The organism is Verrucomicrobiia bacterium, from assembly GCA_035495615.1.
GTDB lineage: Bacteria > Omnitrophota > Omnitrophia > Omnitrophales > Aquincolibacteriaceae > DATJFP01.
In genome coordinates this window covers 1-53,327 of sequence record DATJFP010000039.1, presented here as the reverse complement: position 1 = coordinate 53,327, position 53,327 = coordinate 1, and the positions used below count along the sequence as shown (strand labels likewise).

Here is a 53,327-nt window from a genome sequence, read left to right as displayed (position 1 = left end):
TCGGCCTCCAGGCCTACGCGGACTTCGTCATGCGGCTTGCAGAATTTTTGAAAATAGCCCTCGAGGTCCGCTTCCGATCTCAGCGGGACCTGGGGATGCTGCTCCAAAAGTGTGCTCAAAAGGACTGACTCCCCGTTTTTTTTGGATTAGAATACCTTTTTTAAATAACGAACACAATCAGGCAAAATCCGTCATGAAAACCCTATTCGTTCTTGATCCCCTGAGCAAGCTGATGCCCGAATATGACAGCTCCCTGCACCTGCTCGCGGAATTGGGGCGCCGGGGCCATAAGACTTGGGCCGCGGACGTTCCGGACCTGTGGGAAAATACCGGAGATGTCTTTGCCCGCTGCCGGCCGGTAAGGCAGGTTTCCCCGCTCCATTACCGCCAGGGGCCTGCCGCGGCGCGCCGCCTCCGCGATTTCGATCTGGTGCTCGTGCGCAAAGAACCGCCCTTCGACAGCCGCTACCTCGCCATGACCTACCTGCTCGAGCGCGCGGCCCGCCATGTTTTCATTTCCAATGACCCGCGGGGCATCCGCAACAACAACGAAAAGCTGTGCTGCTTCCAATTCCCCCGGTGGATGCCGCGCACCCTTGTGGCGAGCGATGCCGGAACAATCCTCGCCTTCCGCCGGCAGCTGCGCAAAGACGTGGTCATCAAGCCGCTCGATTTAAAAGGCGGCGAAGGCATTTTCATTCTGCCCGGCGCGGCCCGGCAGGCCTCACGCGCGCTGGAAAAGGCCACGAAAAAAGGATCGCGGGTTATCCTGGCCCAGGAGTTTCTCGAAACCAAAACGCCGGGCGACAAAAGGATTTTTATTCTGGAAGGAAAATTTCTCGCGGCTTATGAGCGGCGTCCCAAGCCGGGCGAATTCCGCTCCAACCTGGGACAAGGCGGCTCCTTTCATGCCGTGGAATTAACGGCCCGCGAAAAACAAATGGTTCGCGAGATGGGACCTTTTCTGCGCAAAGAGGGATTGCATTTCGTCGGCATCGACGTGATGCAGGAAAAATTGCTGGAGATCAACGTGACGTGCCCCGGCGGCTATCCGGAAGCTATTCGGCTCTACCCGAAGAAGTTACTGCTTGAGGCTTGGGCGGATTGGCTGGAGCGGCGGGCGCGGAACCATCGGCGTTGAGTTTTTCCGCATTGCTGGGAACATACCCCATATAAAGAAGCCCCGCTTCGATCACTTCCTTGAAAACAGGCGCCGCGACGCTGCCGCCGTAATAGCTGGGTTTAGGATCGTCGAGCACGACGGCCATGACCAGCTGAGGGTCCTCAGCCGGAGCGAATCCGATAAACGACGCGATGAAGCTGTTGTGCGAATAGCCCCGCCCGCCGGGCAGGACTTTTTGCGCGGTTCCCGTCTTGCCGCCCACCGAGATCCCGTCGATGATGGCTTTTTTGCCCGTTCCTTCCTGAACCACGCGCACCAAGATGTCGTTCATCTTTTTCGCCACTTCGGGCTTGATGATCTGATGAACAACTTCCGGCTTTTTCTCCCTTAAAACGACGCCGTACTGGTCTTCCACGCGGGCGATGATGTAAGGCTTCACAAGATAGCCGCCGTTGGCGATAACCGAGTAAGCGTTGGCCATCTGCAGGGCCGTGACCATGACTTCATGGCCCATCGGGATATTGTATGGCGAAGTATTGGACCAGTCCTTGGGCTTGCGCGTAAAACCCGGCGCTTCGCCCGGCATGTCGATGCCTGTCGCTTTGCCGAAGCCGAAACCATCGATGTATTTTTGAAATGTCTCGTGTTGCAGCGTCGCGGCGATTTTGACCGCGCCGATGTTGCTGGATTTGATGAGCACTTCCTCGAAGGTCAGCGTCCCGTAAGGATGCACGTCGCGCAGCACGCGCGTGCCGTAGCGGTACTGCCCGTTTTCGCAGAAGAAGACGTCCTCCGGCGAGGCCGTGCCTTCGTTCAACGCGGCCGAAGTGGCCACGATCTTGAAAACCGAGCCGGGCTCGTACATGTCGGTCAGCACGCGGTTGCGGTGGCTTTCTTTGGAAGATTTTTCGAATTCATTGGGATCAAAACCCGGGCGGTTGGCCATCGCGAGAATCTCGCCGGTCTTGGGATTCATGATGATGGCGCTGGCGCCTTTGGCTTTCCACTGGACGTAGGCATTTTCGAGGGAACGCTCGGTCAGATATTGAAGGTACTGGTCGATGGTGAGCACCACACGGCTGCCGTTCACGGCAGGAACGGTCTTCAGTTCGAAGGCGCGGATCTCACGGCCGAGCGCATCGCGGCGCGTGTAGCGCACGCCCTCCTGACCACGGAGCTCCTTATTAAAAAAAAGCTCCACGCCTTCCAGTCCCTCATTGTCGATGTTCGTGAAACCCAGTACCTGGGACAGAAGGTCGCCCTGCGGATAAAAACGGCGGTATTCTTCGATCGTACCGAGCGCGGGATGGCGCAGCGCCTGAATCTTGGCCGCTTCTTCTTCGGAGATCTTGCGCTTGATCCAGACAAAGGCCTTGTTGCGGGAAAGACGCTCGTCGAGATAGTCGCGCGGCAGCTTGAGGATGACGCCCAGATCGCGGACAAGATCTTCTTTCTCCCCGTCGCCGAGCATGCGCGGGACGGCATAGACCGAAGGGAGCTTCAGATTGCTGGCGAGTTCCCGTCCGCGCCGGTCCACGATGGGGCCGCGCAGGGGCGGGATCTTGATCGTCAGCTGATGCTGCTTTTCCGCAGCTTCCATCAAGGAGGGCTGACGGATCACGGTGAGCTGGACGAGCTGATACGTCAAGAGAAGGAAAATCAGAACTACGCCGGCATTAACGGACCAAAACCGTTTTGCCGAAACCGATTGGGACATCAGGATTCCATTTTAGCCTGGGCCACCGCGACCTTGACCCAGCGCCCGAGGAAATCAAGCGGAGACTGGGTGAAACTCTGCGGGTTTACGTTCCTCATGGCAGCGTCCGCGACGGAGGGAAGCTCGGGGATGCGGACGACTTTGACCTGCCTGGGAAGCGTCAACTCCAAATTCATCTGGTTCATCTTCTCTTCCAGAAGGCGCGGCGCTTTGAGCTGCTCGACTTCGAATTTGATGCGACGGTATTCTTCGCTTCTTTCTTTCAGAAGACGGGCGTGCGCGTCCAGAGAATATGAAACCTGGAAAATCGCGACTTCCCCGTGCACGTATAGTACGACACAGGACGTCACGATTGCAACCGTAAGAATGACTTTAAGAGCGAATTTCATTTTTTTCCACCACGCGCAGTTTCGCGCTTCTTGCCCGGGAATTGTCCCGGATCTCTGCTTCCGAAGGAACTACCGGCTTTTTAACGATCAGCGTCCCTTCCTTCCGGAGCGCCCAATCCTTAAACTGATGTTTGACGATCCGGTCTTCGAGTGAATGAAACGAAATCACAGCCATTCTTCCGCCCGGCCTCACCCTTGCCCACAACACCGGCAACGCTCCGGCCAGGGAACCCAGCTCGTCATTGACCGAGATCCGCAGGGCCTGAAAAACTTTCGTAGCCGGATTGTGCCTCGCCCAGGGAGGCCTGTGCCCTTTTTTGAATCTCATCGAGACAGGCATTGCGCTTTCGATCACGCCTGCCAGGTCGAGCGTCGTCTCGATAGGCTTTTCCCGGCGCGCCTCGCAAATGCGTTCGGCAAATCTTCGGGCCCACCGTTCTTCGCCGTATCTCCGGAACAGGTCTTCCAAATCCGATTTTGAAAGATCGTAGATCAGGTCTTTCGCGGTCTTTTCGATTCCGGGATCCATCCTCATATCCAGAGGGCCTTCCCGTTCGAAACTGAATCCCCTCGCCGCGTCTTCCAGCTGGTCCGAGGAGAATCCTGCGTCAAGTATTACGGCATCCACAAAATCGATATTTAATGAATCCAGGACTTCGCTGGCCTTGCTGTAGTTCGCGTGATGCAGCGAAACGTCCCCACCTTCCAAAATCTTCCGGCATCGGTCGAGCGCGGCCGGATCGCGGTCGATCCCGATGAGCCGCCCCCCGGGCCGGATGCGCTTTAATATCTCCGCGGCGTGGCCTCCGCCGCCAAGGGTCGCATCCAAGACGCTCAAACCCGGTTTCAACCGGAGGCTTTCAACCGCCTCCGCCAGCAAAACGGGCTTATGCGACAAAGCTGCGGATGGCCTCTTCCTCGTTCGAGAACGATTCCATCAACTCGCCCACGCCGATCATGTTCAGCGCGGTCTTCACTTCGGGCCGCAGGTTGCAGAGCTTGATGTCGCCCTTGGCCGCGCGGACCTTCATGAGCCGGTCGACAAGGATGCCGAGCCCCGCGAGTTCGATGCGTTTCGTGCGCCCCAAATCCAGAAGCAACTTTTTGTGGTTTTTTTTGAGAAGACGGCTCAGGCGGTTTTTCATCCTGACCATTTCCAAAACGTCGAGATCGCCCTGGAAACGAAGCACGTCGACTCCCATCTTGCTCCTCGAACGATAGGCCATAATTCCCCCTTTATTTATTTTCATTGGACGAATCCATTAACTTTTCTGCCAAGTCTTCGAAGCTATCTTTGTTCTGACCAAAAAAATCATTCCACTTGTCCTGCGCCCAGATTTCGATCCTGTCCGAAACACCGATGATCATGACCTGTTCCTTGATGCTCGCGTATGACTTCAAGTATTCGGGAATCAAGATCCTGCCCTGCTTGTCGCAAACGACCTCACTGGCTCCTGAAAAATAAAGACGATTGAATTTCCTGGATTCCGAATTGGTAAAAGGCAACTCGCGGAATTTTTTTTCCTGGCTCTTCCATACTTCTTCGGTAAACACGAAAAGGCACTGGTCCAAGCCGCGCGTGATGTAGAACTTTTCAACATAACGCTCCTTGAAAATTTCCCGGAACTTCGCGGGAATGATCACGCGTCCTTTGTTGTCGAGGCTATGTTCGTATTCCCCGTAAAACATGCGCTTTAAACTCCTCGCTTACTCGCCACTTTCTACCACTTTTCACCACTCAATTATCGGCCGCAGTCTACTCTTGGCTTAACAATGAGTCAATATTTAATTTCTTATAGCAACTCTATACAATATATGGGGGTCATAGAGGAATGGATCAACAATATGTAGGTTTTTCTCTTAGGGGAGTAAAGTGGAGGAAAAAAACGCTGAAGCGGGGTTTATGAGGCTCTTTAGGAGGAGGCGAAACAAAGAAGGCTGCCTAGGAAGCCGGGGCAACCTCTTCAATATAGAGAAAGCGCAGGCAGTTTTCGCAGGCTACGAGGCTTTGGCCGCCCATGACTTCATTCAAAATTTGAGCGCGCAATTTAATTTTGCAGACGCCGCAGGTTTCGCCGACCACTTTGGCGAGCGCAATCCCCTGGCGTTTCTGGACCACAGCGTCGTACATCGTGCGGATCTCGGGATCGACCTGCGTGAGGATTTCCTGGCGCTGCTTCCGCAGCGTCTCGACGCTTTCTTTGAATTTTTTTTCTTTTTCTTTCAGCTCGCTTTCGAGCGTGCCGTAATCTTTTTCGCGCTGCTTCAGATGATCTCTTTCCTTGCGGACTTCTTCGTTCGCGGCCTCCACTTCATCCATGGCCTTGAGAATGCCTTCTTCGAGAAGGGAATTGTCGGCTTTGAGCGAAGCGATTTCCTGTTGGAGAGCGCTGTATTCTTTGTTGGTCTTCACCTGGGAAAGCTGGCCGTCCAGCTTCTTGACCTGGCCTTCTTTCTGGCCCAGCTCGCCTTCTTTTTCTTTTTGCTTGAGCTGGCAGCTTTTCAGCGCGGCTTCGAGTTCCTTGAGGCGGTTCTTCTCCCCTTCCAGCTTTTGCTTGAGGGCGGAAACTTCTTCGGGGATTTCGTTCAACCGCTCGGTGGCGAGATAAAGGTCGCGGTCCAGTTCCTGGACCTTTTTGAGAATTTCGATTTCGCTTTTAACTTTGCTCATAGAGAGGGACATTATAGCACAAGTTGGCGGCTTGGAAAGAGCCGGGATGAGAAGCGCTTGGGCGCGGGCATACCCGGTCCTCAGGCGCCCGGGGCAAGCTTGATCCCCCTGATTTCGAGCCCAAGCTCGAAGAATTCCCGCAGTTCTTCCTGGGAGAGCCTCGATTTGCGGTAAAAAGAGTAGGGTTCGTCTTCGCTCCTCAAAGGCCTTTCAACCGCGACAAGGGGCATTTCGGGAAGCATGCTTTCAAAATCCGTGTCTTGCGAAAAGATCTCCCGGAAGCTGACGGCTTTCTCGTCCCCCATGGCAAGGAAGTGATACTGAACCGCGCGAACGGAACGGCAGGCCTTCCATAGAAACTCATGGGCCGAGAGATCGCTTCCGGCTTGCGGCTGGTTTTCCATCCACGGGAAAAACAGAAAAATGTTTCTCGGGCCGGCCGCGTCCGTCACCCTTCGGATTTCCTCCAGGGCATTTTTTAAATCACCGGTTTCCGGGAATGCCGTGAAAATTTTGATGAGAAAGGCGGTGGCGCCTCTGCCGCCCGCCGTCCTCTCGGCCTCGGACTCGCCAAGCGCGCTCAAAGCCTCGGGAGTCAGCCACTGCGGGTAAAATTCCGCGGCCGCCTTGAGCACCGCCTTGCGTATTTCGGACGGCTCCATTTCGGTCCAGGAAATCGGCTTGCACACCCGGATCGGATTCATGATGCGGTCTCTGACGCAAGCTGCATCCACTGCAAAGTCATGAGCTCGAGCAGCGCGATTTTTTCCGGAATTTCGCCGGAAGAAATATCTTTCAGAAAAAGATGCTCCAATTCGAGTTCGTCGCCCCGTCGTCCGGCGTCGCGGTATGGATCGAGATAGCCCAGCCACACGAGCCCGACCCCCAGGCGCCTTGCCAGAAGCGAAGAAAATTTTTCGAAGAGAAAACAGCCGCTCTCTCCCTGCGAAGCGCCCTCGAAAATAAGAAAGTACTGCAAGCGGGGGTTCAGGCTCTGGACGCCCTTCACGAACTTATACGCTTCCATGAGGCTTTCGAGGTCGGGGCGGACAAGAAGCAGGCATTTGTCCAGCAGCGGCACGACCCGCGGAAGCCGCGCGGTCTGAGAAAAATCAGCATTGATAAACATAACGTGACGGGGCGACGATCCCGAATAATGGCGGTGGATGGGGCTTTCGCGGATCTTGTCGAATTCATCCCACGGCAGTCCCAGATGCGGCGTAGCGGACGGCAAAGGCCGGGCCGCCGTCTTCGGTTCGGCCTCGGCGCGTTCCCCCACGGTCAGGATGGAGCTGGGATAATGCGTTGAAACGAGCGCGGCAAGAATCCCGTTGAGAAAGAGAGCGTCTCCCGGATCTCCCGGATTGTAAATGCCGACCATTTTGATAAACATCTCGTTTTCCCGCGTTTCCAGGACGCCCGGGGACGGCCCGTTAAAAAGCTGCGAAACATCTTTCAGGCCTCGTTTGAGCTTTTTTTCGTCCGCAGGAACCATGTCACACAACCTTTAAGTAGGAATCCAATGTGCCGTAGGTGTTTTCTTTGACCTGCGGGTGTCCGGGGTCGACTTGCCATTCCCCGTCTACGATAAATTTATAACGGAATTCTCCATGCGGGATGGGAATGATCTTCTGCCATATCCCGCTGCTTCCGACCGGCTTGGCCATGGCTTCCGGCACCCAGTTGTTAAAATCGCCGGCGATCTCGACGGTCTTCGCGTCCGGGTTGAGGCATTGAAAAAGCACGCCGCCAATCGCCCGTCTCGGACCGAATTTGTTCCGCATGAAATTCCCCCAGCCCAGTTCTTCCATGGGAAACAGGAGATCCCATTCGCGTCCGAGATATTCGAGCGCGAGATTGAAATAATCGCGGAAGGCCTGCGATTCCGGGGCGTAATCCACGACGCTGCGTCCGGCGCTGGCCGCTTCTTTGAGCACCACGCTTTCGTGAATAATCGAGCGGAAAAGTTTTTCCTGAAAATGGCTTTTCACTTCTTCGTAGACTTCCTTGGCGAATTTCGTGCGCGAATCGAAAATCGTAAGCAGCGCATGAAGATGAAGGGGCGCCCTTCTCTTCTTGTTGAAGCGCTGGACCGTCTCCGTGATTTTGGCGAGTCCGTGAAGTGAAAAAAACGAGGGTTCGATCGGAATCAAAATTTCATCCGCGGTCTCGAGCGCGTTATAGGTCAGCACACCCAGGTTCGGCGGGCAATCGAGAATGATGTAATCGTAAGCCTGTTCGATTTTCAGCTTCGAAACGATCTGCTGGGTCAGCCTTCTCTCGCGGTCGGAGCAATGCGCAAGGTCTTCTTCCAGGCAGGAAAGGGACGTCGTAGCGGGAAGCACGTCGAAGTACGGATTCAACTGCTGGATGACTTCGGTGAGAGGCGGAGCCTGCTCAACGCCGACGCGGAGTAAATCGTAAACCGTAAAAGGCAGCATTTCCGAACGGATTCCGAGGCCGCAGGAGGAATGTCCCTGCGGGTCTAGATCAATCAAGAGAACTCTTTTTTTCAGGTGGGCAAGGCAGGCGGCAAGATTGATGCATGTTGTCGTTTTTCCACATCCCCCTTTTTGATTAGCGACCGCTAAAACTCTCACGCATCCCTCTTCGCGGAAATGAAAGCAAACAATAAGAAGAATTCCGTGCTCTAATTAACGGCCTCCCTTAGTAAAGCTTTATAGTAAGTTGTGTGTAATATTTTCGCCTACGTTCATTTCGGGCATCATCGGACAAGAAGGATCAGGCGTGCTGGGCGGCGCGGGCGGCTTCGATGCTGGTCAGGATGCGGTGGAAATATTCCCGCGCCAATTCGTAGTCATCGCGGGCACTCGACAACTTCCGCCACGGAGCAAAAGCGGCCGAGTCAATGGGACGGTAGCGGGGATCGATTTCGATTTTGATGACGGCATAGCGGGGCCACGGCGTCAGGGTGACTTTGACGCGGTAGCGCCGCGCGAATTTTTTTTGGGTCCGGATAATATAACGCTTTTGTTTTCTTTCGACGCTGTCCTCGATCCAGTTGCTTTCCACGACAAACTTCTCGGGATCCTGCTTGTCGATACCGTAGGGCGTGAGGACACTCAGGGCGGCCTGATAGACTTCCGGAGGCGGAGCCCCCACCTCTTCCTGGACGCTGACCGCGCTCGCAGACGGAACCGCGGCGGCAAATATGAGAATAGCAGCGGCAATGCCTTTCATTTTTCTCAGCATAAATCTCCTTTAGAAGGCCAGAAGCCTTTCGATGCCGACAACGCCCACGACATCATGACGGGAATCCATTACGGCGCAATAGGACTGGCGCTTTTGCTGCAGCGTGAAAAAAGCCTTTTCATTCGAAGTGCTCTCCGGAATAAAGATCGGCGAGCGCAGAAACGGACGCAGCCCCTTCTCGTCGTCGTCTTCGAAAAGCAGGTCGAAGACGTAGACCATGCCGACCACGATGGAAGGATCTTCTTCGTAAATCAGGATCATGCGCGCGCCGATTTCCCGCGCCAGCTTCTTCGCGTCCTTGACCTTGCCCTGGATCTCCAGCTTCGGGGCTTCCGAGATCGGCAGCATCACGTCTTTGACTTTGACTTTCTCGAAATCCAGGATCGTATCGATGATTTTCTTTTCGTGGGCGCTCACCACTCCCGACTTTGTGATTTCCTCGATGAGCGAACGGAATTCCTTTTCATTGACGAAGATGCTTTTGGTCTCCGTCGGCCCCAGCGGAGCGAGCAGCGAATCCACCCATTTCAAGATGAGCTTGGTGAAAATCTTGAAAATCCTGCGGATGAACTTCAAAAGGCCGGCATAAAACAGCAGGAAGCGCTGGCCGTGCAGGCGGCCGTAATCCTTGGGCAGGACTTCCCCGCCCAGCAGGAAGACCGGCGTCATGATCAGGGTGACGACCCATTCATTCTTAATGCCGAGCCCCGTGCTCAAGAAATAAGTCAGGATGGAGGTGGCCGCAATGTTCACAATGCTGTTGCCGATGAGAAGCGTCGTCAGAAAGTGCTGCGGCTTATCATAGAGGTCCATGACTTTTTTTGCGGCCGCGTTCTTCTCGTCCGCCATCTGACGGATTTTCATTTTGTCGGCAGACAGAAAGGCCAGCTCGGACGCCGAAAAGAAGGCGTAAAGCAGAAGGCAGAGCAAAAACCAGAAAAACAGCCCGGTCATTTCATCCTCCTGACGATGACGGTCAGGATCCGCTGCCGGACCATCTTCTGGATGCGCATTTCGAATTCCGGAAGCTTCAGAGCGCTGCCCGGCTTCGGGACTTCTCCCAGCCTCTCCAGGATAAACCCGCCCAGCGTTGTCGCGTCTTCGGATTCGAGGCTGCTTTTAAAAAATTCGTTGAAGTCCGTCAGGGAAATCTTGGCGTTGACGACGAACTCGAAAGGATTCAGCTGCTGGATGGGATTTTCGACCTTGGAATATTCGTCGTGGTATTCCCCAAAAATCTCCTCCAGCACGTCTTCGAGCGTCACGAGGCCGGCCGTCCCGCCGTGTTCGTCCACGCAGATGGCAAAGTGCTGTTTCTTCTGTTTGAACTCCTCCAGAAGCTCGTCGATCCATTTGGTTTCCGGGATGAAGAGCGGCTGCTTGAGGATCTGCATGAGGTCGCGCATGTCGTTCAGGAGATATTCCTGCACCGCGGCATACCCCAGGATGTGGTCCACCGATCCCTTGTAGACGGGGAAATACGTGTAATGATACTTTCGCATCATCTCTTCATGCTTTTCCTGCGGGTCCTCGATGTCCAAGCCGACCATGTCCACGCGCGGCGTCATGATCTCGCGCACCGGACGCTCCCCCAGCTCGAACAGCTTCTGAATCATCATGCGTTCCTGCCTGTCCAGGACGCCTTCCTCTTCGCCGATTTTGACCAGCGCCTGGAACTCCTGTTCGGACACTTCGTCATTTTTTTCCGCGGGAGGGGCGTCGATGAAACTGTGGAAACGCTTGATCACCCTTTGCGTCAGGAGATAAACGGGATAAAAAAACACGCTGAAAAAACGGAGCGGAATCACGGAATAGGCCGCCACCGCTTCGTTCTTCCGGACCGCCAGGACTTTGGGGATGATCTCGCAGAAGACGATCATCACGATCGTATAAACGCCCATGACCCAGCCCAGCGCGCGGGGCATTCTTTCCATCACGAGGAGCGTCACGATGGCGGCCGCCGCGGTATTGGCCAGGAGCGTTCCCACGACCATAGTCGTCAAGGTGCGGCCCGCATGATTCAGATGGTCGTTGACCATCGGATAGAGATGCGGGTATTTTTTCTGGACGCGCCGCTTTTCGATCTTGGAAAGGGAAAAAATCGCGGTCTCGGAAGCCGAAAAAAAGCCTGACAGCGTGAAGAGCACCAGGAGGATGAAAAAATGCAGCAAGAAGTTCATGCGCGGCCCGCGTAGAGTTTCTTTTCCTGGATGTAATCCAGGACGGCCGCCGGAAGCATTCCCGGCGCAAGATGGCTGCGCCGCAATTCTTCGCGCACGCGCGAGGAAGACGCGGGATTTTCCTGCATGGAGATCCAGCACACCCCTTCGTCGCCGCAGCCCCGCACGTCGCTCCCAGGCCTTTTGGCCACGAGCAGCCCCGCAATTTTCCTGATCTTGTCCGCGTCCCGCCAGGTATCGAGCGTTTCCAGCGTGTCCGCGCCCAGGATCAAATAGAGGCCGGCGCCGGGATAGCGTTTTTCCAGATCCTGAAGGGTATCGATCGTATAAGAAACGCCGGGACGGTCGAGCTCGAGGCGGGACATTTCAAAATCAGGATTGCCTCGGATCGCGAGTTCCACCATCCGCGCCCGGTGGGATTCCGGCGCGAGATCGGTACGTTCAGCTTTATGGGGAGGCAGACGGGTCGGAATGAACAGGATTTTATCCAGGGCAAACTGCTGCCGGGCAGCGCGGGCCAGGGCCAAGTGACCTTCGTGAATGGGATCGAATGTCCCGCCTAAAACTCCTAATTTCATTTTTTTTCGCAATATCAGGACCGGATTTGCCCGTTGCCCTCGACGACATACTTATAAGAGGTGAGCCCCTCCAGTCCCATAGGGCCCCGGGCATGAATTTTGTCCGTGGAGATTCCAATTTCCGCGCCGAATCCGTATTCGAAACCGTCCGCGAACCGCGTGGAGGCGTTCACCATGACCGACGAGGAATCGACGTGATCGACGAAATAGCGCGCGGCCTTCTTGCTGCGCGTCACGATGGCGTCCGTGTGCGCGGAGCCATGCTCCTGGATGTGCCTGACGGCCGAGGCCGCATCCGGCACGACTTTCACAGCCAGGATCTTGTCCAGAAATTCGTAGCCGTAATCTTCGGCCTTGGCCTGCTTCGCCCAAGGCACGTATTTGAGCGTCTCACGGTCGCCGCGTATTTCGCAGCCTTCCGCGCCGAAAGCCTCGCTGAGCATGGAAAGAAAACGCGGCGCCACCTTTTTGTGGACGAGCAGCGTCTCCATGGCGTTGCACACGCCCGGACGCTGCAATTTCGCGTTGCGCGCGATGGTCAAAGCTTTTTTGAGATCCGCCTGCGCGTCGACATACACGTGGCAAATGCCCTGATAGTGTTTGATGACCGGAATCCGCGAGTTTTCGACCACCTTGCGGATGAGGGACTGGCCGCCGCGCGGAATGACAAGTTGGATGTCCTGCTGGCGCCGCAGCAGAAAGTCCACGGCCTCGCGGTCTGTCGTTCCGATCATATTCACGATGTTCGGCGATGCCTTGAAGCGCGCAAGCGACTTCGAAAAAATCGACGCCAGGGCCTGATTGGAATGAAAAGCCTCTTTGCCCCCCCGCAGCAGGGCGGCATTGCCGCTTTTCAGGCACAGCGCGGCGCACTCGACCGTGACGTTCGGGCGCGACTCGAAAATAATCAGAATGACGCCGATGGGAACCGTGACTTTGGTGATCTTCAGCCCGTTCGGCCTTTTCCAGCGGGCCTGCACGCGGCCTACCGGGTCCTCGAGCCGGGCTACGGCGCGCACGCCTTCCGCCATCTGCTTGATCCTGTCCGGCGTGAGACGCAGGCGGTCGATCATGGCCGAGCTCAGACCGTCTTTTTCCGCGTTCTGAAGGTCTTTCAGATTCTCGCGCAAAAGCGTCTGTGTCTCTTTGACCATGCGGCCGGCGGCATCTTCCAGGATCTTATTCTTGAGCGTGTTCTTCAAGCCCGCAGCTTCGCGCGCGGCGATTTTGGCCGCGGCAAGGACGCCCGTCAGTTCTTTCTCCCAGGAATGCGTTTTCATTTTTTCACCCGTTTTCATCTCCGCCGTCGCCATGATCAATCCCACAGCACCATGTCGTTGCGGTGCACGATCTCGTCTTGATACTTATAGCCCAAAACCGCTTCGATTTCACCGCTCTTTTTTCCGATCAAGCGGCCCAGTTCGTCGCTGGAGTAACGCACGACTCCCCGGCCGAAGACTTTGGCGTCCGGAGTCTCGAGTTCCACGACCGCGCCGCGGCCGAAGTCGCCGCGAACTTTCACCAGCCCCCGGGGCAGCAGGCTGACCTTGCGCTGGCGCAGCGCTTCGTGCGCGCCCGCGTCAACCACGAGTGTTCCCTGTCGCGGCGCGGAAAAAGAAAGCCACATCTCACGAGCATTGCGCCGGTCTTTGGCCGGCATGAAAAGCGTGCCGACATCATCGCCGTCAAGCGCGCGGGAGAGGACGGCTTTTTCGTGGCCGTTCACGATGAGCAGCGGAATGCCGAGCTCCATGGCCGTTGACGCGGCCTTGAGTTTCGCGGCCATGCCGCCCACGGTCTTTTCTTTTTTTGTATCTTTCAGGTGCTTGACCAGCTCATTCTGGATTTCTCCGCGCGAATTCACGCGCCGGACGCGCGAACCGTCTTTCAGGTAAAAGCCGTCCACGTCCGAGAGGATGATCAAAAGGTCGGCCCGCACCAGGTGCGCGACGTGCACCGACAGCTTGTCGTTATCGCCGAAGGCGATCTCATCGGTCGCGATCGTATCGTTCTCGTTGACGATGGGAAGCACTTTCATCTTCAGCAGCTCCTCCACCGTATCGCTTGCCCTGAGGAAGCGTTCCCGGATCTCGAGGCCGTCGCGCGTCAAAAGGATCTGGGCGGTATGGATGCCGCGCTTCGAGAAAAAAAGCTCGTAGGCATGCATCAATTTGCCCTGGCCGATGGCGGCGCAGGCCTGGAGCTTGGCCATTTCCTTGGGCCGCTTCTTGAAGGACGCGATCTCCATGCCGAGGCCGATGGCGCCGGAACTGACGAGCACCACTTCCTTGCCCTCTTCGATGAGCGAAACGATCTCGTTTCCCAGCCGGGCCATGTTCTCCGGCGCGAAAGAACCGTCCTTGCCGGTGAGAATGCTGGTTCCCGCCTTGATGACAATGCGCCTGCTTTTTTTGATGCGTTCTGACATATCGCTCACGCGGAGCAAAACGTTTCTTTGAGAAATTCGGAAAGAGGCCCGAGGTTTTTACCTTCGGCCGCGGAAATCTGAAAAACCTGGACGCGGGGTTTGAAACGCTCGCCCTTCACTTTCGCCTGCGCTTCCTTCAAATCCATCTTGTTGATGACGATCGCGTGCGGAATATCGAGGAGCTTCTCGTTGAAAGCGCCGACGATTTCACGGAGCAGCTCGTAACCTTCTTTCACCGAAGAAGCGAACTCCGAAAGCGGATCCAGCACGTACAAAATGAATTTGGCCGCTTCCAGCTGCGCCAGAAAATCGGTTCCACAGCCGCGGCCTTCCTGTGATCCGCGGTAAATGGACGGCAGCTCGCAAAGCGTGACCTTTTCATAATCGGAGACTTCATAAACGCCGATTTCCGGGGACTGCGTGCAAAAAGGATAAGGCTCGCTTTTCAGGTGCGTGTTGGTCAGCCGGTTCATGAGCGCGGACTTGCCGGAATTCGGAAGCCCCACGAGAAAAACATCCGCGGGAATGCGGAACGTGAGCTCGACTTCGAGAATGCCGCCGGGTTCTCCGGAAGTGGCTTCTTTTCCGCCAAAATTGCCGGAGCCGCCTTTGCCGCCTTCCACGGCGATGACTTCATCGCCGTTGTTCTTGAGCTCGCGGATGAGGAAACTGCGGCTGCGGTCGTAGACGCTTGTGCCGACGGGAACGAGGATGCGCGTGTCTTTGCCATTGGCGCCGCTTTTTTTGCTGGCCCCGCCGTGGCCGCCTGTCTCCGCAAGGATGTGCTGGCGGAAGCGGAAATTCATGAGTGAAGGCGCGTTGTTGTCGGCGCGGAAAATGATGCGCCCGCCGCGGCCGCCGTCCCCGCCGTCAGGCACACGCTTTCTGTCGGTGCGGCCCATGTAGCTCTCGCATCCGTGGCCGCCGCCGCCTGACTGCACCGTAAGATGGACATTATTGAGAAACATAAATTGCCGCCGGAAAAGAAGAAAGGCTAAAAAACGATTGGGTCGTTTTTTAGCCTTTCAGAGTGAAGGTGAAATTATTGTGCAAGCGGGAGAACGTTGACGGTCTTATTCTTCTTGAACTCCACGATCCCATCGCGCTTTGCAAAAAGCGTAAAGTCGTTGCCGCGGCCGACGAAAAGCCCGGGATGGAAACGGTTGCCGCGCTGGCGGACGATGATGCTTCCCGCGCGGATCTTCTGACCGCCATAGACTTTGACGCCGAGGCGTTTGGAGTTTGAATCTCTTCCGTTATTCGTACTGCCTTGTGCTTTTGTATGTGCCATGACGACCTCTTCTGAAAAAAATTAGCTGACGATTTCTTTGACCAGCAGATTGGAAAACTTCTGGCGGTGTCCCTTTTTGTTGCGGGACGCCTTTCTGCGCCGGTATTCGAGAGAAACGACTTTCGGGCCCTTGACCACGCCCAGGTCTTCGCAAATGACTTTGGCGCCCTTCAACAGCGGCTGCCCCACGCGGATGCCGGATCCGTCTTTCACCAGAAGGACATGATCCAATTCGACGCGCGCGTCTTTGCCTTGGGGCGCAATTTTTTCAACCTGGATGACCAGATTGGGCTCGACGAGGTATTGCTTGGCGCCGGTCTGGACGATTGCATAATTTGACATTGTTCGTTCCTGCTTTCGGATTGCGTAAGAAATAGGTAATCAAAGGGTTACGTGTAAAAGGAATGAAGATTATAGGGGATGGGCTCCCCGCGTGTCAATGTCTTTATGGGTTCTTAAGCTGCAACAGGTCCTGGACTTAGGAGAAACTTTTCAGCCGGCGATGGCTCAATACCGGAAACCCCGCGCGCAGGCGGTCCTGCTCCGCAAAGTCGAATTCGGCGGCGATGACGGCTTCGCCGGATACAGGCGCCCGCACCTCCACATCTCCCCAGGGCGAAACCATCATGGTGGAGCCGAAGCTCCGGATGCCCGTCGCGGGATTCGTCCCCGACTGTGCTGGAGCCGCGATAAAAATCTGGTTTTCGACGGCGCGCGCGCGGAGAAGAACCTCCCAGTGGGCCCGGCCCGTCGCATGCGTGAAATTGGAAGGCACGAACACGAGACGGCAGCCCCGCGCGGACAGAATCCGGTAAAGTTCCGGAAATCTCAAGTCATAACAAATACTGAGCCCCATCTTGATTCCACGATAACGGAACATCGCAGGCTTGTTCCCGCGGGCCGTATGGCGGGACTCCTTCACGCTGACCTTTTTTTTCAAGGCGATATCGAACAAATGGATCTTCCGGTATGCCGCCAGGATCTTGCCCTGCTCCGAAACAAACAAGGAAGTATTGTAATATTTCCCGCGGACCGGGCTTTTTTCCACGACGCTGCCGAGAAGGAAGGCCGTCTTCGTGCTGCGGGCCAATTCTTTGAAAATCTCAACGGCTTCAGGCGTCGCGCGCGCTGCTTCCTCGAGTCCCGAGGAATCGCCGCGCCACAAAAAGTTTTCCGGATAAGCGATAATCTGGGGCGATTGCTCGAGCGCGCGTCCGGCGAGCCGCAGAGAGCGGGCCAGATTCTGATCGAAGCGGGGTCCCGCGCTGTTCTGTATGCATGCAACCCGCAGCTTCATTCCTCTGTCCGCCAGTCGTTGAGCGACCAGTCAAACGGCAGGTATTTGATTTTGTAGTTCCGCCCTTCGAGGTACTGGACTTTCTCAGGGCTGTCCGAGTAGTAGGCCAGAAATGCCAGCACGGCATTTTCCTCGATGCTGAACTTTTCCTGGATCTCGGGGTTGCCGAAATCCAGACGGAAGTTGCCGGCGTACCATTTAAAAATGCGCGAGAGCTTGATCTCTTTTTTCCCGGGCACCACGATGTTCAGCGAGGAGTCGTTTACGAAATTGCGCGCCGCGAGGTAGAGCTGGCCTTCCACGCGCGGGCCCGTAAAGGCCTCTCGCTGGAGGCGCGGGCAGCTCTTGGCGCCGCAAGAAAGCGCGGCCTCGATTTTTTCGTCGCGGAAAGTCTGGATCAAATAAGTATCGCGAAGCTGGTTGATGCTCAGCCGGAATTTTCCAAGGTGGACAACGGGAATGTCCCAGACACCCGGGATGTCCTGCAGGGACTTGATGGGATAATGTTCGATCACGTGCTTCATGATGGCCGCGTGATAAAGGTTGAGGATGAGTGCGAGCTTTTCTTCTCTCGGCCAAAACTCGGTAAATTCCTTCGAATTGAGGGCTGCGACGCTGTTGAGGTACGTGTTCAGCAGCGTGGGATCGGCCTTGATGCCTTCATAATTGACGCTGCCCTCGGGAGAGACGAATTTTTTGAGCAGCTCGTCCCAGGCAGAATGGTCAAAAGGCTTGGTCAGGCGGTCGGCGGAAGCCGCGGGTGAAATCAAAATCAAAAGGCCGATGAGGAAGGGAAAAGCCCTCAAAAAACAGGAGGCTCTCCCGGTGCTAAAACCGGATGCCATGACGGCGCAGAAAATCCAGATCGCTTTTCGTCAGGTCCGGCGTCAGGTCTTCGGCGTTCCTGTCGTCGTCCATGAGAAAATTCTCGTAAATTTCCTCCAGCTCGTCCATTTCTTCCGGCGACATGGAGATCAGCGGGAAGATGTAAAAATTAACATTGAATTCGGTGGTGTCGGCCGCCTCTTTGAAATCTTTGCTTTTTTCCAGGAACGGGGAATTGTTCAGGATCTTCTTGAGCATCTGGATGAACTTCTTCATGTCTTGGTTAAAATCCGACTCGTGACTCATTTACTGCCTCCTAAAAAATGAGTTACCTGTGCCTGAACAAAGACGGCCCCGTCAATGGGAGGGGGGTAGATACTCCTCTATTCGAGGAAGGGTGAAACCATAATAAATAATTTCCCCTCCTTTGGCAAGGAGGACGGCGACGGGAAGGCCCGCAACGCCATAGCGTCCCGCGACTTCCCCGGCTTCGTCCATCAAAATATCGTAATTCATATCATGTTCGCGCGCGAACTCCAAAAGGGCTTCGTGCGACTGCCCCACGTTAACCGCGGCAATCTTCAAAGTGCCCGGTTCATAACGCTTTTGAATTTCGTTGAGCTGCGGGATTTCTTCCACGCAAGGCGGGCACCACGTCGCCCAGAAGACGAGCAGGACGGGTGTTTGGCCGGCGGTTGCGGAAAGGGAAAACTTCCTGCCGGGCTCCTGAAAAAACGGCAGCGCGAAATCCGGCGCCGCCTGCCCCTTGAAACGGCCGCCCGGCTTTTGCGGAGAAGGCCCGCATCCCGGAAGCGCGAACGCGATCAGGACGAGAAGCAGCCAGCCTTTTTTCATGCGTGGTGATGGTCGATGTATTCCTGCGCGGCCAAGGCGGCTTCGCACCCTTCCCCGCACGCGGCCACGAGCTGCTTCACGGCGCCCGCGCGGATTTCGCCCGCCGCGAACACGCCGTCCACCGACGTCTTGACCGAACCGTTCGGCGTTTTGATGTAATTCTTGTCGTCCAGCTCGACGAAGCCTTTCAGGAACCCCGTGTTGGGATCGTGGCCGATGAAAATGAAGACGCCGTCGGTCTTGAATTCATAGCTCGAATTTTTCTTCAGGTCTTTCAGCGTAACGGAACCGACCTTGCCCTGGCCGGAAATTTTTTCCACGACCGTGTCCCAGATAAATTTGATCTTAGGATCGTTTTGCGCGCGCTGCTGGAGAATGGGGCTGGCCCGCAGCTTGTCACGGCGGTGGATGATAGTAACGGTCGTCGCGAAACGCGTGAGGAAAAGCCCTTCCTGAAGCGCGGAATCGCCGCCGCCGACCACGATGATCTCTTTGTTTTTGAAAAAAGCGCCGTCGCAGGTGGCGCAGTAAGAAACGCCTTTGCCGGTCAGCTCTTTCTCCCCCGGGACGCCCAGCATGCGGAAAGATGCTCCGGCCGCGAGAATGAGCGCCTGGGCGGTATAGGTTTCCTCCGCCGTCTTCACCAGAAACTTGCCATTGCTCTTTTCGAGCGATGTGACTTCCCGGTACTCGACTTCGGTGCCGTAACGCTTGGCCTGTTCTTCCATGCGCTGAGAAATTTCCGGGCCGAGAATGCCTTCGGGAAAGCCGGGATAATTTTCCACCAGGTCGGTCAGCGCGATCTGCCCCCCCGGCGTCAGCTTTTCGACAAGAAGCGTGGACAATTTGGCGCGGGACGTATAAAGCGCGGCCGTGAGGCCGGAGCCGCCGCCGCCGATGATGATGACTTGGAATTCTTTCATGCTCTATCTCCTCATGAAGTCGAAAAGTGCAGGGCCTGAATCCGAAGAAAGGGAGGTATTATATTTCGGTAACGCCCGCCTGTCCAATGACATCGTCATTGACGAAAATCGGGGCGCCGGTGCGGATGGCGATGGCCACGCTGTCGGACGGCCGCGCGTCGATGATGACGGGGCCGTCGCCGTTGCGGTTCAGATGCAGCTTGGCGTAAAACGTGTTGTTCTCGAGGCGGTCAATGACGACCTTTTCGAGCTTCGTGCCGAGTTTTTCGAAGATCTGGACGAAAAGGTCATGCGTGAGCGGCCGGGGCGGCTTGACGCCGCTCAGCTTCAGCTTGATGGCGTTGACTTCGGCCATGCCGATCACGACCGGAAGATAGCGCTCCCCCTCTTTCTCGCGGAAGATGATAACCTGCTCGTTCCGGTTCTCGTCGATCTTGATTTTGCTGAGGGCGAGCTCAATCATGAGACGGCGTTTCCTTGCCGGGCGCGGCCTTGCTTTTCTTGGCGTGTTCGAGCATGTGGCGCTGGGCCTGCTTGGACTCGACGATTTCTTTTTCGAGCGATTCCTGCTGCGTCAGGATCTGCCGCATGGTTTCTTCTCTCTGCCGGATCTCGGTCTCGATGCGGCCCTGCTGCTCGACAAGCCTTTTGAGTTGCTCTTCTTTCTGGCCGAGCTGCGCGACAAGCTGCGTCCGCTTCTGCAGAAGCTCGCGCTGCTCGTTCTGATCATGGACGTTTTGGAGCTGTCGTTTCAGAAAATCGATTTCGCGGTCTTTGGCTTCGGCGAGCTTGGCCTTCTCCAAAGCATCCTTGTGAAAATCTTGAAGCGCCTGCTGCTTGGCCTGGTTCAGCTCCTCGAGCTCACGCACCCGCAGCTGCAGCGACTTGGCCTCCTGGAGAAAGCGCACCTGCTCTTCCTGCGCGGCCTTGATCCGTTTGAGCTCTTCTTCGAAACCGCGGGCAACGGCCTGGAGCGAGAGGAAGGACCTGTCCCGCTCGTCGATGCGCGCGAGGAACATCTCTTTTTCGCGGCTCGAGGCGTCCAGGGCCTGTTCTTTTTCTTTTAAAGCGTGGGCGTTCTGCTGAAACAGGCGTTCCAGGCCCGTCTTCGTTTCCCGGAGAGCCGCGATTTCTTTGTCCTGGCCGGAAAGGCGGACTTCCAGCTCCGCGATTTTCTGCGTCTTCAGCTCGATTTGCGCCGCCGCTTCCTTCAGCGAGACTTCGAGATTTTTCAGGGCGTCTTCATACTTGAGCGCTTTCAGCTGGTCCTTGTCGCGCTGCGCCAGCATCTCCTGATACTTGACCTGGATTTCTTCGTATTGGCCGCGGTTCTCATCCTCCGCAAGCCTGTAATTTTCGACCGTATGCGCCAGTGTATTTTTGTTTTCTTCGAGCTGCTGCAGCCGCTTTTCCATTTCGAGCGCGCGGTCTTTCCAGAGTCCGAGATCTTTCTGCGCGTCTTCAAGCTTCAGCTCGAGAAGGTCCGCCTGCTCGCGCGCGGCCTGCCGCATCTTTTCTTTTTCCCCAAGCGCCGACTCGAGCTGCTTGCGCAGGGAGTCGAGGTTCTTGACCCCGCCTTCCAGCTCTTCCAGGGCCGAGCCCTGGCGGTTGGTCTGCGCTTTCAGGTTCTCGAGCTGCTTGGCTTTGTCCTGCACTTCGTGATCCAGGCGCTTGTTGGCCTCGACAAGCTGGCTGTTATCGCGGCGGAGGGATTCGTTGGCCGCGCGCTCCTGCGTGAGGGCTTCCGAAGCGCCGCCCTGGGTCTGGGCCGACTTGGCCGCTTCCAGATTTCTTTCCAGCGCTCGGTTCTTTTCGATTTGCACCCGGAGATGCTGTTCCAGGTCCTTCACCTTGCCGTCGTCGCCGCGCTGGCGAATGACGGAAGCGATCTTTTCTTCGAAGAAAAGCCGGGCCTGGCGGTATTCTTCTTTCAAGGCGTCGTATTTCTCATCCGCGCCAGCAAGCGAAGCCATGAGCTCACGGACGCGTTTGTCTTTTTCATGGGCGGGCGAGTCTTTGGAGTGTCCGTCTGTCCCGGGATTTTTTTGGATTTTTTCCAGCGCCGTCTGCAGCTTTTCGACTTCCGCGCGGCGGCTCATGCATTCCTGGCGCCAGCGATCCAGCTCTTCGATGAGCTGCTTGTGCGCTTTTTCGTGAAGTCCCATGCGCGGGGCCTCGGGCTCGTGGCGCGGAACCGGCGGCGGCTCGGTCTGCAGGGAACGGATTTCCTGAAGGGCCTCCTCCGCTGGCAGGGCCTCCTCTTTCTCGCCGGCTTTTTCCTCCTGCTGGAGCTTGTGGAGAAAGGAAAGATTGGGTGGATCGGGCCACACGGTCCGGTAGCATTTGCGTTTGTAAAAAATATCGTTGGTGAGGATGATCTCGGCGCCGGCGCCGCGGAAATATTCTTTGACCTTGGCGGCCAGGCTGCGGGTCAGATTGTCGAGCAGGATGATCGGGGTGTTGGAAACAAGGTCGCTGGCTTCTTCGGGAGAAAGGGAAAAGACTTCGGAGATGGTGCGGGCCACTCTTTTTTTATCGATCTCATTTCGGAGGGGGCTGAGAACAATGCACCAGTTTTGCTCTTCCCCTTGTTTCTTTTTATTTCCAAGCAGCATGGAACGTCCAAAGATAACGCCTGAGGCGGAGTCAAAAACTTATCGCAATAATCAGATCAGAAGCTGATGCGGCTGGAAATTTCGTAAACGACCGGCATTTCCCATTTCTCGCCCATCAGAACTTTCGTAATGCCGATCAGCGATAAAATTCCAAAAACCACGAAAGCAACCGTCGAAACAAGATCACCCAACACGGGAACCACTCTCAAAATGCTGGCCGCGATTTCCAGGATGAAGAGAACCAGGGCCTGCTTTCCGTGAAATTGGGCAAATTCGTTGTTCTTTTTGAGGACAAGCGGTACAAAGCAAAGGATGCTCAGATAACCGACGGCCGCGAAAAATTTAGCGTCCTGAATTTCCTGGTCTTTCGGCGTACTCTTACTGTCAAGATCGGCCATGAGGTCTCCTCAAAATCTGCTTAAAGGGGCTATTATATGTTTCGCCCCTGCCCCGTCAAGCGGCATCGTCCCCTTGCTGGTCTCAAGCAGACGGAAGCCTCTGTCCCTGGTGGAAAACGGCTTCTGCGACCGGCTTGCCGCCGATCAAATGCTCCTGAATGATGCGTTCCATCAATTCGGGCGTTAAATGTGCGTACCAAACGTCGTCGGGATAAACCACCGCAAGCGGGCCGGCCTCGCAGATGCCGAAGCAGTGGCACTGGCTTCGCTGGATTCTCTCCCCGCCCTCATGCAGTCCCAGCTCTTTGAGCCGTTCCTTGAGCTTTTTGTACAGCTCGGGACTCTTTTCGGGAGCGCAGCGCGGTCCTGTGCAAACCAAAATGTGTTTTTTATAAGGACGAAACGGCGGCTTCTCGTGTTTCGTTTCAGACATGGAGAAATTTTATCACGCTTTGAGAAAAAACCAACGATTGTTTGCCCGCGGCGGAGATTTTTTCAGCGCGGTGGAAGGTAATGAAAATCCAGATCCAGGCGATCCGCTTTGAGCTGCTGCAGGGCCGCCGGCAGGACGTCTTTTAAAAATTTCTGGGGAAGCCCGCGGGAAGCGGCGACAAACAATTCGCCGCATCCTGTTTCCTGCACGAAATCCTTCAGAGATTTTTCGAGCGCGGAAGCCTCCAAGGTGTACGGCAAACATTTTAAATCTTTTTCTTTGAAGCCGTGCCTGGCGATTGCGCTTCGGAAGTCTTGATTACTAGCCGCTGACTTTTTTTGACAAAAAATGAGGCAGGCTTTACGCATTGACGGAAGGCGGCGCCGAAGTCTGGCAGACCGGCGGGATCGTCCTGTCGCGCGGGAGGATGAAAGTCCCGAGTTCCGTGACTCCGACCAGGATCCGGCGCAGCATGAACACAAAGCCTTTGCCTGTCCCGGTAAACGCACTGCCGCCCTGTTTGCTTTCCGCGATGGCGGTGCAGGGAATGTCCGCGGGGCTGGTCACGACGTTGACGACGCCGCGCACGAGCTGGTGTCCCATGAGGTAAAAATAGTCCCCCACCGTGCCGTCGGCCAAAGCCACGGGAATGAAGGTGAGAAAAAGGATCAGGCTGAGCGCTTGGACTTTGCGGCGGATCATGGAGCCTCCTTATTAATAGGTTGGGCGAACGAACGGACTACATTAGCACAGGGCCCGGGAATTTGTAAACTCGTCAAAACCGGCTGCCGAACTTCACGCACAGCAGCGTCCGGTCGTCATGGGCCGGCGTGCTTTCCCGGAAAATTTCCATCTGCTGGAAAAGCCCCGAGACCAGCGCGTCCGCGCTGTCGTCACGCGCGTGCTCTTCCAGATATTTTTTCACGCGCTCGATCCCGAAAACCTGGCGCTTGAAATTGCGCAGCTCGGTCACTCCGTCGCTGAGGAGAAGGAGCGTGTCCCCCTGCTCGTAGGGAAAGCGCGCGCTCTTGTACGGCGCATCGGTAAAAAGGCCGACTGGAGGCCCCTGCGCGATTTTGATGATCTCGGCCTTGCGCGTGGAGGCTTTGTAATAAATCATGGGCTCGTGCCCGGCCGAACAAAGGGCGATTTGTTTTTCCCGCGGTTCCACCACGCTGTAATTGAGCGTGAGGAACATGCCGCCCGTGTAACTCTGCGTGACCAGCCGCTGGTTGAGCGCCGTCAGGACTTCGGCGGGGGTTCTCTGGGGATTGTTCTCACGCCGCAGTTCGCTGATGCCCCTTACCATATAAATGGCCGCGGGCACGCCTTTGCCCGAAACATCCCCCACGGAAATCCCGAGCCGTCCTTCTCCGAGGTCCATCCAGTCGTAAAAATCACCTCCCACGTCTTTGGCGAAACGGCATTCGAAGGAGACCTGGAAATCCTTGCTCTCGGGTTTGACCTGCGGCAGGAACGTCGCCTGCACGCGCGCGGCCATGGAAAGTTCACGCGAAAGCAGCTCTCCCTGGAAGCGCATGTCGAGCTGTCCCATGAAAAGAAGCGTGACGTACGTTACGGCCATGGCCGTCAGCGGCGAAAAGAGCGGGAAAATCCATCCCTGGAAAGAAAAAAGGGCAAGGTTCAGGATCACAAAAAAAACGGCCGCGCCCATCCCGAGAAGAAGCGCGTTGCGGGGGCCGGCCCGGTCCACGGCGGCAAAGACCAGGAAGCAAAGCAGGACCTGGATCCCAAGATGCAGCCAGGGGCTTACTTCCCTCAAATAATCTTTGGCGAGGAGCGTGTGAAGCGCCGAGGCCTGGATCAAAAGGTGCGGCATGTCCACCGCGCCCGCGGTGAGCTTGAAATTCGCGATCTCATCGGCGACGGGCCCCACGAGCACGATGCGGTTCCGGCAAAATTTATGGAAAGCCTCAAGGTCCGCGGGACCGGCGTCCAAAAGTTTTTTCAACGAAAAATGGAGGAACGAACCTTCGCGGCCGGGGAAACTGATCCAGAATTCGCCGCCGCCGTGGCGCGGGATTTCCTTCAAGCGGCGCAAGGCCTCCTCTTCGTCGCGGAAATCCGACAGCAGCGTTTGGACCGAGGCCGCATAAAGAGTCTTCCCGCCGGAGAAGAGGCTGATCTGGATGCGGCGCACATGGCCGTCCGGATCCACGGGCAGATTATCGTAACCGTACGCGCGCGAGGATTCCCGCAGCAGTTTGGGCAGTGTTACCTCTTCGGAAATGCGGTCGGGATCGCGGTAAAACGGCAGGATGACGTTGGCGTATTTTTCCATGGTCCTTGCCAGTTCCGGCTCGCCTTCGTGGTCTTCTCCGGCGCGGGGCAAATCAAAATAAACGAGGCGGGGCGAGCCCTCCTCGAGGATTTCGAGGACTTTGGCCTGGATGCGGTCGGACCAGGGCCAGGGCCCCAGCGCTTCCAGTGCCGCGGAATCGATTTCGACCAGCACGACGTCGTGATGGGCCGGGCGCTTGCCGCGCAGCAGAAGCCGCAGGTCCAGCGCTTCGAGCTCATGAAAATTCAGAACGCGGAAATAGTGGAGGAGGAAAAGCCCCGCCCCGATGAGGAGCGCGGCAAAGAAATTTCTGCGGACGGCGGCCGTAGGGTTAAAGAACATAGTCCCGCAAAGGTCAGCCTTTGCGGACGAGGCGCCACGGATGGTACTTCAGATCCTGCGTCATGTCCCGGATGTTGGCGGAAATTTCCTGCGCATTGGCGATCGTCTTGGCGATTTCTTCCTGGTGGCCCGAGAGCATCCCGTTCATGTCTTTCAGCATGGGATTGAGTTCGCGGGTGAGCTCTTCCATCAGGTCCGCCAACATGTTCATTTTGCGGATCATGACGTGCATGGGAATGGGGTCAAGGCCCGGGATCGCTTCCCCTCCGGTAAGTTCGGGCTGGCCGGCGGTACCGGGCGACAATTCCAGAAATTTTTCGCCCATCAGCCCAAGGGTATCGATGAAGCCCTGCGTATCCTTGCGGAGGATGATCTTGTCGGAAATCTTCGCAGTCAGGACCACCGGCCGCACGTCGCCGGACAGGATTTCGATGTCCGTGACCTTGCCGACCTCTTTGCCCGCGAAATAAACCGGCGCATTGAGCTCGAGACCGCTGATGTAGCCAAAGCGGACCTTCCATTCGCGGGTTTTCCCCGTCATCGTCCCGCCGACCACGAACGTCAGCGCCAGGAAAAGGACGAGCGACAAGGTGATCAAGATGCCCGATTTGACTTCCGCTGCCGAATATTTCATGCCTTCCTCCCGTTGGACCCGGTTTCCTCAGGTCTCGAGCAACCCTTTGAGATAAGCGTCGCTGGTCTGTTTGAAGGGAATCGCGCCTTCCGGCTCCCCATTGATGAATTGCTGGACATACGAATTTTTCGAATTCTTGATCTCGTCCGCGGTCCCCACCTGCAGCACGCGGCCTTTGTGCAGCACGATGATCTGGTCCGCGATGCGAAACGCGCTTTTCATCTCATGCGTCACGACGACGGACGTGATCTTAAGCTTCTGGCTGAGATCCAGGATCAGCTGATCGATCATGCTGGCCGTGATCGGATCAAGGCCCGCGCCGGGTTCGTCGTAAAAAACGATCTTCGGATCGAGCGCGATCGCACGCGCCAGCCCCACTCTTTTTTTCATGCCTCCGGAAATTTCGTACGGCATGAAGCTCTCAAATCCCGTGAGCCCGACCAGTTCGAGCTTTACCTTCACGATGATACGGATGATTTCTTCCGAAAGCTCCGTGTGCTCACGCAGCGGCAGGGCCACGTTCTCGCCCACGCTCATGGAATTAAAAAGCGCGGCGCTCTGGAACAGCATGCCGAATTTGCGGCGGACTTCGTTCATCCGGTCTTCGCTCGCGCCGACGATGTCGGAGCCGTCGATGACAATGCTGCCCTTATCCGGCGACAGGAGACCTACCAGATGCCGAAGCAGCGTGCTCTTGCCGCCGCCCGAGCCGCCCATAATCACCGTGATTTTTCCTTCGGGAATGTCCAGGCTCATGCCGTTAAGCACCGTGCGGTCGCCGAAGGTCTTTGTCAAATCCCGGACTTCAATGATGTTGGACGTTTGAGTTTTTTTCGCGGTCATTCCGGTCTCATGGAAACGCGTAATAGAAAACAGCGGTGGCCAGGCAGTCCACCACGATGATGAGGACGATGGAGGTCACGACGGCCTGCGTGGTGGCCTTGCCCACGCCTTCGGCGCCGCCTTCCACGGAAAGCCCCTGATGGCAGCTTACGAGCGCGATCAGCGCCGCGAAAATCACGCTTTTGGAAGTCCCCGTATAAATGTCTTTCAGGACCATGGCCTCGATGCTTTTCGCGATGTAAAGATCGGGATTGATGTGCACGCCGTAAGTTCCGATCAGATAACCGCCGAGCATGGCAGTAAGGTCCGTGATCACGGTAAGGCAGGGCAGCATGACAACCATGGCGATGACGCGTGGCACCACGAGAAAACGAATGGGATTCAGGCCCATGGTCACGAGCGCGTCGACTTCTTCCTGGACTTTCATGGTGCCCAGTTCCGCGGCCATTCGGGCTCCGATGCGGCCTGAGATGACGATCGCCGCAACCAGCGGCCCCAGTTCCCGGGTGACGGAAACGCTGACCAGGCTGCCGGTATAGAGAATGGCGCCGAATTCCTTGAGCTGGTACGCGGATTGGAGGGCGAGCACCATGCCAACGGAGGCGGAAACCAGGCATATAATAGGAAGCGAGTCCACCCCGGCCAGGAGCATTTGTTCGAAAACAGCGCGGACGCGGATCGGAACGCGGAAACAATTAAGGATGGCAACGAAAACTTCGTGGAAAAGACCGCCAAGCCGCGCCACGCCTGACATGACGAACGCGGCGGATTGTCCGACCTTTCCAAAAAATTCGTTCATGATTTTCCAGCGCAGGCGGGAGTATCAGGCCTCCGGCGCAAGGCCTTTGGGGTTGACAAGAAGAGCGTGGGCCTCTTCCTGAGTATGAGCGAGCGAAAAGACGCTGTCCAATTTCGCGATTTCGAACACGCTCCGGACGGCGGGAGCAAGCCCGCTCAGGACCAGCTGCCCGTTATAGCGCTTCACCTTTTGCAGCGCTTCCACGAACGTGGCAAGGCCCGAGCTGTCGATGTATTTCACTTTTTTGAGGCAGATCAGGATCTTGTCGGCGCGCTTCTGTACCTGGGCCTGCAGCTTATCGCGCAGCTCCGGAGAGGAATGAAAATCCACTTCCCCGTCTAATTCAAAAATCTCGACCGCGTCCTGCTGGCGATAGGCAATTTTCATGGGCAGTACCTTCTTTCCGTCCTTAAATTTTCATCTTGGTCAGATGAAGTTCGTTCGTGTCCGGCGCCAGGGACTGGTATTCGACCTTGTCCATCAGCGTATGAATGAAATAAATCCCGAGCCCGCCGGGTTTCGTGGGCGGCAGTTTCGGCGGGGCAACTTTCGTCGGATCGAATTTCTTGCCGAAATCCCGGATGCGGATTTCGACGCGGTCCTGATAATCGTGAAAAGCGACTTCCACCCTGCCTTTTTCGTGCCCGTACCCGTGACGGATGATGTTTGTCAGCGCCTCATCCACGGCAAGCGTCACTTCACCGGATTTTTTTTCGTTAAAGCCGGCGCCGGACAAAAGCTCCTTGAGCTGCTGCCGGAATTGGGCCAGATCATGCGAACAGGATTTGAGCTCGAATTTTTTTTCCATCCGCCCGTCGGCTCCTTTGGAAGACTGTTAGGCTTTCGACCTGAGAGCAGAGGGATTCTACGCTATCGTCATGCACTCCGCAAGTCCGGTGCGGTTCTGTCAAAACCCCTGGGCCTTGAGGGCCTTTACCGACAGCCCCGACGGCCGCCATTTTCCGGGCTTTTGTTCCGTCTCCGGATACCGCGCCATGAGGTCGATTTCCAGGTTGACGGCGTCCCCCGTTTTTTTTTCCCTGAGAGTCGTGACCGCGAGTGTATGCGGGACAAGGGCCACCCAGAAGCCGCCGGGGCTTACTTCCTGGACCGTCAGGCTGACGCCGTCCAGGGCCATGGAGCCTTTGAGGACCGCGTATTTCAAGATCGCAGGCCCGGCCTCAACAAAAAAGCGGCGGTTTTTCCCGGCCCGCGCGATCTTGCGGATGCGGCCCACCCCGTCCACGTGTCCTGTCACGTAATGGCCGCTGATGCGGTCCCCCGCGCGCAGCGCCCGTTCGAGATTGACCCGGCCGCCCGCCTGAACGCCCGAGAGGGTTGTCACGTTCAAGGTGTCCGCCATGACATCCGCTTCAAAACCCGAATTTGTCTTTTTGGCGACCGTGAGGCAGACGCCGTCCACGGCAATGCTTTCACCGAGCGCAATCCCTTTTTCCCGCCGCTTGAAACGAAAGGCAAACCGAGCCTGTCCCGAAGCGTCACGCCTCCTCGTGACAAGGCCTTGATTTTGTACGATTCCCGAAAACATCAAAGCTCCCCTTCGAACAGCCAGTCTTCGCCCAGCGGCCGGCACGTGAGGTTTTTAATTTTGAAAGCATTGTTCAGAAGGCGCACGCCGTCGCCCTCAACCGAAGTCTTAGTGGCCCGGCCGCCGATGATTTTGGGCGCCACGACCCAGTAAACTTTCTGCACGAGTCCCGCGCGCAGGAAATCCCAGGCGGTCTCTCCCCCGCCTTCCACCAGGAGGGCCGCTACGCCCATGGCGCCGAGCTGGCAGACAATGTCCTTCACGTCGAGCCGCCCCTTTTCTTCGCGCGCCAGAAGCAGAAGCTCGCCGCATCTGCGGGCCTTCGAGTGGCGCGGACGGCGCGCAACATTTTTCGTCACCACGCGCAGCGTGAGCTGCTCGCCCGTGAAAACCCGGGCACGCGGCGAAACTTCCATCCGCGGGTCCAGGATCACGCGCAGCGGCTTATGCGGCGGCTGGTTCTTCACATGAACGCGCGGGCTGAGCAGCGGATCGTCCATCAGCACGGTATTTTTGCCCACCAGGATAGCATCCGCGCCCGACCTCAGATGATGGACCCACTCGCGGGAGGCAGGCGAGGAAATCCAGCGCGAAGAACCGTCCGGCGCCGCGATTTTTCCATCAAGCGACTGCGCCATCTTGAGCACGACCCAGGGCAGCCGCGTCGTGATCCAGCGGCAAAAGGCGGCATTTTGCCCGCGGAGTTTTTCTTCGAGGACGCCGGTCGTGACGTGGATGCCTCTGCGGCGCAGAAAACGAATGCCTTTTCCGTGATTCGCGGGATTGGGATCGCTCATGCCGATGACGACGTGCTTGATGCCGGCACCTGCCACGGCCTGCATGCAAGGCGGCGTTTTGCCCCAGGTCGCGCAGGGCTCCAGCGTCACGTAAAGCGTCGCTCCTTTGGCGCGGGCGCCGGCCTTACGAAGCGCCTCCGCTTCCGCGTGCGGCCCGCCGTAATAGGCATGATGCCCACGGGCAATCTCACGGCCGTTTTTGACCACGATGGCTCCGACCAGAGGATTCGGGCTCACCGCGCCGCGGCCGAGCTCCGCCAGGGCATGGCATTTTTCCATCCAGGATTCGTGAAAACCGGCGCCGCGGGCCATGGCTTGTCCCGTCAATCGTCCGGGTCCGCGACGCCGCTTTCAGCAGGAGGACGGTCGCGCGGTTTTTCGGAATGGCTGATTTTGTCGAGGATGCCGTTGACGAATTTTCCGGAATCTTCCTGGGAAAATTTTTTGGCGATGTTCACGGCCTCGTTGATGGAAACTTTGAGCGGAATGTCTTCGCGGAACAAAAGCTCGTACGTCGCGAACCGGAGGATGCTGCGGTCGATGACGGCCATACGGTTCATGTCCCAGTTTTCCGCGTACTTGGCCACGACTTCATTGATTTTTTCGAGGTTATCGACCGTCCCTTTCACCAGCGATTGGGCGAAAAGGCGTGTCTCGTCGGAAGGGTCGGGGTTCTGGTCCCAGAAGTGGACGAAGAGTTTGTCGAGAGGCTCGGGGTTGAGCTCGTACTGGTAGAGCATCTGGAGGGCATATTCACGAGCCTGGGTTCTTTTACGCATCCCACGTAAGAAAAGAGCGGCATCCGCAACGGTCCGCTTTTCTCATCTCCTCTTTTGTCCGGTTGTCAATTGGCGGTCAAGGTCCGCGATTTCCAAAGCGGCCAGCGCCGCCTGGGCGCCTTTGTTTCCGGCTTTCAGCCCCGCCCTGTCGATGGCCTGCTCCAGCGTGTCCGCCGTGATCACGCCCGTCGCAATGGGAACTTTTTTTTCCAGCGCGACCTGGGCGATTCCGCGCGTGACTTCCAGCGCCACGCATTCGAAGTGATACGTATCGCCGCGCAGGATGCAGGCGATCGCGACAATTGCGTCAAAGCGTCCGCGCGAGGCCAGCTTCTGGCAGAAGTACGGGACTTCCAGCGCGCCGGGCACCCACACCACGGGAATCTTTTTCCGCGGGACCCCTGCCTGCTCGAACGTGACAAGCGCGCTTTCCAGCAGACGCCGGGTGATGAACTCATTGAACTGGGCGATGACGATGCCGAAGCGCCGGCCCTTCGCGTCGAAACGTCCGCGGTACGATTTCATGAATGCTGGTTGAAATAATGGCCGAGCTTCTGCCGCTTGGCCATCAGGTATTTCGCGTTATAGACATTAGGCTCGACCTGAAGAGCAACGCGCTCCACGACGTGCAGGCCGTGACCTTCCAGCCCCACGATTTTGCGGGGATTGTTCGTCATGAGCCGGAGTTTGGAAAGGCCGAGATCTTTTAATATCTGGGCACCGGTGCCGTATTCGCGAAGGTCGGGCTTGAAGCCGAGGGCTTCATTGGCTTCAACCGTGTCCATGCCCTTTTCCTGAAGCGCATAGGCCTTGAGTTTGTTGGCCAGCCCGATGCCGCGCCCTTCCTGGCGGAGATAAACAATCACGCCTTTGTCCTCTTTTTCGATGCGCTCCATGGACGCCATGAGCTGATCCTGGCAATCGCAGCGCAGAGAACCGAGCACGTCGCCGGTGAAGCATTCCGAATGCATGCGCACAAGCGTGGGCGAATCGTCCATCTTTCCTTTGACGAGCGCGACGTGTTCACGCCCGTCGACCAGAGACCGATAGAGCATGATCTTCCATTCCCCGAAAACCGTGGGGATCGTGGCTTCGCTCACCTTGTCCACGATGCGGTCAAAGCGCCGGCGATGCTCGATAAGCTCCTGAATCGTGCCGATCTTGAGGCCGTGCTTTTTCGCGAATTCGAAAAGCTCCGGAAGCCGCGCCATTTTTCCGTCTTCGGAAATAATTTCGCAGATGACGCCGGCGGGTGTCTGTCCCGCGAGCCGTGCGAGGTCCACCGCAGCTTCGGTGTGTCCGGCGCGGATGAGCACGCCGCCTTTCTTGGCGCGGAGCGGAAAAATGTGGCCGGGCGAAACGATGTCGGCAGGACCTGCCTGCGGTTCGGCAAGCGCCTCGATCGTACGCGTGCGGTCAAAAGCGGAAATGCCGGTCGTGATGCCGGAGCGCGCGTCCACGGAAGTGGTGAACGCGGTGCGGAAGGTGTCCTGCAGGGATTCGGTCATTTCCTTGAGGCCGAGCGCTTCGATTTTTTCGTCCGCGAGCGGAACGCAGATGAGTCCGCGCCCGTGCTTGATCATGAAGTTGACTTTTTCGGGCGTGACCTGCGACGCGGCGAAAATGAGGTCGCCTTCGTTTTCGCGCTGCTCGTCATCGACCATGATCACAATGCGGCCCTGACGGATGTCTTCGATGATTTCCGGAATCGTATTAAATTTCATTTGGCCTCGCGGGGCTCAAAAAAAAAGCCCGAAGATTGAATCTTCGGGCAGACGGCCTGACTCAACGCAGGAGAAAATCCTTTGGATCAGAAGCGGACGCTTCTCCCTGCGGTGGATCCATCTTCTTCCATCCGGACTTTACCGTCGGCACCTGGATCACACAGGATTCAGTCCCGGCGTTTTGCCGGGAGTCGCGGGCTAAATCCCTTGGAAGGGACATTACCGCCGGTAGGGACTTTCACCCTGCCCTGAAGATTAGGAGGTATCCTATCAGGCAGCTTCGCCGAAGTCAATTAACTTTCTCCCATAAAAAGTCTTAACCCGCTTAAATCCAATAACTTACAGACATATAGCAACTTTTAGTCAAGATTGACTAAGAGCGATCATATGCTACCTTTTGATTAAGAGAAGTAAAGTAATTGATCTTTAATATACCGAGGATTCTGACAACGGCAAACTCCAGGTAACTGGAGGACGCAAAGCCACAGATACGACTGGGCCGCAAGGCTTAAGGTATGGCTGGGCCGCCAAATCCATCGGGATTAGGAATGACAAATCCGCTCTAATCAAGCGGAGCCTGCCAATCAAACAGTGCCGGCAGGCGGCAAACTCCGGGTAACCGGAGGACGCAAAGCCGCAGATACGACTGGGCCGCAAGGCCTAAGGTATGGCTGGGCCGCCAAATCCTGTGATTTGGCCGAATCAGAACCTCTCGAGTTTCGAGGGGAGGGTTCGGCATGAAAAAATACATCGCGACTGTATGGGCGATCGCAGCTTTAACAGTAATGGTATCTACTGTTCGTACTTCCAATGCGGAAGCCCAACTTTTCAGCCACCCTTCCCTCGATTTTCAAACTCTCACGACGAAGCTCAGCACCCCCGAAGATCTCGCCAAGTACATGTGGCGCAATTTCCGTTACGAAAACGACCAGAGCAATTTCGGCAAGGCCGAATACTGGCAGTCCCCCGAGGAATTCATGGAGAACAAGGCGGGCGATTGCGAAGATTTTGCTCTCTTTGCCAGCGAGATCCTGAAGCAGCAGGGAAAAAAGACGTTCCTCCTGAACATCTACGGTTCCGGATTTGCCCACACGATCTGCGTGTTCGTGGAGAACGGCAAGTACAACGCGATGGACGGCACGGACGTAAAACGGATCAATGCCAACGATCTTCCGTCGCTCATGAACGAGATCTACCCGCAGTGGAAAAAAGGCGCCATTGTGGCCAAGGCCGGCAAATCGAACAAAGGCTGCATCCTGAAGAAGTTCGAGCGCGAGGCGAAGATCGGCCGGGCCTTTGCCAGCTCCCTTTAATCCCCCTGATAAATACCGCCGAACAAATGTCCCGGATAGCCGATAATAAAATGATTTTCCCAACCCATCCTGGGGTTTAGCAGTGCTTAAAGAACATCAAGCCGTTTATACACGCGTTCTCATTATCGCCGACCTCCTGCTCATTACGTCCGCTTTCCTTCTGGGACATTACCTCAGGAACCACTGGGGCTTTCTCCTGGAATTTGAATCGGTAAGCAGGACTTATCCCCTTTCGAAATACATCACGCTCCTGCCCTACATGCTCGCGATCTGGATGATTACCCTCGCCGCGGCCGGGGCTTACCAGCCGCTGCGGGTGCAGAACCTCCTGGTCGTGCTCCTCGATATCACGCGCGCCGCGCTCATGGCCACGCTGCTGTTCGGAAGCTTGGCCTACCTGCTGAAACTCCAGTACGTGAGCCGCATCATGGTAAGCATGGTGTCCTTTTTCGCCTGGTCCTTTCTCTGCGTCGAGCGCGTCGTCATGTTCCAGATCCTGCGCAGCCTGCGCAAAAAAGGATTTCTCACGCGCTACCTGCTGCTCATCGGGACCGGCAGCCGCGCCGCATCCTTCATTAAAATGGTCCACAATCATCCGGAATGGGGCTTGAAAATCGTCGGGCTCGTCGACGAGGACCCGCGGCTCAAATGGCAGACGATTGAGGGGCAAAAAGTCCTGGGGCTTTTGTCCGACATCCCGCATCTCCTGGAAGAACTGGTCATCGACGAAGTGGTCTTCGTTGTGCCGCGCGGCTGGCTGGGCAAAATCGAGGATTCGATCCTTTACTGCGAGCAGCTGGGAAAACGGGTCAGCATCGCCGTGGACCTTTTCAACGTCAAATTCGCCAAGGCCGTGCAGCGGGAGATCCATCACTTTCCGCTTCTGACCTTCGAGACCACGTCCGACCATCTCTGGCAGCTCATCGTCAAGCGCGTGCTGGATACAGTGCTCTCGGCCGTGGCCATCGCGGTTCTGCTGCCTTTCCTGGCGATTGTGGCGCTCCTCATCAAATTTTCTTCAGGCGGACCCATTCTTTTCAAACAGGCGCGCTGCGGCCTGAACGGCCGGATTTTCACCGTTTACAAATTCCGCACGATGGTGGTCGACGCGGAGAAAAAGCTCGAGGCCCTGCGCCAGCACAACGAAATGTCAGGACCCGCGTTCAAGATGACCAACGATCCCAGAATCATCAAATACGGAAAATGGATGAGAAAGTTCAGCATCGACGAGCTGCCGCAGCTCTTCAACATCCTGGAAGGCAACATGAGTTTCGTGGGCCCCCGCCCCCCGATTCCCGCGGAGGTCAAGCGCTACGAACCCTGGCAGCGCAGGCGCCTCAGCATGCGTCCGGGCCTCACATGCCTGTGGCAGGTTCAGGGCAGGAACAAAATTGTGAAATTCGACGAGTGGATGAAGCTGGACCTGGAGTACATCGATAATTGGTCGCTTTGGCTGGACCTGAGGCTCTTCCTGCAGACCATCCCGATCGTGATCTTCGGGATCGGCGCGAAATAACTACTTTTCCCTTCCCAAAACCCGGACGGCCTTAGTCAAAAGAATCTTCGAAAAGAACACCGGAATGTCGTACGCGTAGCGCCAGAAAAGACGTTTCGGATCTTCGTAAATCCGGAACAGCCATTCCAAGTGCCACTGGATCATCCAGCGAGGCGCCTGGCCCAGCATGCCGGAAGCATAATCGAGCACGGCCCCGCCCGGCAGGAAAATGTTCACGTCGATCTTGTGCCAGTTGTCGTAAAGCCAGCGTTCCTGGATCGGCATGCCGAAACCCACGATCAGGATGTTCGCGTCCGAGGCATTGATCTGCCGGATCACGTCTTCGGTTTCCGGCCCTTCCTTTTTGAAGTAGCCGTCGTGCACGCCCGCGATCTCGAGTTTCGGGAAGCGGGCCTTCAGGCAGGCCCCCGCCTTTTCCGCGATGCCCGGCTTTGCGCCGAGTAAAAAAAGCCGGAGCTGCTTCCGCTCGGCAAAGGCGGCGAGATCCCAGATCCATCGGGTAAACGCCACTTTCGGCGGCGTGTCCATGCCGAGGATCCGCAAGCCGGCCTTCACGCCGTCCCCGTCGCAATAAATCATCTGCGCCTGATTGAGGATTTCCCGCATCCACGCGTTTTTGAAAGACAGCACCATGCAGTGGATGTTCACGTTCAAGATGAGCGCCTTCGTGCCTTCGAGCGCGGTCTTTTCAATGAAGGCGTGCAGCCTTCCGACGCCGACCCGGTGGAGGGGCACGTCGAACAGGCGGAGATCCTCAGGCTCTTTGGCCGCGATCTTAAGATTTTCCATACAGGCATTCCCTTCGGAAACCTTCGAAGCAACCGATGATGGAAAAGTACAGGAAGGCCAGGCATTGAGGCGCGTCCATGTCTTCGGTGGCCATCCAAAGGCTCATGGCCACAAGCACCAGCCCGATGCTCCGCCAGAAAAGGAAAAGCTCCCTCTTGCGCCGCACGATCAGGCGCAGGCGGAACCATTTCATCATCAGCCACGCCTGGAACGATACGAACGCGGTCGTCCCGATGATTCCGGTCTTAAAAAGCAGGGAGATGTACGTGGAGTGCGATCCCAGCGGGATGGCGAAAATGTTTTCGCGCGGCTTGATACCGAGCCCGAAAATCCAGTCCGCGTCATGCAGCTGTTCCAGGCTGTAACGGTAGAGCTGGAAGCGGATCGAGGTGCTGCCCTCGCGGAGTCCCATGATCCATTGCGTCAGGCTTTCGAGCAGCGGATAACAGATCACCAGCACGAAGACGAGGCCCAGAAGCCATATCACAAAATTCTTTTTCTCGACCAGGAAAACCACGAAAAACGCGACCAAAAATGCGAGGATCGAAATGCGGGAAAGTGTCATGAGAAAACCCAGCGAGCTCAGGGCAAAGACGCCGATGAAAACCGCGTTTTTCAATTTATGCAGGAGCACCGCGCGGGTCAGGATCATAAGGAGGATGATCATGATGCAGCCGCCTGCCGCGGTCGGATAAGGCGAAAAAACATTGAAGCGCGGGCGGGACACGGACGCGAACCAGTCCCACATGAGCGGCCGGATGAGCAGCGAGTCTTTGACGAGATTCGTGTCCCCGAGATGGCTGGCCAGCCCATACAACGGCGAAGGCAGAGTGACGTCCCGGATGCCCTTCATCCAGGCCGCAAGGATCAAAAAAGAAACCACGGCGACAAAAAAGGAAAGGGCGTAAAAGCCGTCCAGGATGTCAGGAATCATTTCGGACCGGAAATTGTTGGCCATGACCACGACGATCATCGCGCCCATAATCCAGAAGCTGAGGTTATAGACGGCCGCGACAATGCGGCTTGAGTCGGCGCTGGACAGGTGGATGACGATCGAAAAAGAATAAATGACGGCAATGGCCACAAGGAACCTCGCCGACGCAGGCATGTACACCCCGGCGTTTTGGCGGTTCTTCCGGTGAATGGCCTCCATGAAAAGGCCGAAGGCGGAGAGGTGGTACACAAAGAGGTTCAGCCCCATCAGCCACCAGGCGCCGGCGCCCATCATCACCCAACGCCATTTTTTCAAAAGCGGATCTTTCACGATTTTCCTTTCGCGGCCATTTCCTTATAAAGGTCCTCGTAACGAGAGACCATCACGTCAAAGGCGTATTCCTTTTGCCATTTTTTAAAAGCCGTTTCGCCGAGCGGTTTCAAGAGTCCCGGCGCGTTGATCCATTCGGACAGGGCTGCGGCCAGCGTCTTGGGGTCACGCGCGGGCACGAGCCTCCCCGTGGCGGCGTCCATCAGCTCCCGCGTTCCCGGAATGTCCGTAGCGAGCACAGGCTTTGCCGCGCTGAAGGCTTCAAGGACGGACAGCGGCATGCCTTCCCAAAGGCTGGGAAGCACGAAGAAATCCGCCAGCGCCAGAAATTCCGCGACCCGGTCGGTATGCCCCAGAAAAACGAAATTGTCGGTCACGCCCGCGTCCTTCGCCTGCTGCTTGAGGGCGGGCTCCAGACTTCCGTCTCCCAGCAGGAAGATACGAAGGCGTTTTTTTTCTCCCGCCGCGAGGCGCGCCACCGCGGCAATGAGATAACGGTGGCCTTTCTGTTCTTCCAGCCGGCCGGTAAACGCGGCAAAGACTTCTCCTTCCCGGCGGGGATAAGCGCGCCGCAGCTCGGGCAAAATGTCCCTTCTCGGATAGCAAGGAAGGACCGCGTTGGGAATGACACGCACTTTGTCCGAGGGCACCCGGAATTCCTGGATCAAATTCTTGCCGACGGTTTCGTGCACGGCCGTGGCCATGGTTCCGGCACGGAACAGAAACTTTTTATCGTTTCTCAAAACGTGCTCGGTGTGAATGACCGGGATTTTCCTTTTAAAAAAAACATCCAGCAGGAACGTCGTGAAGCGGTGATGGGAATGGATCACGTCCGGCGAGATTTCCCGAATCATGCGCCGCAATTCCTCCAGCGTCTTGAGCGTTTTGTATTTTTCCAGCGCGATTTCCCGGACTTCGATGCCGCGATGCCTGAGTGCCTTGGCCAATTGGCCGGGATTCACGGCGCACGACACCTCGTGGCCCCGCCGCTCTTTCATGGTCACGGCCAGGTCATAAAGCACTTTTTCGGCGCCTCCCATGCTGTACCGGGCATCATAAAGATGGGCGTAGAGGATTTTCATGCGGCAAGCTCCTTGAATCGCGACAGGATGAGCATCCGCGCCTTGGCCAGCGCCTGCGCGATCCGTTCGGACCACATCGCGCGCTCTTTCCATACCGCTTCCAACTGGTTCTTGAATGCGCCGTCTTCCAACTCGTCGAACCCGCCCAGGTAAAGGCCTTCGAGTCCCAGGGACTTCAGAATGCCTTCGGCCTTGTGCTGATATCCGGCCACGACCGCCGGAGTGCCCACGACATAAGACAAAAGCGCGGAATGAAGCCGCATCGAGATCATGAGGTCGCATTCCGCGTAAAGCCGGCATAAGTCCGGGAGGCCGAAATAGGGCTGCGCCGTACAAAACTCCACCCGTTCCGGGCCCAGTGAAGACTTCAGCCGCGTTTCCAGAAGCCGCGAAACAGCCTCGTCCCCTTCTCCCCGTTTGCGGTCCTGGACCTGCACGATGATGCGGACCTTCGCGTTTTCAGACGCGGCCAGTGCATAGAGAGGGCCGGATAAAATGCGGATATAGTCTTCGACGTTTTTTTTCCCCGCTTCCCAGGGCCGCAGCGTCACGCCGATCGTCCGGCCGCGCGGCGGCAAGGCGCTGGCGCCGAGAAGTTCTTCCCGGGTCAGGAAAAGCGCGAGGTCGGGGAGGAAATGAAATTTTTTCTGGTGCGCGGGATATTCGCGCTTCAAAAAATTGCCCGTGATTTCTTCACGGTAGAAAACGGTTTTGGCCGCGGCCACGACATCGTCAAAAAATTTCTTTGCCAGCCCGGAGCGGAACGGTCCGTAGGACTGCGGCAGCAGGATCACAGGCTTATGAAAGCGGCGGCCCCAGCAGGCGGCGCTCAAATGGGCCAGGTAGGTCAGCCCGGGCAGGCAGGAACGGTAAGAATAGAAGTAAGCGCCTCCCGCGAGGAAAACCGCGTCAGATTCCCGCACCGCGGACCGCAAAAGCCCGGGCCGGAACAGCGCCTGGGGAATGCGCATCATCTTGCCCAGGGAATCATCCATACTCAGGCAATCGACATCCGGATAACTGGGCACAACGCGGCATCCGCAGGCTTCATAAACCGCTTTTTCAGAAAAAGCGCGCGTCGAAAGCGTAACCGCCGGTTGCTCCCAGACTTCCCGGAAGAGCTTGAGCGTCCCTTTCAGGATGGCCTGGTCTCCGGGATTTGCGGGCGAAGCAAGATTGGCAACAAGGATTTTTTTCATACGCTTTGCCGCTTCCACAAAAATAAAATGTAGGCGTACAGGCCGAGGGTCGTCACCGTCACGTTCAGCATCGTGGCGATGGCAATGCCCTGCAGGCCGTAGACTTTCATCAGAAGGCCGTTGAGTAAAAGCTGCAGCCCCAGCTTGATGACCGACTGAGCCATGAATCCCGCGGATTGGCGCATGACGAACAGGACTCGCAGCAAAAGCGTATTGATGACGGCTGGAGCCAATCCCATGATAAGGACACCGAACAGGGACGAAATAGACTCGAGAGAAGCTCCCTTCACTTCCCCGAATCCGAGCGAAAGGCGAACGAGGAGGCCGCGGCTGAGCCAGCAGCCCGCGGCGAAGAGGGTCACGACGCCCAAGGTGACCGCCATGTCCCTTTGGACGCGGCGCCGGAAGTCGGTCTTGCTTTGTTCGTAATAACTGTCGGCCCAATGCGAGAGGAAAATCTGGGACTGCCCGGCCAGAAAAAGCTGGAAAGGGATTTGATAGAGACGATCTGCGTAATTCAGCATGCTCAAATCCCCCACGCCCAGCCACGAGGCATACCATTGGTTCAGCAAGGGAATCAGCTGGACAGCGCCCAGGGCGAAGACCTGGTAAACGGACTGGCCCCAGAAACTCCTCGCGTCCCCCTGGCCGTCGGAAGGAGCCGCCAGATTCTTGCCCGTCCAGAGGCCCAGGTGGAAAAGCAGGTAAAGGCTCACGGCCCAGCGCAGGAATTCGCCGCCCACAAACCCCGCGCTGATCGCATGAATGCCGAGTTTGTCGTGGAAAAGGAACATGAACGCCACGATGACGAGCGACCGGATCAGCGGCGACACCGCGGGAAACCAGAAGACCTTGTAAGTATTCAGAATGCCGTTGACCGCGGAAACGAAAACCGTCATCAGGAGGAACGGCACTAAAAAAGTGTAGATCAGGGTGACCAGGCTGGCCATGTCCGGATCGAGACCGCTTGTCGCGCTCAAAAGCCGCGGCAGAAAAAATTTGAGGCCGATGCAGACCAGGGCGAGAAGAGGCAGCACCGTGTAAAGAACCCGCCTCACGAAAAAGAACATGTGTCCCGCGCTCTTTCTTTTCTGCTCGGCAAGGTAGGGCAGAAGCACGGTCTCGAAAACCTGCTGGAAAACGCCCCACAGGAACATGATGATGCCGTTGGCGAAGAAAAAGGCGTCGGTTTCGCGGCTGACGCCGTAGAAGTGCGCGATGAAAAACGGGACGATCAGCCCGCCGGAGCGCCCGATGATCACAAAAAATGGCGTAAGCAAAAAAGGACTGAGGTTCATGTGGTTACTTCCTGACCTGACTTGACCCGAAGGGCCCCGAGCTGGACGCTGGAACCCGTTTTTTCTGCAGCGCCGGCAAGCGAAACACTGAGCCAGTATTTTCCGCCCGCGGTTTGAACCTCGAAACAAACCGGCTGCCACCGGGTTCCCTGGACATATCCCGTTCCCACGATTTCCGCGCCCAGCCGGAAAAGCAAAGCGCCCGGGGCTCCGGCCGCTTCGGGTTGACGGGCGGCCACGCATATCGAGGCTTGGCCAGGTTCCAGCGCCACGACCGCGCCGGCCTCTCCCGGACCGTTCAAGATGCCTTGGCGGAAGGCCTTGGATTGCCAGGCCTGGGGGCCGAGCGAGCGGGTTTCCCCCGCCTGCACGGCGGCCGACGCAAGGGCCTTCATTTCGGGATCCGGAGCCCAGGCTTCCAGCAGCAGCAGCTCACGCAGCCCGGCCTTTTTTTCGGCCATACGGCCTGCCAGCAGTTTGACCGCTTCTTCACGCCGGTCCAAAGCTGCCAGCGACTTAGCCTTGTACCAAAATCGATATTTGCCGCCTTCGCCGGCCTGATCAAAAGACTCCAGCGCTTTTTCGTGATTTCCCTGCCGGCTGAAATAGAGGCCTTTCAGGTAAGGATCTTTGAAACGGGGTACGAGCGGTTCCAAAAATTCCTCCAGGCCGTCCAGGCTTTCTTCCTCGAGGCCTTCCCGGATCCATTCCCGCGCGTGCTGGGTCAGAACTTCGTCTTCATGAAATATCGCGACGGCCTCCCCTGCTTTGGCCATCGCGGGCGCGGGATCAACCCAGGCCGCTTGGCGGAACTTTATCGCGGCGGCGGCGAAGGCGCCCGTTTTCATGAGTGCGAGGGCTTCACCGGTCAGGCGCTTGTATTCCCCGCGGCGTTTTTCGAGATAATCGCTATAGGCGTAATGCCATTGCTTCCACAAATGACGCTGCTCATAAAAGGAAACCAGCCGCGCGAGCGCGGCAAAGCCGTCGCCTGCAACGCTGCGAAGCAGCGCATCGTCATGCAGCTGCGGCCAGAGGAAAGACAATGCGGGCTTGGTGTAATGCTCGGGATAAATATCGACGGCTCTTTTGAGCAAGGCGGCGCCGCGGAGTTGTTCCTCCGGATCCAGCGCTCCCCCGCGGGAAAGCAGAAATGTTCCCGCCATGTAGTTGATCCAGGCATTGTTGGGTTGTTCGTCGACGATGGATTCGATTTCCTTTTCCCAGGACGCCCACGCTGCGGCGTCTATCGGGCGTTTTTCCAGCGCGGCCATTTTAGCCTCGGCCTGCAGCCGCAAAAGCCGCGCCTTACTGAAAACGGGCACCCAGCGCACGGTTTCCCTGAATTTGTCACGCGCGCGGCCGATCGACTGAACGTCTTTCTTCGCCAGCCCTTTTTTCCAGAAGCTTTGCGCCTCTTCGTAAAGGCTTGTCGGATCGCTCCACCCTAAAGCCGAGGCCCTGTCGAACAGCGTCTCGGCGGTCTCGTAATCACCCGCTTTAAAGGCGAGCGATCCCTGGTAAGCGTAAACACCGGCCCATGTCAGGCTCGAACAAAGCAGAAATAAAAGCCCGGAAATAACGCTCGCGGCCGCAACGGCTATGTTTGGGTATTTAATCATAATTTTTTTTGATCAAAATCTTTTGCCGGTTGAATTGGAGCAGGCGCGTGACCAGGCCCAGGATGAGCACAAACGTCATCGCATTGGCCGGAATGGCAAAATTGAAGTCGGAAAATCCATGCAGCGCCACGCTTCCCGCTCCCGCCAATCCCCCAAGAACCAGGACGAATGACGAAAAATCCTTGCGGTCAGCCTGGGATAGGGAAGCCCCCCATAAAGAAAGGAAAGATGTAATCAAGACCGCGGCCGCGGGCACGCCGAGCTCCGCGGCGAGCTCCAGGTAATCGTTGTGCGCGTGCTGCCAGCCGTAAAGCAGCCGGTCGGATTGATAAGCGGGAAAAACCCACTGAAAATTTCCGAGGCCCGTTCCTGTTAAAGCATAGCGCCGCAGCATCGGGATCATGTCGTGCCAGGCAATCAATCGCCCGTCGAGAGTCTTCAGAGAAGCTCCGAATTCCAGAAAGCGCGCGGACAGCGTGCTCCATCCCAGCGCGGCCCCGGCGCCCAGGCACGCGAGCAGGATAAAGAGCAGCGCAAACCATCCCTTGACGTTTTTTTTCCACAAAAAAAGCGAGTGAAAACCGATCGAAAGGAGAAAGCCCATGAGGCCGACCCGCGAGCCACTTTTGATCAAGCCGAACATGGACACGCCGAGCAGAAGAAGCAGGACTGCGCCGAAACTCCCCTGTTTCTTGTGAAAGGCCCGGAGCATCAGGCCGCCATGCACGCCCAGCGCCATTTCCATGAATCCCGCGTAATTGTTGCGGTTGATGTAAGTGCCCGTAACAAAGCCGCGGTGGTATTCCTTGGAATGCCAGAGGATCATTTCCTTGCCGGATAGGACTTCGTAGAGGCCGTAGACGGATTCCAGCGTTCCGGCCAGGACGATGAAAAAGAAAATCCAGATTACGGCTGTCCTCGGTAGTTTGAGGCAGAGCATGAAGAGCGCCGCGAACGACAGCCACTGGAGAAGTTCAAGCCGGCTTTGCTGCGGGCTGACGGAAAAAAATTGCGTCTGAACGAGAACCCACGCCAGCACGAGAAGAATCGAAAAACGAAAATAGCCGGGCAGCGAAGGGAACTGAAGAAGCGTGTCGGAATTCAGGCAAAAGAGAAGAAAGAACAGCGCGGAGAGAGCCAGGACGCCCCAGGGGTAAACAGCGCCGAAGGCCAGAGGAGCAAAAAAAACACCGAAGACAATTCCGGCTTCAAGGACGAGCGTACGCGCGGCGCTCATTTTTTTGCCGCATCGCCGTAGCCGTAATAATAGTATTGGTGGTAATAATAATCGCGTTCCTGCACGCTCACCTGGTTGATCACGACGCCCACGATCTTATTGCGGAGTTCCGCGAAACGTCGTTTGATTTCCTTGAGGTGCCGCTTCTCGGTCTGCTGGTATTTCGTGACCACGATCATGGAATCCATGTATTCGCTGAGGACGGCGACGTCCGCAACGGCCAGAAAAGGCGGCGAATCGATAATGATCACGTCGTATTGCTTCTTCATATCCTCGATGAAGGCCGCCATGGAGCGTCCGCCCAGCAGTTCCGTTGGCCGGTTGGAATGCGTTCCCGAAGTCAGGAAGTCAAAACCCACACCCTGGACGTTCTTCTGGATCACGTCGTCCGGTTTGACCTTGCCTTCGAGGATGTCGGTGAGGCCGCTGTCATGCGCGACGCCGATGCGGGAATGGAGTTTGGGCTTGCGGAGGTCGGAATCGATCAGCAGGCCCTTCAGATGATTTTGTTCGAAGGCCGCCGCGAGATTCAGGCTGACCGTGCTTTTGCCTTCCGAGGGATTCGGGCTTGTGACCACGATGACGCGGCAGCCGGTGATATGGCGCAGCTTGAAAAGCAGCGTGGTCCTGAGCGCGCGAAAAGCTTCCGTCGCCTGCGAAGGTTTTCCCGTGGAAAGAAAGATCTCGCCGCCCAAGGGGCCGTTTTTGTCCTTGGCGGACTTGGGAATGATTCCGAAAAGTTCCAGCCCGAGGCCTTTTTCGATGTCGTCCGGGACCTTGATGGTTGCGTCCAGATATTCGAAGAAAAACGCCAGGATAATGCCGAAAAAAATGCCCGAGAGGACGGCGATCATCAGATTGAGGAAAGGCCGCGGCTTGAACGGCCGTTCCGGAGGCTGCGCCATGTCCACGACCATGACGTTGCTGGCCTGAGTTTTAGCCTCGCTGTGCATTTCCTGGAAGCGCGACAGCAGCGTCTCATAAATCTGCCGCGCGCTGTCGGCCTCACGCTCCAGCTGGGCATAATCGATCGCCACGGCGCCGAGGCTCAGTTTTTTCGCTTCTTCTTCCTCGATCTTCCCCTTCAATGCATCGATCTGGGACTTGATGTTGATATACTTGGGGTGCGCGGGCAGATAACGCGTCGCAATCCTTGCCTGCTCGGCCTGCATCTTGACGAGCTCGAGGCGGGCCTCTTGCAGGAAGTCGTCTTTTTCGCGGATGGAAGGAATGTTGATGAGCTCGTGCTTTTCCTTGTAGGTCTGCAGATTCTTTTCCGCGAGCGAAACTTTGACTTTGAGTTCTTCCAGCTGGCCGGACAACAGCTCTGTGGCCTGTTTGGAAATATAAAAGCGATTCTCAAGGTTGCGCTTGATGAAAAGATTGACCAGCGAATTGGCCATGCGCGCCGCTTTTTTTGGGTCCGGATGGGTCATGCTGACATACACGAGCCGGGAATTGCGCACGGGGTCTACTGAGATTATCCGCTTGTCGATGAGCGAAGAGAGAGACCTTTCTTGAAGGAACGGTCCCAGAAGGCCCGCAAGGAATTTCTGCCGCTTGATGAGTTTTTTCAGGCCTCCCTTTCTCATGCCGCGAAGGTAAGGATCTTCGTCGAGACGCTCGACTTCAATAAGCTCTTCCAGAAGAGACCTGCTTTTCAGCATCTGGTACTGCGTCTGGTAATAATCCGTCGAAGAAGAATCGAAGGCCATGACTTCTTTGAAGTCGACGACATTCGGGTTTTCTTTTTCGATCATGATGGTCGTCGTCGCTTTGTAAAGGATTTGGGCGCGAAAGGTCAGGTAGACGCCGGCACAGACGATGAGGGCAAACGTCGCAAAAATGACGAACGCCCTTTTACGCAGGATGTAAAGGTAGTCCTGAAGATGGACTTCGCCGTGCGTTAAAAGTTCGGTCATGATTTCCTTTTAGAATAAGCTCCTGGGCACGATGACGCGGTCATTAGCCTGCAGCTCCATGTCCTGCGACGAATCGCCCTTTTTGGTGAATCGAAGCATGTCCACTTCGAAACTCGTCTCATGGCCTTTTTCATTGCGAAGAATGCGGACCTTTGACGGGTTGGCGACTTCAGTAAATCCACCCGCGAGCGTAATGGCCTCGAAAACCGTCAGCGTGCCGTAAATGGGAAACGGCCCGGGATTTTTGACTTCGCCTGAGACGAACACGTTGCTGAATTCTTTGACAAAGACGGTGACTTGCGGATTCACAAGGTATTTGGCGGCAAGCTTATCGCGGATCATGTTTTCAAGCTTACGCACGGTGTTGCCTTGGGCCTGGATCGAACCCAGCAGCGGGAATGAGATAAAACCGTCCGTCAGAACTCGGACTTCTTTGGTCAAATCCGGCTCGTCATAGACTTCGACCCCTAAAAGGTCGCCGACCCCAATCTTATAGCTTTGAGAATCGACTTCTTTCTTCGCAGCCTGGCTCGGAGGGCAAAAAATGGCAGACAACAGAAAGGCCAGAATGATCATGAATGAGGCCTTTTGCTCTTTTATGTTAGCGGCAATCTTCGATACGATTCCCATTTCAATACCTCAAAAATTAATTAACGGCAGGACGGAATAAAAGTAAATTGCCCTTAATAAAGGAGGGCTGACGATAGGGAAATGATATGGTCCGTATAACCAAAAGTCGAAAAATTGGAATGGCGTCTGGCGAGCTCATAGGCCAGCTCGAACTGCATCCAGTCGCGGGGCTCATAGCGCAGGCCCGTCTTGATATTGAAATACCGGTCGTGCCTGTAACCCGTCTGGCTGCCGACGGTGGCCCTTTCCGCATAATCCTGGCGGTAAACACGCGTCTTGGTAAAGACTTCCCACGCCGGACGGATCCGGTAGGCGATGCCCACCCCGGCCAGATGCTGCTTATAGTAAGCAATGTCAAAGAAAGTAGCTTCCACGGCTTTGCGGGTGAGGTCCAAGCTGACCTTCCAGTTCTTTCGCACTTGGTATTCCACAGACATATCCGCCACCCAGGAATAGAAATCGGGCTTGCTGCTGGTCTGATAATTTCGGAACTGCGGGCCGATACGAATTTTCGTTGTCAGGTTAGGCAGGGGTTGCCCTTCCAGACCGATGCGGAACTGGTTGAAGGTTCCTTGCCGCGTAGGGCTGTCATCGTAGTCGATCTGCGCCAGCTGGTATTCCACGAGAGCCTTGAGTCGCGCGAACAAATCGTAAAAAATGACGCTCGTCCACTCGGTGAACTGAAAGTCGAGGGAATCGTCGACCTGCCTGCGGAAATCCCGGACCTGATGGCGGAACCCTTCTTCGAAGATGAGGCGTTTCCAGCGGTACCCGATCTTTGGATAAATCGATTGATCGTATCGCGGGATGCGGGAAGTAAAGGTCGTTCCCGCGCGGCCTGAAGTTTCCGAAAGCTGCTCGAGGACGTTTACATACCCGTTCGTAAAATGAAAATTGGCGAGAGTAAAAAAATTCTGATTTTGATCGTTTTGGGTCCGGTCTCGCCCCTTGCCAAAGAATTCCATGTCCGCTTCATAGCCCACGGTCACGCGGTGTTTATTGACGGGCAGATCCAGGACCACACCGGGCAAAACTTCGAAGATCGTATCTTTTTTGCCGTCCGTGTCTTCCAGAAAAACGTTACTGTCGTACTCCACCTTATTACGCATGGAAGGATGGACGATGACGGGGCCGGCTTTGAGGCGGGCAGGAGGAAGATCGACGAAACGCCTTTCTCCGAATTCTTTGATGGCGTCCGTCAGCTGGAAATCAGCTCGGGCATAGGGAGCGAATACGCCCCATGCGAGTGATGTGAAAACTATCCAGCGTAAAATTCTTTGCACGGTTTACAAAGAGGCTGTTGAAGGGTTTTCTTGGTTGTCCGTTACGTTCGCATTCGCATCGGTAGCGTCGATGTTCGTGCTGTCGACGTCAGCGCCCGGATTGTCGATCGAAGTTCCGATCTCATCGCCGGCCGCCGTTGCATCCGCTTCTTCCGTCACCGTCAATTTAATCTCATGCGTGGTGCCGGCAGGAACCTGGATCTGCTGCCCGCTCGGGTCCACGATAGTCGCATTGCCCGTTTCGACTTTGAGAGAACCGGCATTGTCGCCACAGGCGAGAACTAAAGCCGAGGCGCCTGAAGCAGAGGCATCATTTTCCAGGCAGGAAAGTTCAACGTTGTCGCCTTCAGCCGTCGTAACCTTGAACTGGCCGTCAAAGACCTCCAAGATCGAACCCGATTTGATTTCCGGAATCGCGTCTCCCGGCTCGACGAGGTTGATTTCACCCTCAGGAGTCGTAATGACGAGCGTGCCTTGGAAATTGGCGTCAACGACGATCGCGGCCTGGGCCATGGCGGGAAGGAAGACAAGACTTGCGATGAAAAGGACGAAATGACCCCAAATCGAAAATTTTTTCATGGTGATATCCCCTTTTGAAAAAAGTATACGTGACGGAACCGCGACTTGCAAGGCGACGGCCGGGTTAGTATTTAATCTAAGCCCTTGAATTGAAATGGGTTAAGAAAAGAATCCCTTCCCCATCCCTGAGGAATTGAGGAGGTCTTTTGCCCGATTTAACCCAAGCATTCATCGGCTTAAAACGGCTTTTCTTGATGGGGGTTGGAAAGCGCGAATTTCCCTTTATGAACTCACATGCTGGAAATCCATGGCATGGAAAAGGAACTCTCCGCTCGTATCTCCGCCCGACTGCCCTTGTTCGATGATCACAACCACCTTGGCCACGTTTGCAAGCGCCGGATCATTGGGCAAATCGACAGTCAGTTTCTGAACGGCCCTGGAATTAGTCTGATCCTGCAGGCTGACCATCTTCGTGAAGAGGCTCTGGCCTGAAGCATCTTGGAATTCCAGCTTAATCGGTCCCGGATTGTCTTTCACAGAATACTGGATGACCAATTGGCTCGAAACTGCGTTGAACGGAGCGTTCATATGGAAGACCACCCCGCCGAAGCCGGAGGGCAGTTGTCCAAATTTGAAGTGAGCTCCTTGCCGGAAGTCGTTGTCGGCTTCATTGGTGAGATGGAAATTCTCGATACTGGAGATGTGAGAATTCCTTAAGACGCCGAAAGAACGGTCCGGGAATTGCGGCGGTGCCGTGATCGTACCGCTCGTCTTGTTGATTCCCAGAGCGCTGCTCTTTTCGTCGTAAAGGAGGTTGTAGTTGAGCTCCAATCCCCGTTTGCGGAGATAAGTTTCGAAATCGTCGGGACCGGCTCCGGTAAGGCCGAGCACAGTCGAGGCAAGGTCGATGCCCAGCCAGCGTTTGGCAATTTCCGTGGCCGAACGAGCGCTGTCGAGAATACCGTACGTGCCCTTGATTCCCTGGATTTCACTGATGGCTTTAAGCCAGGTCATCGTTTCTTCGGGCGCCGCCTGGAAAGCCGAGGCCAGGGCATAGGTCGAGCCGGTATCCATGAGGAGCAGACCGTTCACGGGATCCGAGAAAGCCCATTCCGCGATTTCACGAACGCCGAGATCGCCGACATATTCGTGATTGTCCGGGGTTTCCGCGGCGGACAAGAAGCCGGGAATCCGGAACTTTGAGGCAAAGTCCGAATGCGCGACGAACTGATTGTAAAGGGCATTGCGGAATCCCATGAAGTCCCGTTCGTTGTTGCGCAAGCTCGGCCAATAAATCTGGAACATGCTTCCGTCAAAAGCCGCGAGGTTTGTCACGCTTTTCCCGTCCTGAGTCTGATACGTGCGAACAACGGTCGCGAGGTTGTCCCACACCGTATCGGGCAGGCTCGGGAATCTGACCTTCAGGAAGGCCACGGCTCCGCGGAATTCGTCGCCGATACGGTCGACGAACGAATTGAAATTACCATTTTCCGTGTTGACCGAACTGCGGAACACACCGAAGATCGGATGGACGAACGCCTGATAGCCGTCTTCCTGATTATCGAGGAACTGTTCGACTTTCGTAGCAACGGAATTGGCAGTCGTCAGATTCGAGCCGCTGAGGCCGGCACGTTCGAGCGCGCCTACCATGACGGCCAGGCTCTGAGCGAGATTCGCATTGTCCCCCAGCCCCACGCACACTTCCGTCCCGGGATGAGAGGCATCGCATTCGCTCTTGCTCGCTTCATAAGGCTGCAGATCCAGGAAAGGCAGAAGACCATTCCAGCCGAATTGCGTCTGAGCGCTTAAAAGTTTATCCATCACGAAACTGATTTCGGTCAGAAGCTGCGTCTGCGTTTTTCCATTGAAGTCGATTTTGCCATTCACGGCATCCGCAAGCATCTGAAGATAGAAACCGATGAGCGTGGGCTGCGTGAATTTGGAATTGTCTTCCAGAACCCCTGTATCGTTGATGGCGTCGTACGGAAAATGCGTGGTCGGATCGATGCCCGCGCCGACTTCGAAGAAGTCAACGCCACGACTGACGAGGTCCGCTTTCACGGCCAGAAGTTCCGGAGCCAGTGGAGGCGGAGGCGTAAAATGCACGCCCTTGGTCATGATCTGCACGAGATCCGTCGGCGGAACAGGCGCCAGACTGCGGTCTTCTACAAACACGACCTGAGCGATTTTCGTACGGTCGAAGCCGGGAACGACATTGGCAGCCGAAAGATCCAGGACGTAATTCTGGTAAGCGGGACGCAATTTCAAAATAAACGTGGCCAGCTTGCCATTGATGTCCTTGATTTCGACTTTCACTTTTGCCCCTTCGTGCCCACGTGCTGCGATCACGAAACTCTCCGGCAAGGTTTCCGGCGACGCCCCGCTGATGTTCACAAACGTGAAGGCGGAATCGCTGGCCTGGAGGTTGTACGCATACTCGAATTCATCGCTGCTTATCTGATTGAGGCTGATGGCACCGGCCGGACGGTTAGGAACCACGTTGGATCCCGTCGCAGTGACGTTCGGATTATTCGCATGAGCCGTAATGGCAGCGGCATCGAACGTCTGCCCGTCAAGAACAGGAACGAAATTCAAGATGCCTCCGACCTTCACTTTCACTTTCCCGCGAATCGCGCTGGCGCCGGCAAGCGTCCGATCCACGACAAATTCGATTCGGGCCACTTCGTTGCGGTTGAAGCCGGCCGGAACATTGTCCGGATTATTCAGGTCAAATGAGAAGTTCTGCTGGCTGGACGTCAGAAGCACGTCAAACGTCGCTTTCTTTCCCGTCTTGTCAGTGATTGTGACGCGTACTTTCTGAGGAACACCTTCAGAGGAATCGCCCTGCAGTGACATCGTCAACACCTGCGGCAGCGCGAGCGTCTGGCCCTGAAACACGTTATTCGCGTCAAAGAAGCCTTTGGTAATGGACGCGACCACAAAAGCCGTCTGAGATCCGCCCAGATCGTAGGTAAAATCAAAGTCCTTCGGACCACGGACCACCGTTGTGATAAAGCCCGGAATGCGGCGGGGATCCACATTGCCTCCGAATCCGTTGACATCCGGCTTTTCGTTGAACACATGGTGCGTGGAGGGATCAAAGGTCTGACCCGTAACCTGCGGGATAAAATTCAGAATGCCGCCGACCTTCACGTACACTTTACCGCGGCGCGCATCCGCTCCCGCCAAAGCGCGGTCCACGATCATTTCGATGCGGGCCACGTGGCTGCGATCGAAACCTGCAGGGATAAAATCAGGATTGGAAAGATCCAGAGAAAAATTCTGTAAGGTCGAAGTCACCACAAGTTCGAACGTGGCGGTCTTGCCCGTAACGTCGATCACGTTGATGCGGACCTTCTGAGGCACGCCGATGGCGGAATCGCCTTGCAGCGCGACTTGCAGTACAGACGGCAGCGCCAGCGAGGTCCCCTGGAAATTATTGCTGCCGTCAAAGAATCCCTTGGTGATGTTCGTCACCACGAAAGCACCGGAAGAGCCTATAAGATCGTAGACGAAATCAAAATCCCGGGGATTCCGTACGGTAGTCGTAATGAATCCCGGAATCTGGTTCGACGCAACCGCCCCGCCGAACGAATTGACGTCAGGCTTTTCGTTAAAGACGTGGAGGGCGTTTTGATCGAACGTCTGGCCATTCACAAGCGGCACCACGTTCAAGGTGCCCTTGAGCTGGACGTTGATTTTGCCTCGGCGGGCATCAGGGCCGGCGAGGTCACGATCGACCACCAGTTCCACGTAAGCGATGGAGCCGCGGTTGAAGCCGCTCGGCACATACGAAGGATTGGTCAGATCGATCGTATAATTCTTCAGATCCGACGTAATGAGGAGCTCGAGCGTCACTTTTTTACCGGTTGTATCGACAATGTTCACCCGGACTTTCTGAGGCACGCCCACGCTGGAATCCCCCTGAAGGGCCATGGTAAAGCTGGCGGGCAGAGAAAGCGGCGTTCCTTGGAACACGCCGCTGCCGTTGAAAAATCCTTTGGTGATCGAAGTCACGACAAAGGCGGTCTGGGAACCGACAAGATCATAGGTGAAATTGAACTGCCTGGGATTGACTTTGTTGAGCGTAATGAAGCCCGGAATTCTGCGCGGGTCCACGTTACCGCCGAAGCCATTGACATCAGGCCGCTCGACAAAGTTATGCAGGTCCGCTTCGTTAAAAGGCGTGCCCGGGACTTGCGGCGTAAAGGCCCAATCGCCCCAAACAAGGTTCAATGTGGCAGGACCCGTGCCGAGGAAAACAAACGACATCGTCTTCACATGCGCCATATCCATATTAAAGAAGCCGTTCGCCGGAATCACCCAGCGCTTGCCGAAATTCTCAATCTGCACGAGTTCAACCGTATCCTTCTTGCCCGTGATGTCTTCGACTTCGACAAGGACACTTGTGATGTTCGGGCTGTCGACTTGCAGGATGACCCCGTTCGGGAACACCGCGTTATAATTGAAAGTCTCCGTATTGGTGGTGGTCGGATCATCGTAGGCGATGAAGGCGCCGCCGAAGCTGGTTTCATTCTGACCCGAATACTGAATTTTGGCAAAATTTTCGCTCAGAACGGTAACCGTGCTCAGGCTTCCATCGGCCTTGGCAAAACCATTGATGAACGGCCTCTGACCCGTGCTGAGCAGCGGAAGCTTCGTGATATCCGCTTCCGTCTTCGTGGCATCTGGCGCGATCTTTAACGTCGCGTCAAAGTTACCCCAGCTGATATTAAGAGTCTTCGCACCAGCTCCTTCAAACACAAAGCTGAAAGTCTGGATCTTCGTCAGATCAATGCCGAAGAAGGCGTTGCCCTGGATGAGCCAGCGTTTGCCAAACGTATCCACCTGCACAAGACGCGCCGTATCTTTCTTGCCCGCGGCATCCGTCAGTTCCAAAAGGACGCTTGTCACATTCGGGCTATCGACCTGCAGCACAAGACCGCCC

General features: G+C 56.2%; 55 protein-coding genes and 3 riboswitches. Of the genes, 3 read left to right on the top strand and 52 right to left on the bottom strand.

Features of this window, described 5'->3' with window-relative positions; genetic code table 11:
- Positions 1 to 193: 193 nt before the first annotated feature.
- Positions 194 to 1,141 carry a glutathione synthase gene (gene gshB / locus VL688_05510; GenBank protein HTL47503.1) on the top strand — a complete coding sequence of 316 codons (948 nt, stop codon included), beginning with the start codon at positions 194 to 196 and terminating at the stop codon, positions 1,139 to 1,141.
- Here the strand turns inward: gshB and VL688_05505 are convergent.
- From VL688_05505 to VL688_05310, 40 genes are all read right to left on the bottom strand, one after another.
- On the bottom strand, positions 1,059 to 2,840 hold the full coding sequence (locus VL688_05505) for a penicillin-binding protein 2 (protein HTL47502.1): 1,782 nt from the start codon (positions 2,838 to 2,840) through the stop codon (positions 1,059 to 1,061). The two genes, gshB and VL688_05505, sit on opposite strands and share 83 nt — an antisense overlap.
- Positions 2,840 to 3,229 carry a hypothetical protein gene (locus VL688_05500; GenBank protein HTL47501.1) on the bottom strand — a complete coding sequence of 130 codons (390 nt, stop codon included), beginning with the start codon at positions 3,227 to 3,229 and terminating at the stop codon, positions 2,840 to 2,842. Before VL688_05500 ends, VL688_05505 begins: the two co-directional genes overlap by 1 nt.
- Positions 3,213 to 4,067, bottom strand: a complete 855-nt coding sequence (gene rsmH, locus VL688_05495) for a 16S rRNA (cytosine(1402)-N(4))-methyltransferase RsmH (GenBank protein ID HTL47500.1) — start codon at positions 4,065 to 4,067, stop codon at positions 3,213 to 3,215. Before rsmH ends, VL688_05500 begins: the two co-directional genes overlap by 17 nt.
- Positions 4,068 to 4,116: 49 nt before the next feature.
- Entirely contained in the window at positions 4,117 to 4,455 is a 339-nt protein-coding gene (locus VL688_05490) for an STAS domain-containing protein (protein ID HTL47499.1), read from the bottom strand.
- Between the two features lie 10 nt (positions 4,456 to 4,465).
- Positions 4,466 to 4,918: a division/cell wall cluster transcriptional repressor MraZ gene (mraZ, locus tag VL688_05485; protein ID HTL47498.1), complete on the bottom strand. Its 453-nt coding sequence runs from the start codon at positions 4,916 to 4,918 to the stop codon at positions 4,466 to 4,468.
- 253 nt (positions 4,919 to 5,171) lie between these two features.
- Positions 5,172 to 5,900 carry a C4-type zinc ribbon domain-containing protein gene (locus VL688_05480; protein HTL47497.1) on the bottom strand — a complete coding sequence of 243 codons (729 nt, stop codon included), beginning with the start codon at positions 5,898 to 5,900 and terminating at the stop codon, positions 5,172 to 5,174.
- 80 nt (positions 5,901 to 5,980) lie between these two features.
- Positions 5,981 to 6,604: a hypothetical protein gene (locus VL688_05475; protein ID HTL47496.1), complete on the bottom strand. Its 624-nt coding sequence runs from the start codon at positions 6,602 to 6,604 to the stop codon at positions 5,981 to 5,983.
- Positions 6,601 to 7,395, bottom strand: a complete 795-nt coding sequence (locus VL688_05470) for a hypothetical protein (protein ID HTL47495.1) — start codon at positions 7,393 to 7,395, stop codon at positions 6,601 to 6,603. The genes VL688_05475 and VL688_05470 overlap by 4 nt, the downstream gene beginning before the upstream one ends.
- A 1-nt stretch (position 7,396) precedes the next feature.
- The gene (locus tag VL688_05465; protein HTL47494.1) at positions 7,397 to 8,500 is read right to left on the bottom strand and encodes an AAA family ATPase; all 1,104 of its coding nucleotides are present in this window, start codon (positions 8,498 to 8,500) and stop codon (positions 7,397 to 7,399) included.
- Between the two features lie 142 nt (positions 8,501 to 8,642).
- Positions 8,643 to 9,113 (bottom strand): hypothetical protein, encoded by a 471-nt coding sequence (locus tag VL688_05460; GenBank protein ID HTL47493.1) that lies wholly within the window; start codon positions 9,111 to 9,113, stop codon positions 8,643 to 8,645.
- Between the two features lie 9 nt (positions 9,114 to 9,122).
- The gene (locus VL688_05455) at positions 9,123 to 10,067 is read right to left on the bottom strand and encodes a CNNM domain-containing protein (GenBank protein HTL47492.1); all 945 of its coding nucleotides are present in this window, start codon (positions 10,065 to 10,067) and stop codon (positions 9,123 to 9,125) included.
- Entirely contained in the window at positions 10,064 to 11,293 is a 1,230-nt protein-coding gene (locus VL688_05450; GenBank protein ID HTL47491.1) for a hemolysin family protein, read from the bottom strand. The genes VL688_05455 and VL688_05450 overlap by 4 nt, the downstream gene beginning before the upstream one ends.
- Positions 11,290 to 11,871, bottom strand: a complete 582-nt coding sequence (nadD, locus tag VL688_05445; protein ID HTL47490.1) for a nicotinate-nucleotide adenylyltransferase — start codon at positions 11,869 to 11,871, stop codon at positions 11,290 to 11,292. Before nadD ends, VL688_05450 begins: the two co-directional genes overlap by 4 nt.
- Before the next feature lie 14 nt (positions 11,872 to 11,885).
- On the bottom strand, positions 11,886 to 13,151 hold the full coding sequence (locus VL688_05440; GenBank protein ID HTL47489.1) for a glutamate-5-semialdehyde dehydrogenase: 1,266 nt from the start codon (positions 13,149 to 13,151) through the stop codon (positions 11,886 to 11,888).
- Between the two features lie 35 nt (positions 13,152 to 13,186).
- On the bottom strand, positions 13,187 to 14,299 hold the full coding sequence (gene proB / locus VL688_05435; protein HTL47488.1) for a glutamate 5-kinase: 1,113 nt from the start codon (positions 14,297 to 14,299) through the stop codon (positions 13,187 to 13,189).
- A gap of 5 nt (positions 14,300 to 14,304) precedes the next feature.
- On the bottom strand, positions 14,305 to 15,267 hold the full coding sequence (locus VL688_05430; protein HTL47487.1) for a GTPase: 963 nt from the start codon (positions 15,265 to 15,267) through the stop codon (positions 14,305 to 14,307).
- A 74-nt stretch (positions 15,268 to 15,341) separates the two neighbouring features.
- A complete protein-coding gene (gene rpmA, locus VL688_05425; protein ID HTL47486.1) occupies positions 15,342 to 15,590 on the bottom strand; it encodes a 50S ribosomal protein L27 in 249 nt (82 codons plus the stop codon).
- 21 nt (positions 15,591 to 15,611) lie between these two features.
- On the bottom strand, positions 15,612 to 15,932 hold the full coding sequence (gene rplU / locus VL688_05420; GenBank protein HTL47485.1) for a 50S ribosomal protein L21: 321 nt from the start codon (positions 15,930 to 15,932) through the stop codon (positions 15,612 to 15,614).
- Between the two features lie 136 nt (positions 15,933 to 16,068).
- On the bottom strand, positions 16,069 to 16,887 hold the full coding sequence (locus VL688_05415) for a carbon-nitrogen hydrolase family protein (protein HTL47484.1): 819 nt from the start codon (positions 16,885 to 16,887) through the stop codon (positions 16,069 to 16,071).
- Positions 16,884 to 17,693, bottom strand: coding sequence for a DUF547 domain-containing protein (locus VL688_05410; GenBank protein ID HTL47483.1), 810 nt, complete (start codon positions 17,691 to 17,693; stop codon positions 16,884 to 16,886). Before VL688_05410 ends, VL688_05415 begins: the two co-directional genes overlap by 4 nt.
- Positions 17,694 to 17,715: 22 nt before the next feature.
- Positions 17,716 to 18,018 (bottom strand): hypothetical protein, encoded by a 303-nt coding sequence (locus VL688_05405; GenBank protein HTL47482.1) that lies wholly within the window; start codon positions 18,016 to 18,018, stop codon positions 17,716 to 17,718.
- A 51-nt stretch (positions 18,019 to 18,069) separates the two neighbouring features.
- Positions 18,070 to 18,567, bottom strand: a complete 498-nt coding sequence (locus VL688_05400; protein HTL47481.1) for a TlpA disulfide reductase family protein — start codon at positions 18,565 to 18,567, stop codon at positions 18,070 to 18,072.
- Positions 18,564 to 19,490: a thioredoxin-disulfide reductase gene (gene trxB, locus VL688_05395; protein ID HTL47480.1), complete on the bottom strand. Its 927-nt coding sequence runs from the start codon at positions 19,488 to 19,490 to the stop codon at positions 18,564 to 18,566. The genes VL688_05400 and trxB overlap by 4 nt, the downstream gene beginning before the upstream one ends.
- Positions 19,491 to 19,548: 58 nt before the next feature.
- Positions 19,549 to 19,953: a bifunctional nuclease family protein gene (locus VL688_05390; GenBank protein ID HTL47479.1), complete on the bottom strand. Its 405-nt coding sequence runs from the start codon at positions 19,951 to 19,953 to the stop codon at positions 19,549 to 19,551.
- A complete protein-coding gene (locus VL688_05385; GenBank protein ID HTL47478.1) occupies positions 19,946 to 22,015 on the bottom strand; it encodes a hypothetical protein in 2,070 nt (689 codons plus the stop codon). Before VL688_05385 ends, VL688_05390 begins: the two co-directional genes overlap by 8 nt.
- A gap of 146 nt (positions 22,016 to 22,161) precedes the next feature.
- Positions 22,162 to 22,503: a hypothetical protein gene (locus VL688_05380; protein HTL47477.1), complete on the bottom strand. Its 342-nt coding sequence runs from the start codon at positions 22,501 to 22,503 to the stop codon at positions 22,162 to 22,164.
- An 82-nt stretch (positions 22,504 to 22,585) separates the two neighbouring features.
- Positions 22,586 to 22,936 (bottom strand): (2Fe-2S) ferredoxin domain-containing protein, encoded by a 351-nt coding sequence (locus tag VL688_05375; GenBank protein ID HTL47476.1) that lies wholly within the window; start codon positions 22,934 to 22,936, stop codon positions 22,586 to 22,588.
- Positions 22,937 to 22,998: 62 nt separating this feature from the next.
- Positions 22,999 to 23,196 carry a hypothetical protein gene (locus VL688_05370; GenBank protein ID HTL47475.1) on the bottom strand — a complete coding sequence of 66 codons (198 nt, stop codon included), beginning with the start codon at positions 23,194 to 23,196 and terminating at the stop codon, positions 22,999 to 23,001.
- Between the two features lie 100 nt (positions 23,197 to 23,296).
- A complete protein-coding gene (locus tag VL688_05365) occupies positions 23,297 to 23,638 on the bottom strand; it encodes a hypothetical protein (GenBank protein ID HTL47474.1) in 342 nt (113 codons plus the stop codon).
- 73 nt (positions 23,639 to 23,711) lie between these two features.
- Positions 23,712 to 25,580 carry a SpoIIE family protein phosphatase gene (locus VL688_05360; GenBank protein ID HTL47473.1) on the bottom strand — a complete coding sequence of 623 codons (1,869 nt, stop codon included), beginning with the start codon at positions 25,578 to 25,580 and terminating at the stop codon, positions 23,712 to 23,714.
- A 13-nt stretch (positions 25,581 to 25,593) separates the two neighbouring features.
- Entirely contained in the window at positions 25,594 to 26,214 is a 621-nt protein-coding gene (locus VL688_05355) for an MlaD family protein (GenBank protein ID HTL47472.1), read from the bottom strand.
- A 27-nt stretch (positions 26,215 to 26,241) separates the two neighbouring features.
- Complete coding sequence (locus VL688_05350) at positions 26,242 to 27,027, bottom strand: ABC transporter ATP-binding protein (GenBank protein ID HTL47471.1); 786 nt, start codon at positions 27,025 to 27,027, stop codon at positions 26,242 to 26,244.
- A 37-nt stretch (positions 27,028 to 27,064) separates the two neighbouring features.
- Positions 27,065 to 27,856: an ABC transporter permease gene (locus VL688_05345; GenBank protein HTL47470.1), complete on the bottom strand. Its 792-nt coding sequence runs from the start codon at positions 27,854 to 27,856 to the stop codon at positions 27,065 to 27,067.
- 24 nt (positions 27,857 to 27,880) lie between these two features.
- Positions 27,881 to 28,243 (bottom strand): STAS domain-containing protein, encoded by a 363-nt coding sequence (locus tag VL688_05340; protein ID HTL47469.1) that lies wholly within the window; start codon positions 28,241 to 28,243, stop codon positions 27,881 to 27,883.
- A 22-nt stretch (positions 28,244 to 28,265) separates the two neighbouring features.
- On the bottom strand, positions 28,266 to 28,664 hold the full coding sequence (locus VL688_05335) for an ATP-binding protein (protein ID HTL47468.1): 399 nt from the start codon (positions 28,662 to 28,664) through the stop codon (positions 28,266 to 28,268).
- A gap of 99 nt (positions 28,665 to 28,763) precedes the next feature.
- On the bottom strand, positions 28,764 to 29,405 hold the full coding sequence (locus VL688_05330; GenBank protein HTL47467.1) for a riboflavin synthase: 642 nt from the start codon (positions 29,403 to 29,405) through the stop codon (positions 28,764 to 28,766).
- Positions 29,405 to 30,514, bottom strand: coding sequence for a bifunctional diaminohydroxyphosphoribosylaminopyrimidine deaminase/5-amino-6-(5-phosphoribosylamino)uracil reductase RibD (gene ribD, locus VL688_05325; GenBank protein HTL47466.1), 1,110 nt, complete (start codon positions 30,512 to 30,514; stop codon positions 29,405 to 29,407). Before ribD ends, VL688_05330 begins: the two co-directional genes overlap by 1 nt.
- An 11-nt stretch (positions 30,515 to 30,525) precedes the next feature.
- On the bottom strand, positions 30,526 to 30,981 hold the full coding sequence (gene nusB / locus VL688_05320; GenBank protein ID HTL47465.1) for a transcription antitermination factor NusB: 456 nt from the start codon (positions 30,979 to 30,981) through the stop codon (positions 30,526 to 30,528).
- A 42-nt stretch (positions 30,982 to 31,023) separates the two neighbouring features.
- On the bottom strand, positions 31,024 to 31,506 hold the full coding sequence (gene ribH, locus VL688_05315) for a 6,7-dimethyl-8-ribityllumazine synthase (protein ID HTL47464.1): 483 nt from the start codon (positions 31,504 to 31,506) through the stop codon (positions 31,024 to 31,026).
- Positions 31,503 to 32,705: a bifunctional 3,4-dihydroxy-2-butanone-4-phosphate synthase/GTP cyclohydrolase II gene (locus VL688_05310; protein HTL47463.1), complete on the bottom strand. Its 1,203-nt coding sequence runs from the start codon at positions 32,703 to 32,705 to the stop codon at positions 31,503 to 31,505. Before VL688_05310 ends, ribH begins: the two co-directional genes overlap by 4 nt.
- Before the next feature lie 115 nt (positions 32,706 to 32,820).
- Positions 32,821 to 32,965, bottom strand: a riboswitch (FMN riboswitch).
- A 181-nt stretch (positions 32,966 to 33,146) separates the two neighbouring features.
- A riboswitch (cyclic di-GMP riboswitch) is annotated at positions 33,147 to 33,237 on the top strand.
- Positions 33,238 to 33,298: 61 nt separating this feature from the next.
- Positions 33,299 to 33,389, top strand: a riboswitch (cyclic di-GMP riboswitch).
- 53 nt (positions 33,390 to 33,442) lie between these two features.
- Here VL688_05310 and VL688_05305 point away from each other — a divergent pair.
- Both VL688_05305 and VL688_05300 read left to right on the top strand, forming a co-directional pair.
- Complete coding sequence (locus tag VL688_05305) at positions 33,443 to 34,018, top strand: transglutaminase-like domain-containing protein (protein ID HTL47462.1); 576 nt, start codon at positions 33,443 to 33,445, stop codon at positions 34,016 to 34,018.
- An 82-nt stretch (positions 34,019 to 34,100) separates the two neighbouring features.
- On the top strand, positions 34,101 to 35,534 hold the full coding sequence (locus VL688_05300) for a sugar transferase (GenBank protein HTL47461.1): 1,434 nt from the start codon (positions 34,101 to 34,103) through the stop codon (positions 35,532 to 35,534).
- Here VL688_05300 and VL688_05295 read toward each other — a convergent pair whose 3' ends face one another.
- From VL688_05295 to VL688_05240, 12 genes are all read right to left on the bottom strand, one after another.
- Complete coding sequence (locus VL688_05295; GenBank protein HTL47460.1) at positions 35,535 to 36,323, bottom strand: WecB/TagA/CpsF family glycosyltransferase; 789 nt, start codon at positions 36,321 to 36,323, stop codon at positions 35,535 to 35,537.
- A complete protein-coding gene (locus VL688_05290) occupies positions 36,310 to 37,572 on the bottom strand; it encodes an O-antigen ligase family protein (GenBank protein ID HTL47459.1) in 1,263 nt (420 codons plus the stop codon). Before VL688_05290 ends, VL688_05295 begins: the two co-directional genes overlap by 14 nt.
- Positions 37,573 to 37,583: 11 nt before the next feature.
- Positions 37,584 to 38,669: a glycosyltransferase gene (locus tag VL688_05285; protein HTL47458.1), complete on the bottom strand. Its 1,086-nt coding sequence runs from the start codon at positions 38,667 to 38,669 to the stop codon at positions 37,584 to 37,586.
- Positions 38,666 to 39,868 carry a polysaccharide pyruvyl transferase family protein gene (locus tag VL688_05280; protein ID HTL47457.1) on the bottom strand — a complete coding sequence of 401 codons (1,203 nt, stop codon included), beginning with the start codon at positions 39,866 to 39,868 and terminating at the stop codon, positions 38,666 to 38,668. The genes VL688_05285 and VL688_05280 overlap by 4 nt, the downstream gene beginning before the upstream one ends.
- Positions 39,865 to 41,166 (bottom strand): lipid II flippase MurJ, encoded by a 1,302-nt coding sequence (locus tag VL688_05275; GenBank protein HTL47456.1) that lies wholly within the window; start codon positions 41,164 to 41,166, stop codon positions 39,865 to 39,867. The genes VL688_05280 and VL688_05275 overlap by 4 nt, the downstream gene beginning before the upstream one ends.
- Positions 41,163 to 42,788: a hypothetical protein gene (locus VL688_05270; protein ID HTL47455.1), complete on the bottom strand. Its 1,626-nt coding sequence runs from the start codon at positions 42,786 to 42,788 to the stop codon at positions 41,163 to 41,165. The genes VL688_05275 and VL688_05270 overlap by 4 nt, the downstream gene beginning before the upstream one ends.
- Positions 42,781 to 44,025: an O-antigen ligase family protein gene (locus VL688_05265; GenBank protein ID HTL47454.1), complete on the bottom strand. Its 1,245-nt coding sequence runs from the start codon at positions 44,023 to 44,025 to the stop codon at positions 42,781 to 42,783. The genes VL688_05270 and VL688_05265 overlap by 8 nt, the downstream gene beginning before the upstream one ends.
- Positions 44,022 to 45,947, bottom strand: a complete 1,926-nt coding sequence (locus VL688_05260) for a polysaccharide biosynthesis tyrosine autokinase (GenBank protein HTL47453.1) — start codon at positions 45,945 to 45,947, stop codon at positions 44,022 to 44,024. The genes VL688_05265 and VL688_05260 overlap by 4 nt, the downstream gene beginning before the upstream one ends.
- 9 nt (positions 45,948 to 45,956) lie before the next feature.
- Positions 45,957 to 46,523, bottom strand: coding sequence for a polysaccharide biosynthesis/export family protein (locus VL688_05255; GenBank protein ID HTL47452.1), 567 nt, complete (start codon positions 46,521 to 46,523; stop codon positions 45,957 to 45,959).
- Between the two features lie 107 nt (positions 46,524 to 46,630).
- Entirely contained in the window at positions 46,631 to 47,860 is a 1,230-nt protein-coding gene (locus VL688_05250) for an outer membrane beta-barrel protein (protein HTL47451.1), read from the bottom strand.
- Between the two features lie 3 nt (positions 47,861 to 47,863).
- The gene (locus VL688_05245; GenBank protein HTL47450.1) at positions 47,864 to 48,439 is read right to left on the bottom strand and encodes a hypothetical protein; all 576 of its coding nucleotides are present in this window, start codon (positions 48,437 to 48,439) and stop codon (positions 47,864 to 47,866) included.
- Between the two features lie 222 nt (positions 48,440 to 48,661).
- Positions 48,662 to 53,317, bottom strand: a complete 4,656-nt coding sequence (locus VL688_05240) for a hypothetical protein (protein ID HTL47449.1) — start codon at positions 53,315 to 53,317, stop codon at positions 48,662 to 48,664.
- Between the last annotated feature and the right edge of the window lie 10 nt (positions 53,318 to 53,327).

Bases quoted from the DNA above. Each gene is read 5' to 3' on its own strand.
- VL688_05380 (HTL47477.1), bottom strand. From the start codon at position 22,503: ATGGCCGATCTTGACAGTAAGAGTACGCCGAAAGACCAGGAAATTCAG.
- rplU (HTL47485.1), bottom strand. From the start codon at position 15,932: ATGTCAAATTATGCAATCGTCCAGACCGGCGCCAAGCAATACCTCGTC.
- rpmA (HTL47486.1), bottom strand. From the start codon at position 15,590: ATGGCACATACAAAAGCACAAGGCAGTACGAATAACGGAAGAGATTCA.
- VL688_05500 (HTL47501.1), bottom strand. From the start codon at position 3,229: ATGAAATTCGCTCTTAAAGTCATTCTTACGGTTGCAATCGTGACGTCC.
- VL688_05455 (HTL47492.1), bottom strand. From the start codon at position 10,067: ATGACCGGGCTGTTTTTCTGGTTTTTGCTCTGCCTTCTGCTTTACGCC.
- VL688_05285 (HTL47458.1), bottom strand. From the start codon at position 38,669: ATGAAAATCCTCTACGCCCATCTTTATGATGCCCGGTACAGCATGGGA.
- VL688_05490 (HTL47499.1), bottom strand. From the start codon at position 4,455: ATGGCCTATCGTTCGAGGAGCAAGATGGGAGTCGACGTGCTTCGTTTC.
- gshB (HTL47503.1), top strand. From the start codon at position 194: ATGAAAACCCTATTCGTTCTTGATCCCCTGAGCAAGCTGATGCCCGAA.
- VL688_05335 (HTL47468.1), bottom strand. From the start codon at position 28,664: ATGGAAAAAAAATTCGAGCTCAAATCCTGTTCGCATGATCTGGCCCAA.
- VL688_05340 (HTL47469.1), bottom strand. From the start codon at position 28,243: ATGAAAATTGCCTATCGCCAGCAGGACGCGGTCGAGATTTTTGAATTA.
- VL688_05355 (HTL47472.1), bottom strand. From the start codon at position 26,214: ATGAAATATTCGGCAGCGGAAGTCAAATCGGGCATCTTGATCACCTTG.
- VL688_05480 (HTL47497.1), bottom strand. From the start codon at position 5,900: ATGAGCAAAGTTAAAAGCGAAATCGAAATTCTCAAAAAGGTCCAGGAA.
- ribH (HTL47464.1), bottom strand. From the start codon at position 31,506: ATGAAATCGTACCGCGGACGTTTCGACGCGAAGGGCCGGCGCTTCGGC.
- mraZ (HTL47498.1), bottom strand. From the start codon at position 4,918: ATGTTTTACGGGGAATACGAACATAGCCTCGACAACAAAGGACGCGTG.
- VL688_05450 (HTL47491.1), bottom strand. From the start codon at position 11,293: ATGAACTTCTTGCTGCATTTTTTCATCCTCCTGGTGCTCTTCACGCTG.
- VL688_05345 (HTL47470.1), bottom strand. From the start codon at position 27,856: ATGAACGAATTTTTTGGAAAGGTCGGACAATCCGCCGCGTTCGTCATG.
- VL688_05265 (HTL47454.1), bottom strand. From the start codon at position 44,025: ATGAGCGCCGCGCGTACGCTCGTCCTTGAAGCCGGAATTGTCTTCGGT.
- VL688_05330 (HTL47467.1), bottom strand. From the start codon at position 29,405: ATGTTTTCGGGAATCGTACAAAATCAAGGCCTTGTCACGAGGAGGCGT.
- VL688_05255 (HTL47452.1), bottom strand. From the start codon at position 46,523: ATGATCATTCTGGCCTTTCTGTTGTCTGCCATTTTTTGCCCTCCGAGC.
- VL688_05310 (HTL47463.1), bottom strand. From the start codon at position 32,705: ATGAAATTTAATACGATTCCGGAAATCATCGAAGACATCCGTCAGGGC.
- ribD (HTL47466.1), bottom strand. From the start codon at position 30,514: ATGGCCCGCGGCGCCGGTTTTCACGAATCCTGGATGGAAAAATGCCAT.
- VL688_05275 (HTL47456.1), bottom strand. From the start codon at position 41,166: ATGAACCTCAGTCCTTTTTTGCTTACGCCATTTTTTGTGATCATCGGG.
- nadD (HTL47490.1), bottom strand. From the start codon at position 11,871: ATGAAATTAGGAGTTTTAGGCGGGACATTCGATCCCATTCACGAAGGT.
- VL688_05365 (HTL47474.1), bottom strand. From the start codon at position 23,638: ATGATCCGCCGCAAAGTCCAAGCGCTCAGCCTGATCCTTTTTCTCACC.
- proB (HTL47488.1), bottom strand. From the start codon at position 14,299: ATGTCAGAACGCATCAAAAAAAGCAGGCGCATTGTCATCAAGGCGGGA.
- VL688_05295 (HTL47460.1), bottom strand. From the start codon at position 36,323: ATGGAAAATCTTAAGATCGCGGCCAAAGAGCCTGAGGATCTCCGCCTG.
- VL688_05390 (HTL47479.1), bottom strand. From the start codon at position 19,953: ATGATTGAGCTCGCCCTCAGCAAAATCAAGATCGACGAGAACCGGAAC.
- VL688_05360 (HTL47473.1), bottom strand. From the start codon at position 25,580: ATGTTCTTTAACCCTACGGCCGCCGTCCGCAGAAATTTCTTTGCCGCG.
- trxB (HTL47480.1), bottom strand. From the start codon at position 19,490: ATGAAAGAATTCCAAGTCATCATCATCGGCGGCGGCGGCTCCGGCCTC.
- VL688_05430 (HTL47487.1), bottom strand. From the start codon at position 15,267: ATGTTTCTCAATAATGTCCATCTTACGGTGCAGTCAGGCGGCGGCGGC.
- VL688_05405 (HTL47482.1), bottom strand. From the start codon at position 18,018: ATGAGTCACGAGTCGGATTTTAACCAAGACATGAAGAAGTTCATCCAG.
- VL688_05280 (HTL47457.1), bottom strand. From the start codon at position 39,868: ATGAAAAAAATCCTTGTTGCCAATCTTGCTTCGCCCGCAAATCCCGGA.
- VL688_05470 (HTL47495.1), bottom strand. From the start codon at position 7,395: ATGGTTCCTGCGGACGAAAAAAAGCTCAAACGAGGCCTGAAAGATGTT.
- VL688_05475 (HTL47496.1), bottom strand. From the start codon at position 6,604: ATGAATCCGATCCGGGTGTGCAAGCCGATTTCCTGGACCGAAATGGAG.
- VL688_05400 (HTL47481.1), bottom strand. From the start codon at position 18,567: ATGAAAAAAGGCTGGCTGCTTCTCGTCCTGATCGCGTTCGCGCTTCCG.
- VL688_05245 (HTL47450.1), bottom strand. From the start codon at position 48,439: ATGAAAAAATTTTCGATTTGGGGTCATTTCGTCCTTTTCATCGCAAGT.
- VL688_05260 (HTL47453.1), bottom strand. From the start codon at position 45,947: ATGACCGAACTTTTAACGCACGGCGAAGTCCATCTTCAGGACTACCTT.
- VL688_05305 (HTL47462.1), top strand. From the start codon at position 33,443: ATGAAAAAATACATCGCGACTGTATGGGCGATCGCAGCTTTAACAGTA.
- VL688_05415 (HTL47484.1), bottom strand. From the start codon at position 16,887: ATGAAGCTGCGGGTTGCATGCATACAGAACAGCGCGGGACCCCGCTTC.
- VL688_05375 (HTL47476.1), bottom strand. From the start codon at position 22,936: ATGTCTGAAACGAAACACGAGAAGCCGCCGTTTCGTCCTTATAAAAAA.
- VL688_05440 (HTL47489.1), bottom strand. From the start codon at position 13,151: ATGAAAACGCATTCCTGGGAGAAAGAACTGACGGGCGTCCTTGCCGCG.
- nusB (HTL47465.1), bottom strand. From the start codon at position 30,981: ATGCGTAAAAGAACCCAGGCTCGTGAATATGCCCTCCAGATGCTCTAC.
- VL688_05270 (HTL47455.1), bottom strand. From the start codon at position 42,788: ATGATTAAATACCCAAACATAGCCGTTGCGGCCGCGAGCGTTATTTCC.
- VL688_05460 (HTL47493.1), bottom strand. From the start codon at position 9,113: ATGCTGAGAAAAATGAAAGGCATTGCCGCTGCTATTCTCATATTTGCC.
- VL688_05505 (HTL47502.1), bottom strand. From the start codon at position 2,840: ATGTCCCAATCGGTTTCGGCAAAACGGTTTTGGTCCGTTAATGCCGGC.